This window comes from Spirosoma migulaei (assembly GCF_054776855.1).
Map to the genome: position 1 here is coordinate 1 of NZ_BAAHBG010000044.1, position 57,671 is coordinate 57,671.

48 protein-coding genes (1 of these 48 running past the window's edge) are annotated in these 57,671 nt (G+C 39.3%); 35 read left to right on the forward strand and 13 right to left on the reverse strand.

Annotation, left to right across the window (positions count from 1 at the left end; all coding sequences use genetic code 11):
• Positions 1-17: 17 nt before the first annotated feature.
• Positions 18-2,219, reverse strand: coding sequence for an NACHT domain-containing protein (locus ACYVGO_RS36380; protein ID WP_460973627.1), 2,202 nt, complete (start codon positions 2,217-2,219; stop codon positions 18-20).
• Between the two features lie 73 nt (positions 2,220-2,292).
• Between ACYVGO_RS36380 and ACYVGO_RS36385 the strand changes: the two genes are divergently transcribed.
• Positions 2,293-3,360, forward strand: a complete 1,068-nt coding sequence (locus ACYVGO_RS36385) for a Fic family protein (protein WP_460973629.1) — start codon at positions 2,293-2,295, stop codon at positions 3,358-3,360.
• A gap of 95 nt (positions 3,361-3,455) precedes the next feature.
• Here the strand turns inward: ACYVGO_RS36385 and ACYVGO_RS36390 are convergent, their stop codons facing one another.
• Entirely contained in the window at positions 3,456-6,470 is a 3,015-nt protein-coding gene (locus tag ACYVGO_RS36390; RefSeq protein WP_460973631.1) for an SIR2 family protein, read from the reverse strand.
• An 869-nt stretch (positions 6,471-7,339) separates the two neighbouring features.
• Here ACYVGO_RS36390 and ACYVGO_RS36395 point away from each other — a divergent pair.
• The 22 genes from ACYVGO_RS36395 (at position 7,340) to ACYVGO_RS36500 (ending at position 31,286) form a co-directional block, all read left to right on the forward strand.
• The gene (locus tag ACYVGO_RS36395) at positions 7,340-9,841 is read left to right on the forward strand and encodes a DUF4062 domain-containing protein (RefSeq protein ID WP_460973633.1); all 2,502 of its coding nucleotides are present in this window, start codon (positions 7,340-7,342) and stop codon (positions 9,839-9,841) included.
• A 102-nt stretch (positions 9,842-9,943) separates the two neighbouring features.
• A complete protein-coding gene (locus ACYVGO_RS36400) occupies positions 9,944-11,104 on the forward strand; it encodes a 5'-methylthioadenosine/S-adenosylhomocysteine nucleosidase family protein (RefSeq protein WP_460973635.1) in 1,161 nt (386 codons plus the stop codon).
• A gap of 83 nt (positions 11,105-11,187) precedes the next feature.
• Positions 11,188-12,123 carry an RES family NAD+ phosphorylase gene (locus tag ACYVGO_RS36405; RefSeq protein ID WP_460973637.1) on the forward strand — a complete coding sequence of 312 codons (936 nt, stop codon included), beginning with the start codon at positions 11,188-11,190 and terminating at the stop codon, positions 12,121-12,123.
• A gap of 494 nt (positions 12,124-12,617) precedes the next feature.
• Complete coding sequence (locus ACYVGO_RS36410) at positions 12,618-13,106, forward strand: hypothetical protein (RefSeq protein ID WP_460973639.1); 489 nt, start codon at positions 12,618-12,620, stop codon at positions 13,104-13,106.
• Between the two features lie 1,688 nt (positions 13,107-14,794).
• A complete protein-coding gene (locus ACYVGO_RS36415) occupies positions 14,795-15,727 on the forward strand; it encodes a replication initiation protein (RefSeq protein ID WP_460973641.1) in 933 nt (310 codons plus the stop codon).
• Between the two features lie 477 nt (positions 15,728-16,204).
• Positions 16,205-16,411, forward strand: coding sequence for a helix-turn-helix domain-containing protein (locus ACYVGO_RS36420; RefSeq protein ID WP_460973643.1), 207 nt, complete (start codon positions 16,205-16,207; stop codon positions 16,409-16,411).
• 145 nt (positions 16,412-16,556) lie between these two features.
• On the forward strand, positions 16,557-16,841 hold the full coding sequence (locus ACYVGO_RS36425; RefSeq protein WP_460973645.1) for a hypothetical protein: 285 nt from the start codon (positions 16,557-16,559) through the stop codon (positions 16,839-16,841).
• An 815-nt stretch (positions 16,842-17,656) separates the two neighbouring features.
• Complete coding sequence (locus ACYVGO_RS36430) at positions 17,657-18,910, forward strand: aminotransferase class I/II-fold pyridoxal phosphate-dependent enzyme (RefSeq protein WP_460973647.1); 1,254 nt, start codon at positions 17,657-17,659, stop codon at positions 18,908-18,910.
• Between the two features lie 8 nt (positions 18,911-18,918).
• Positions 18,919-19,197: a hypothetical protein gene (locus tag ACYVGO_RS36435; protein ID WP_460973649.1), complete on the forward strand. Its 279-nt coding sequence runs from the start codon at positions 18,919-18,921 to the stop codon at positions 19,195-19,197.
• A gap of 477 nt (positions 19,198-19,674) precedes the next feature.
• Positions 19,675-20,028, forward strand: a complete 354-nt coding sequence (locus tag ACYVGO_RS36440; protein WP_460973651.1) for a BfmA/BtgA family mobilization protein — start codon at positions 19,675-19,677, stop codon at positions 20,026-20,028.
• Entirely contained in the window at positions 20,029-20,844 is an 816-nt protein-coding gene (locus ACYVGO_RS36445) for a DUF5712 family protein (RefSeq protein WP_460973654.1), read from the forward strand.
• A gap of 30 nt (positions 20,845-20,874) precedes the next feature.
• Positions 20,875-22,539: a type IV secretory system conjugative DNA transfer family protein gene (locus ACYVGO_RS36450; protein ID WP_460973656.1), complete on the forward strand. Its 1,665-nt coding sequence runs from the start codon at positions 20,875-20,877 to the stop codon at positions 22,537-22,539.
• A 192-nt stretch (positions 22,540-22,731) separates the two neighbouring features.
• Positions 22,732-23,130, forward strand: a complete 399-nt coding sequence (locus tag ACYVGO_RS36455; protein ID WP_460973658.1) for a hypothetical protein — start codon at positions 22,732-22,734, stop codon at positions 23,128-23,130.
• A 644-nt stretch (positions 23,131-23,774) separates the two neighbouring features.
• On the forward strand, positions 23,775-23,972 hold the full coding sequence (locus ACYVGO_RS36460; protein WP_460973660.1) for a hypothetical protein: 198 nt from the start codon (positions 23,775-23,777) through the stop codon (positions 23,970-23,972).
• A 33-nt stretch (positions 23,973-24,005) separates the two neighbouring features.
• On the forward strand, positions 24,006-24,605 hold the full coding sequence (locus ACYVGO_RS36465; protein WP_460973662.1) for a Fic family protein: 600 nt from the start codon (positions 24,006-24,008) through the stop codon (positions 24,603-24,605).
• A gap of 265 nt (positions 24,606-24,870) precedes the next feature.
• Positions 24,871-25,857 (forward strand): site-specific integrase, encoded by a 987-nt coding sequence (locus ACYVGO_RS36470; RefSeq protein WP_460973664.1) that lies wholly within the window; start codon positions 24,871-24,873, stop codon positions 25,855-25,857.
• A 604-nt stretch (positions 25,858-26,461) separates the two neighbouring features.
• Positions 26,462-27,763, forward strand: a complete 1,302-nt coding sequence (locus ACYVGO_RS36475; protein ID WP_460973666.1) for an AAA family ATPase — start codon at positions 26,462-26,464, stop codon at positions 27,761-27,763.
• A gap of 5 nt (positions 27,764-27,768) precedes the next feature.
• Positions 27,769-28,287, forward strand: a complete 519-nt coding sequence (locus ACYVGO_RS36480; protein ID WP_460973668.1) for a hypothetical protein — start codon at positions 27,769-27,771, stop codon at positions 28,285-28,287.
• Between the two features lie 8 nt (positions 28,288-28,295).
• The gene (locus tag ACYVGO_RS36485) at positions 28,296-28,670 is read left to right on the forward strand and encodes a hypothetical protein (protein WP_460973670.1); all 375 of its coding nucleotides are present in this window, start codon (positions 28,296-28,298) and stop codon (positions 28,668-28,670) included.
• A complete protein-coding gene (locus ACYVGO_RS36490; RefSeq protein WP_460973672.1) occupies positions 28,667-29,983 on the forward strand; it encodes a nucleoside 2-deoxyribosyltransferase in 1,317 nt (438 codons plus the stop codon). Before ACYVGO_RS36485 ends, ACYVGO_RS36490 begins: the two co-directional genes overlap by 4 nt.
• On the forward strand, positions 29,980-30,624 hold the full coding sequence (locus ACYVGO_RS36495; protein WP_460973674.1) for a 7-cyano-7-deazaguanine synthase: 645 nt from the start codon (positions 29,980-29,982) through the stop codon (positions 30,622-30,624). Before ACYVGO_RS36490 ends, ACYVGO_RS36495 begins: the two co-directional genes overlap by 4 nt.
• Positions 30,621-31,286, forward strand: coding sequence for an HhH-GDP family DNA glycosylase (locus ACYVGO_RS36500; protein WP_460973676.1), 666 nt, complete (start codon positions 30,621-30,623; stop codon positions 31,284-31,286). The genes ACYVGO_RS36495 and ACYVGO_RS36500 overlap by 4 nt, the downstream gene beginning before the upstream one ends.
• A gap of 156 nt (positions 31,287-31,442) precedes the next feature.
• On the opposite strand, the gene ACYVGO_RS36505 is transcribed toward ACYVGO_RS36500, so the two are convergent.
• From ACYVGO_RS36505 to ACYVGO_RS36530, 6 genes are all read right to left on the reverse strand, one after another.
• Positions 31,443-32,036 carry a hypothetical protein gene (locus ACYVGO_RS36505; RefSeq protein WP_460973678.1) on the reverse strand — a complete coding sequence of 198 codons (594 nt, stop codon included), beginning with the start codon at positions 32,034-32,036 and terminating at the stop codon, positions 31,443-31,445.
• A gap of 78 nt (positions 32,037-32,114) precedes the next feature.
• Complete coding sequence (locus ACYVGO_RS36510) at positions 32,115-32,867, reverse strand: hypothetical protein (protein ID WP_460973680.1); 753 nt, start codon at positions 32,865-32,867, stop codon at positions 32,115-32,117.
• A gap of 210 nt (positions 32,868-33,077) precedes the next feature.
• Positions 33,078-34,790, reverse strand: coding sequence for an SIR2 family protein (locus ACYVGO_RS36515; protein WP_460973682.1), 1,713 nt, complete (start codon positions 34,788-34,790; stop codon positions 33,078-33,080).
• Between the two features lie 151 nt (positions 34,791-34,941).
• Complete coding sequence (locus tag ACYVGO_RS36520; RefSeq protein WP_460973684.1) at positions 34,942-35,610, reverse strand: hypothetical protein; 669 nt, start codon at positions 35,608-35,610, stop codon at positions 34,942-34,944.
• 151 nt (positions 35,611-35,761) lie between these two features.
• Positions 35,762-36,976: a PIN domain-containing protein gene (locus ACYVGO_RS36525; RefSeq protein WP_460973686.1), complete on the reverse strand. Its 1,215-nt coding sequence runs from the start codon at positions 36,974-36,976 to the stop codon at positions 35,762-35,764.
• 58 nt (positions 36,977-37,034) lie between these two features.
• Entirely contained in the window at positions 37,035-38,096 is a 1,062-nt protein-coding gene (locus ACYVGO_RS36530) for a PDDEXK nuclease domain-containing protein (protein WP_460973688.1), read from the reverse strand.
• 292 nt (positions 38,097-38,388) lie between these two features.
• Between ACYVGO_RS36530 and ACYVGO_RS36535 the strand changes: the two genes are divergently transcribed.
• Positions 38,389-38,640, forward strand: a complete 252-nt coding sequence (locus tag ACYVGO_RS36535; RefSeq protein ID WP_460973690.1) for a hypothetical protein — start codon at positions 38,389-38,391, stop codon at positions 38,638-38,640.
• Complete coding sequence (locus tag ACYVGO_RS36540) at positions 38,615-40,990, forward strand: AAA family ATPase (RefSeq protein WP_460973692.1); 2,376 nt, start codon at positions 38,615-38,617, stop codon at positions 40,988-40,990. Before ACYVGO_RS36535 ends, ACYVGO_RS36540 begins: the two co-directional genes overlap by 26 nt.
• A gap of 117 nt (positions 40,991-41,107) precedes the next feature.
• Here ACYVGO_RS36540 and ACYVGO_RS36545 read toward each other — a convergent pair whose 3' ends face one another.
• From ACYVGO_RS36545 to ACYVGO_RS36565, 5 genes are all read right to left on the reverse strand, one after another.
• A complete protein-coding gene (locus tag ACYVGO_RS36545; protein WP_460973694.1) occupies positions 41,108-42,187 on the reverse strand; it encodes a hypothetical protein in 1,080 nt (359 codons plus the stop codon).
• Positions 42,168-43,115 (reverse strand): hypothetical protein, encoded by a 948-nt coding sequence (locus tag ACYVGO_RS36550; RefSeq protein ID WP_460973696.1) that lies wholly within the window; start codon positions 43,113-43,115, stop codon positions 42,168-42,170. The genes ACYVGO_RS36545 and ACYVGO_RS36550 overlap by 20 nt, the downstream gene beginning before the upstream one ends.
• Positions 43,116-43,382: 267 nt before the next feature.
• A complete protein-coding gene (locus ACYVGO_RS36555) occupies positions 43,383-44,711 on the reverse strand; it encodes a patatin-like phospholipase family protein (protein ID WP_460973698.1) in 1,329 nt (442 codons plus the stop codon).
• A 14-nt stretch (positions 44,712-44,725) separates the two neighbouring features.
• The gene (locus tag ACYVGO_RS36560; RefSeq protein ID WP_460973700.1) at positions 44,726-46,981 is read right to left on the reverse strand and encodes a ThiF family adenylyltransferase; all 2,256 of its coding nucleotides are present in this window, start codon (positions 46,979-46,981) and stop codon (positions 44,726-44,728) included.
• A gap of 1 nt (position 46,982) precedes the next feature.
• A complete protein-coding gene (locus ACYVGO_RS36565; protein ID WP_460973702.1) occupies positions 46,983-48,143 on the reverse strand; it encodes a ComEC/Rec2 family competence protein in 1,161 nt (386 codons plus the stop codon).
• Positions 48,144-48,454: 311 nt separating this feature from the next.
• Between ACYVGO_RS36565 and ACYVGO_RS36570 the strand changes: the two genes are divergently transcribed.
• From ACYVGO_RS36570 to ACYVGO_RS36615, 10 genes are all read left to right on the forward strand, one after another.
• Positions 48,455-49,450 carry a helix-turn-helix transcriptional regulator gene (locus ACYVGO_RS36570; RefSeq protein WP_460973704.1) on the forward strand — a complete coding sequence of 332 codons (996 nt, stop codon included), beginning with the start codon at positions 48,455-48,457 and terminating at the stop codon, positions 49,448-49,450.
• A gap of 460 nt (positions 49,451-49,910) precedes the next feature.
• Complete coding sequence (locus ACYVGO_RS36575) at positions 49,911-50,324, forward strand: response regulator (protein ID WP_460973706.1); 414 nt, start codon at positions 49,911-49,913, stop codon at positions 50,322-50,324.
• A 144-nt stretch (positions 50,325-50,468) separates the two neighbouring features.
• Complete coding sequence (locus tag ACYVGO_RS36580; protein ID WP_460973708.1) at positions 50,469-52,907, forward strand: PAS domain-containing sensor histidine kinase; 2,439 nt, start codon at positions 50,469-50,471, stop codon at positions 52,905-52,907.
• Positions 52,904-54,010, forward strand: a complete 1,107-nt coding sequence (locus ACYVGO_RS36585) for a response regulator (RefSeq protein ID WP_460973710.1) — start codon at positions 52,904-52,906, stop codon at positions 54,008-54,010. Before ACYVGO_RS36580 ends, ACYVGO_RS36585 begins: the two co-directional genes overlap by 4 nt.
• Positions 54,011-54,145: 135 nt before the next feature.
• Positions 54,146-54,424 carry a hypothetical protein gene (locus tag ACYVGO_RS36590; protein WP_460973712.1) on the forward strand — a complete coding sequence of 93 codons (279 nt, stop codon included), beginning with the start codon at positions 54,146-54,148 and terminating at the stop codon, positions 54,422-54,424.
• Between the two features lie 217 nt (positions 54,425-54,641).
• A complete protein-coding gene (locus ACYVGO_RS36595; RefSeq protein ID WP_460973714.1) occupies positions 54,642-55,757 on the forward strand; it encodes a fatty acid desaturase family protein in 1,116 nt (371 codons plus the stop codon).
• Positions 55,758-55,836: 79 nt separating this feature from the next.
• On the forward strand, positions 55,837-56,346 hold the full coding sequence (locus tag ACYVGO_RS36600; protein WP_460973716.1) for a response regulator: 510 nt from the start codon (positions 55,837-55,839) through the stop codon (positions 56,344-56,346).
• Between the two features lie 80 nt (positions 56,347-56,426).
• Entirely contained in the window at positions 56,427-56,789 is a 363-nt protein-coding gene (locus ACYVGO_RS36605) for a hypothetical protein (protein WP_460973718.1), read from the forward strand.
• A gap of 85 nt (positions 56,790-56,874) precedes the next feature.
• Complete coding sequence (locus ACYVGO_RS36610) at positions 56,875-57,207, forward strand: hypothetical protein (RefSeq protein ID WP_460973720.1); 333 nt, start codon at positions 56,875-56,877, stop codon at positions 57,205-57,207.
• Between the two features lie 90 nt (positions 57,208-57,297).
• Positions 57,298-57,671, forward strand: partial view of a hypothetical protein gene (locus tag ACYVGO_RS36615; protein ID WP_460973722.1) — the 5' portion only. Its footprint extends 355 nt past the window's final position; only the first 374 of its 729 coding nucleotides appear in the window; it begins with the start codon at positions 57,298-57,300; its stop codon lies off the right edge, out of view.

Consider the following 57,671-nt stretch of genomic DNA (forward strand, 5'->3'; position numbering starts at 1 on the left):
ATTTTTGTTAAATTTAATCAGTAGGCTGTCAATCTAAGGATGGCCTGCGTAACATCAGTAAATAATAATGCCGTTTCCCAACCCGATCCAATCGGATATAATGTATTACTATTGCTGCTAGTTCGTCGTTCCTTACAGGCTGTGCGAAGCAAATGCAAAGCCCTTTGCAGAAACTTGGCATTATTTTGCAATAAGTCCGATTCGAACTCGGAAAAAAAGATTGCACTTTCGTTGGATCGAAAAATAGCCACTAGTAATTCATCGGCCCAATACCGTTCGATGGCAATTTGCTGGCTCGTGTCGCGTACTAACTGAATGATGGTTTCAGGTTGCTGATTCAACATATCCTCGACCCATAAACGAAATGCCCGGCGCAGTGCAGGTTTATTGCCTATCTGTTGGTAGAAGGCCGTTGATTCGGTTTGGGCTTCCTTTATTCGACGAATGTGTTTAATGAGTGCCCAATCTTCTAGAATGTCGTGTGAGGGAGCGTACTGGTGCTCTCTCAGCTGTTTAGTCAATACATTGTCATTGACTAACTCATCAATGGCCGTTGCATCCGCCTGATCAGGTTCTACATAGAGCGACATACGTTGCGCTCGCAGCAGACAAATCTCAATAAATGCCTTACTGCGTTTAGTGGGCATCCCATTTCGTATAACTAAATGATTTTCAACCACATGCTGCCAAAGCCGATCTTTAAACTCGGCCAAAGTCAATTCATTAAAATTGTCAGTTGTGTTACTTACCCACTGCACTGCGAAATCAAGGTACTTAGGACTACGTAGGACTTGGCGAATCTGAGGATTAGCGGCCAATGGCTGAAGTCGCGGAAATAAAGTTAGTACTTTTTTAAATTCTCCATCTTCTCCTTCTGTCAATAGGGGAACCTCTAGCACACACACATTACTTAGCCCGTATTTCTGAATGAGTAGATCAACAGCATACGTTCGCGAGGTGGCCACCACACTGATATCTTTCGTCTCATTTACTATATGTATAAATTGGCGAAACGCATTGTCGGATTCACCCTCAAGCAATTTTTCAAAGCTGTCAATAACAATTATCTTCTTAGGGATAGCCGCCAGACAAGCGAAAAACTGAGTTAAACAATTCAAAACGCCTAATCCGGAAAATACCAGACTCAGATGGGATTGGTTAAACTGATCAGCTTTAAATATTAGTACAGCTGTATTAGGTATACATTCTGTTATTACGTCCTTAACTAGCGCGGATTTACCCGCACCTGGCTCGCCAGTGACAATCGTTAATTTCTGATTTGCTATTGATGCAATTAAATTATTGCGCAGTTCAGTGCGGTTTAGATGAAAATCCGCAATTGTGTTTTTGAGTGGATTGATAATTGCCTGGCTATCTTCCTGCAACTTTCTTATCGCTTTATAGCTGTCGAATAGCTGGGCTGGATCAAAATAGGTAGCAAAAGACTCGCTTTGTATATTACCAATGGTAACACTACCGCCGTCCTTATTTAATCGAGCGGCGAATGCAAACACGCTGTTCCATATTTCCTTTTCTGATATCGAGTACGTCTGGTTTTTAGCCAATCGGATTAGATTCAGAAAATTCGTTTCACTTGTGCTACTTTCATGCCCGAAATCGTACTCCAAGATCACTAGGCATCTAAGGAACTGCCAAAGGCACTGTCGATCAACAGCTTGTCCATGGTTTGCTTTTTGGAGCACGTCTGAAAGCACTTTCAGTGCTTTTATTTTATTTTCTATCCGATTGACTTCGAGATAGAAATCATCCATAGAGGATTTTGCTTTAGCCCAGTTCAACAGCACAACCGTATCTTTTTTATCAACCTGAGTCATCTCACTTTTTATGATGAGCAGTCGATCCAGAATTGGGTTAAACACAGCTGGGTTTGTAAAATCCTTCCAGAAGGCTGTCATCACTTCCTCGAAGGTTTCGTTTTTTACGGAGATTGTCAGGTTGTGTTTGATCTGAGCAAGCAGTTGATGTTCTCCCTGATGTGAACGTACCTTGATCAAAATGTCATCAGTCCGAAAGCCAATGCGCGTTGTTTGAAAAGCCACTTCAATAATCTCACCAGTGGGTAAACCTGGCATTTTCCCACGCACTAGCATAGTTATCAGAAAAGCAGTCTGAACATTTTGTTCAAAAACTGTTCCACCTCCTCCCTTTGAAAAAACACTACTAGTATCGATAGAATTTACTGGAGTATCGGTTGTCATCTTCAAAAATTAACCCGTCAAATACACATTAAATATACTACATTTACAGATACAATACGGATATAATATAGATATGGAATTTGAAGGTAAGCTGCAGTTTGACTTTACCACCATGCAGGAGGTAATACGACGAATTGGCTTGATTGATTCATTTAGAGGGAAGTGGGGAGCTATTGAGCAAAAGAATAATCGATACCTGCGAGAACTTCGTAGGGTAGCGACAATCGAAAGTATTGGTTCATCAACGCGGATTGAAGGAGCAATCCTGACAAATGAGGAAGTTGAAAAGTTAGTTCGGAATGTAAAGATTACCGAGTTCAAAACCCGGGATGAGCAGGAAGTATTTGGTTATTACGAAGCATTAGATTTAATTCTGGATCATGCTAAAGGAATTGACCTATCAGAAGCTTATATCAAACAACTACACGGTGTCTTACTCCGTTACAGCGACAAGGACCAGCGGCATCGTGGAAGCTATAAAACGCTCTCGAATCAAGTTGTAGCTAATTATCCAGACGGGAGCCAGCGAGTAATCTTTAATACAACAGCTCCTCATCTGACCGAGGCAGAGATGTATAAAATGATTAGCTGGGTACGTGGTGCTTTAGAAGGCGGTCAAATTCATCCACTACTAATCGTTGGCGTTTTTGTATATGAATTCTTGTCTATACATCCATTTCAAGATGGTAATGGCCGATTGTCAAGGCTTATGACAACGCTGTTGCTCCTGAAAATGGGTTATGAGTTTGCCCAGTATGTTTCATTCGAAAATATCATCGAGCAACGTAAGGCGGACTACTATCGAGCACTTATGGCTGGCCAACAAAATCGTGGCACCAAAAAAGAAGTGATAGGTGAGTGGATGGTATTCTTCTTAGATTGTTTGCAAACATTGACAAGTCGATTAGAAAGCAAATACTCCTTGTACAAGTATAAAGGAGGTTACCTTAATGAGCGACAACAGCAAGTGCTGGCAATGTTACAAGATCATCAGCCAGTAAAGATTAGCGATTTAGCAATTATGTTACCAAATGTATCGATAAATACATTAAAAAAGGATTTGCAATATATGGTACAACAAGGGGTACTTGAGCGTCTTGGAACATTAAAGGCAACAGTGTATTTAGTAAAATCTAATTAATTTGAATTTTACTAAATATTTATTCGAAAAGCTTAATTAAATCTAGCTGGCTATAAATTTATTTAGATCGAAAAATACTATTAAAAATATTTAATTTATTCAACAAATTCTTTTAAAAATATTCGAGCTAATCTCCGACCTGTCTTTTTAGCTAAAAGCTTTTGAACATTGTGTTTAAACAGGCCCTTTACTTTGAAATTATCTTTCATTCGTTTAATATAAACACGAGTAGGCCACCTGTCAAACCAATCATCATTAAACTTCTCATAATCAAATGTGTCAAAATTCACAAGCCATTGATAATAACTCGAGTTTTGTGCAATAAGCTCTATTCTTTCGTCATCTAAACTAAAATTATGCCTACCAATAAAATAGAATAAACAATCAATTTGATCCTCTAAATATTTTTTATGATGCGCCCAAAACGGAGAATTTACTTTATTTTCATCAGAATTATTTATCTCATCGATTATTGCTAAAGAATGTTTTAAGAATAAATCAAAATACTGATCTGGTTTTAAAAGTCTTTGCTCAACTGCATTTATATATAAAAAAGGATCAAATTTTTCTAAAAGACTACGGCTAATTAGTTTTTGACAACGTTTTTTAAAGCTAGCAGGTACTATTTTAGAAAGCGGTAGTATCATCTCTACCCATGTATCAGATTTTAAGTAATATGCTTTAGTTATTATTGTATCAATCAACAGCTTGTCGCTAATTTGATAATTTTTACGATTACTAAGTAGCTCACACAATTCATTCTTTACATCATCATAATTTACTTTGTCAGAAACCATAATCGAGAGCATTTTCTCAGCTTCCTCGTTGGTAAAGATATTTTGTTTACGTTGCAAAAAGAACTTCAATGCAATTTTAACCTGCGGATGAGCCCATAAAATGGATTGATGTTCTAGAAACTGAATAAAATGTGGAGCAATTTTACTTAAATCATCAGCTTCAATTTCAGCCAAGGCTAACACATTAAGTAAATTAGAGCAAATACGACCACACTTACGAGTAAAAAAATGATTATTAGCAGCCTGCATCTGGCGACTTGGTCCCCAGAAATCATTATGAAAAGATTTGAAAAAATTAATAGATACATTTATAATTGATCTATATGAATCTTTTGAAGGTTGTGAGGCTATTTTAATTGATGGGTAATTATGCCTTTGGATAACCTGCCATAAATACTCCGCATTACAATGCAAAATAGCTATTACTAAAAAGTAGTCTTGAAATTCTTTTAAACGGAAATGATATTTAGGGCTTAATTCGTACGCCATTAGTAAACCATCAAACGCTTGGGTAATCAAATTTTGATAATTATCGTAATCTTCATAATATAAATAATTACGATTATAATAACTGTTTAGTTGAATAATTAACCATTGAAGTTCAGCATACTCAGCATCACCACCTGACCTACGACCTTTATTCTCATAAAATTCAGATGTATCTTGGATTTTTCTAATAGTTTCCCCAATGCTATATGAAACCTCTGAAAAAAAACGATTCTCAATAATGAAAATAATCTGTTCTCTAACAAAATCATCAACTGGTATTTTTCCGAGAATAGAATATAGATCTATTTTATTTATCTGTTTAATTATATCAGTGGTATTTTCATCTGATTCATATTCAATAAGAAATTTTATTTTTTTTATAGTTGCCAAACAAATAAAATAAAGCACAAAAAGTTTGGCTTTCCAGGCTTCTTGGGCTGCTTGTTTATACAAATAATAACCTTCGGTAAAGTCACCGATACGGCACTTTAAATAACCACTCATCATTTTCTCATATGGCGAGGCTGTATATTCATATCCTGAGTGATGAGACGTTTGTGTAAATACTTCAGATAAATCAAGCCTGTCATAACAGCAGCGAGGACAATTACATTTTTCAACTTGATTATGAATTAATTTAAAATCATCAACTTGAGTTATTAAACTATTTCTTAGTTTTTTTATAACGTATGCAAACCTTTCTTGAACCTTTCCAACATTATTTAACCCAAGATCAATTATCACTTCATCGCTTAACGGTGCTGAAATGCTACCATTTACAGCTATTTTCTTAAAAAAAGTTTTTAACTTTTCATTTGTGTTAGTGTCTAGCTTAAATCGTTGAAATGTATAGGTACTTTTAAATGGAAATATACGAGGTATGGTATGAGGGGGTAGAAATGGTATTTCTTCATACCGCTTAAGTGACTCATACATTTGTAATAAGGGTGATGCAGAGTCAAATTCATTTTCAAAAGATTGATATTCGTCTAAAAAATTCAGAAAATTATACAAAATTTGTCCTTTTGAAGAAAGCCCTTTTTCTACTTGAAACTTTCCTTTGTATGCAAGATAATTTTCTATTTCAGGAGAGTATCTTATTGGAATTACACCACGTTCTCTAAAATATTGATCTTCTATATTTGAATTGTTACTATCCGAAAATAAATAGGCAGGTTGTGCATCTTTACCTAGGATATTTCGTACTCTTTGCATAATAACTTTCAGATTCCAATCAGAAAATCCAAAGCCAATGAACAAAATAAGTCTTGATGCAAATAGTCCACTTACAAAGCTATTTATTAAAGGGAAATGGCATTCATAGTTTATATAATCATCCTCTTTAAGCACCATATTCAATAACTCCAGATCGCCATGCATTTTAATTATCAAATTGGAGTTCACTACATAAGGTAGGTCAGGATCTTGTTTTACAAAGGAATACGCAGCGGCTTCTTGTTCCACTGTTTGTTCAAGAAGATCGTCGTAATTAGTTGTAATAATATGTTCAGGCGAAAGATCTAAAATTGCTCGATGAAGGGGATTCGGGGAAACATTTCTGTAACCTAGTGTTTGTCTGATAAGGTCATTATATTCCTTCAATCCTCGTTGATTATAATACATTTGTGCAATTTTAAGAAAATCATTTTCCGCCACAGAAAGCCCAATTTCCTGTTTCATAACTTTTATTAGTTCTGCCCAGGTTGGCACACCTGAATCAACAGATGCTCCCGCTCCAACGAAGACAACTAATCTGTGACTCTTCTTTGCCTGTTGAATTTTTTTTATGCCAGCTATAAAATCTGAATCAAATGTTGCTTCCATATAAAATTTAAAGTATGAGCTTTTTATGACAACCTCTCACATATGGGTTATATCCCACATTTGTACGATATGTTCCTTATGAACGTGTTAAGTAATTATCTTTTGTGATGGAATAGATTAATTGAAGTATTAGTTGAATGTTAGCCAAATAAACCAGTTGGCCGAAGGTAATAATGTATATTCATAATCTTTAACGAATCGATGGAAGTAGTCGGCCCAAGCAATTCTGCGTTCTGGCGGCACCGTATTGAACCATTTATTGGTTTCTATACCCTAATGTTCATATATCATAGGATTCAATTTGACGCTTTGTGAATCAACATATAATACAGATAGGTAAGCTTGCTTTTCGACTCGTTTTCGATCCAACTGATTCAGCGCCAAATTGCTTTACTCGAAAGTACCATCTTGCCTCCACAGGTCAAACCGGGCCGCCGGTGCGGTAATACCAAACAGCCTGCCAATGGGGGCCATTCTTCGAATGGGTTCCGTCACTGGCCACTGTTTCGCAGGAGCCACATAATAATGTTGATGACTTGAATCTAGTTATGTACACGCTTGGGTTTAAGCCGGGCGGCCGATGCTATTAAAAAATGCGAAATTTCGTCCGATTGAGGGTCGGTCGGTGGTTTCTACTGTCTGGTCATGACTCTGTAGTTTAGCTACTACAAAGTTGAGACGACGTTCAATCTTTCGTAATTTCCAAACACTATCTAAAGGTTAGAAAAATCAGATACAATCCTTAGAATAGTTGAAATGGGTGACGAAAGATTTATTTTCCTTTTCAAAATACGCCAGCAGTGGATTTATGTAAACATTTACTCCTCAGCTGACTATCTATTTTAATAGTTAGTTTAAACCTGAAACTTGTGGAACAACCAACTTCCCTATCCAATTCTACTGTTACCCGTATTAAAATCTTTATTGGTTCCCCAGGTGATGTAACCCCCGAGCGGCAGGTGGCTCATGCTATCATTAATCGGGTAAATAAAGTGGTAGCGACGAATTTAGGGGTAATACTGGAACTATTGGGTTGGGAAGATACTCTACCTGGTCCTGGAAGACCCCAAGCCATAATTAATGAGGATCTAAAGCAATGTAGCTTTTTCATTGGGCTTATCTGGAAACGGTGGGGAACACCAAGTGGCAAAGAATCGTCAGGTTTTCTGGAGGAATATAAACTTGCTAATGAGTTGCGGGAAAAAGGCCAGATGAATGATATATGGCTTTTTTTTAAAAATATCCCAGATGATATTCCCCGTCAAGAGTCAAAACAAGTCGCTCAGGTTCAAGACTTTCAACAAGAAGTTTACAAAGAGCAAAACGTTTTCTGTAAATCATTTGAAACCACAGAAGAGTGGGGGGATTTACTGTATGATAACCTAATTAAGTACCTGCTAACCAGACGCAATTATGATCAAGCTTCAAGCCAAGTATCTAAACTCAAATCATCATCCGCTCCGCAGTCAGAAAACAGTAGTATCATTTTCTCTTTAAACCGATTTAGGGAAAGTGTTTCTTCGCATGATTATACGAACATTAGTGTCTTTGATCTATCCCGGATTACAATGACAGTTCAAGCGACTTCATATTCGCAATTTCCAACTAGCTCACAAAAGCTTGCTTCGAATTCCGATCTGATTAATCTATATGCCACTAGAGAAACGATAGAATTGAACGAGCATGAAAAGCTATATTTAGCCCATACTCTACTTGCCGATAGCTACTTCTTAGATATGGGCTGGTACTGGCTCAGAGATGAAATAACGGATCCGATTGGATTACTTATGAGTTGTCTTGACAGTCAACGAACTTCTGACTTAAAAGAAGCCGCCTTGAAAATTTTGAGAGAAGTCGCTCCTGATGAATTCACTAACCAAGCAAACAAGATTTTTAAAATAGACGATGCATCTCTTCAGAGTACAATTTTTGATATTATCATTGATCAACCAACTGCGAACGACGGCCCTCTTTTAGTACGTAACAACGAAAAACTAGATAAGAAAAAAGCCTGGAAGGCGCTGTTTCAAGCTCGTTATCAAATCAACCCCGATGCAGCTATCTCAATGATAAGCAAAACTCTTCTAGCTGACAGAAATCTCCCCACGCCGTTAGTCGATTTGTTTTCCCATGCAAGTGTAATTACGCTACGTCCATTACTTCAGGATGAAGATGAGTTGATTGTACTAGCCACCCTAAAAGCATTAAAGTCTACTGTTCCAGATACGGAGTTACGCTCGTTTTTAGAAAATGATAATTTTGACATAGCCTTTGAAGCGTTTCTAGAGTTGGCGACTCGTAAACAAATTGAAGTTTTAGAACTAGATAAGTTAGTTCTGAAGCGAAAACAGGTCAATCAGGCAAAAAGTGATCAATTATCACAAAAAAAAGGATACTCATACCCAGGTTACTTTTCCTATAATATACATACGATAGATGAGAAAGTTGATCTAGCAAAGCCCCATGCATTAGAAGCCACGATACGGTATATTCTCTATAATCAAAAAAATCAAGAAGAATTGGAATCACTTTTAGATTGGAGTTATGCTGGATCTGTTTGTTATAGTACATTAGTTGAAACTTATTATCCAACATATAAAGACACGTTAAGAACTGATATCTCCTCTCGTTTTGAACGCATTAAAGCGGCAAAGAAGAAAGAGCCTGCTATCCAGCTTGGTAAGCTGCGCCTACCTTTAAGGTCTCCTATAGAAACTGATGAATTTATTCTTGGGAACTTTATGATAAACGCCATAACTGTACTTTATCAATACGCCTCTGAATTGGACATCCCCTTAGCTATTGGCTTACTAAATAATCCAAATAGTGGGTTCTCAAATAAATCTGTACAGCGTTTAGCAATATCAATAATTCAAAAGTATGGTTCAGCTCGGGAAGTATCTGTTGTCGAACAATGGGTAGCATCCTCTGACTACGTTGTTCAAAAGATAGCAATCCTATCAATTTTTGATCATAATAACCCAGCTGATAGACTCGCTACAATGGTACATTATCTTAAAGAAGGTGAATTGAAGTTTAAGCGATTAGTCTTAACCTACGCATTAATAAATAAAATTGAATTACCTATCGACGAGCTTATTGACTTACTCTATCAAAAACAAGAGGGTATCCGGCTTTTGGGGTTGGCCTACCTAGTACAGATTTCCACAACTGATCAGTTAGAGACACTTTTAGAATCCTATACTACTACCGATGAAACCAATCGATATACATTATATTATTATAACGTAGTCGGTTGGCTAGACCGGATATTATACAGCCCGTCCCAGTTTAACAAATATTATAGAAATAAATTAATGGAATTTTTAGAGGAAAGCTCTTGGGATTGGAAATCAATGTGGGATGACTAATTCAATCGATAACTATTCATCAATTGGCTAAATAAAAGGAAATTCCACTTTACAAGTTCCAGTATTTTAAATATTCACTAGTTATTTAAAATTAATAAACTTATGAGCTATAAGTATCTGATAGTTTCAGCATTACAAGAGGAATTGGAGCCATTTAAAAATTTAATTTCTCCCAATCTAGAAAATTTAGATTTGGGTGTTAAGCTTGTTAAGATTATAGTTCAAAATAATTCAGCCGAAAATGTTGTGGAGCTACTTTTATACAGCTCAAACAAAATGGGTATGTCTTATAATGCAGCAAAAATAATGCAAGTAATAATAAAATTCAATCCCACTTACGTATTTTTTATTGGAATTTGCGCTGGTTTAAAAGAACATAATTTTGGTTCGGTATTGATTCCGAAAAGAGTATTTTCTTATGAAAGTGGAAAGTATAGTGGAGGGATTTTTTCACCTGATTATTTATCGTATGAAACTAGTGATCAACTTAGAAGTGAAGCCGTTAGTTTCCATACTCAAAACATTAATATCTTTCCATATAAAGTAATTGTTGATGAAGATTTTTGTTCTGGAGCAGCAGTCATAGATGAGAAAGAAATTGTTAAAAAGATTTTGGAAAATGGTTCAAGGAAGTTATCAGGTTTAGATATGGAGTCCTATTCTATTGCCTGTATTAACGATATTCTAAAACCTAAAAATCAATTATTAATAGTTAAAGGCATTTCAGATAAAGCAATAGATAAGGGAAATTCAGAAAAAAGTGGTGAAAGGCAAAAGGCAAAGAAAAATGCTGCACATTTCGTCTTTAAATTTATCGAGCACTTAGAAGTAAATGGTTTGGGTATTAATGTAAAACCACAACTTCGAATTGAAATTTCCCCAAATGTTTCAAATGAACCTGGTATAAAACATAAGTTAAAAATTAGATTTTATATTTATAATGAAACCCCTTTTCCAATTGTTATTGAGTCTTTATCATTTATATTTGATGATCCTGTTATGAAAATTAATGGAAGCGGTATTAATAAAAGTAAACCATCTTTTTATGTAGGCAGGAAAAGAGAGCAAACAGAAATTTATAAAGATAGTATAGTTTTAAATCCGAATGAATCAATAACAAATTCATGGATAGCAATTAATCCTTCACTTGGAGAAGAAAGATTACAAGATGCTTTTACTAGTAGAAAGGTTGGGAAATGGAATTATAAGTGTTGGTATCTTAGTGAGAATCCTTATAGTGAAATTTACTCAATTAAGGTTTAGCTAAATAAAAAAAGATCAAAATTTATGATTTTGCTTTTTAGCCTTTACCCCATTTCTAAATACGTTTCTAAGGACATTATAATATGGATGAGTTGGATTTATTTGAAACCCTATTCTATAGAGATATAGAAACATGGTTTACCGCTGGTATTGCTTGTTGCGATGCCTGTTACGACGAATATATAGAAACGTGGCCAAATGCATTTCTACGAGGAATTGATTTTCAAAGTAATGCTACAGGTTTAGATTTGCTTTACAGTGCTGGTCGATTAAAGGATTATTATTCCGAAGATGAATATTGGAAATTAGTTCGCCAATTGAAGTGTCCTAATTGTTTTATGAATTTTGAATATAATATTTATCCATATGATTTGCCATTTGATCCACCGTCAGATTTTGAGGAAAATTTGAAAAAATTAAAAGATCATATAGAAAGTTTTCCTTTTCTAGTATTAGAAAACGATCTTGCAAGAGATACCTTCACAGAACTAGAAAAATTATCAACTAAAATTAAACCAAAAGAGGTTAATGGAGTATTCTACAGAGGTAGAACGATAAATGGACGTGTACCTATAAAAGAAGATTTCTTGGCTCCGCCCAAATCAGTAACAAAGGATGGCCGATACAATCATACTGGTATACCTATAATATATATAGCAACTACACCAGAAACCGTCTATTATGAATTGAGGCAGCCAAAAACAGATCTTTGGATAGCAAAAATAGAACTCAATTATAAACTCAAAATTTTAGATTTTTCTGACGAATATATAGAAAATAATGACTTAATACAGGCAATTTCTTGGTCTTCATTAGCTAGTTCTCCAAAAGAAGGAGACGGTTTATATAAGCCACAATATTATTTCACTAGATTCATTTCTGATTGTTGTAAATACTTTGGTTTTGATGGAATAAAGTACCCTAGTATTCGGTATGAAACGGGATTTAATTTAGCTATTTTTGATTGTAATAAGATTGAAACGATTAATATTTTAGATATGAAGGAATATCTAACATGAATTGCCGACAGGGTCTCTTTTAACTAATTCATCATTTGAGCTTTAATGGGTTACCATTGGGATAGAAACAAGATGGGGCTTGGGCGAGGTCTTCCAAAATACTAAAATTTGTTTAATTGTTACCAACCCCTTCTATTTTAAGCTGCGGCTTTGAATCGGTTTCAAGATTAATTATAACTATCGATTTCGTTATTCACGATAAAATGACTTGTCCCGATATCACCCGATTCGTACATTTAAAGGGATAAAAGTTTCATTAAATGAACTACATAAATTATTGCTTTACAATAACTTATACCCATTTTATAGATCTATCGAAAAACGTTCACGAAAACCCTGATCTAGCGAAATATTTCTAGCCAACTCATCTCAATGTCTAAATATTATAGCTAATCGAACGCTTCCTGACGGCTTATTTAAGGGCAATACCGTTAAGCCCAGTTTTATACCATAAATTTACCTTTAGATATGGTATAGTCCTTAAAATAAATTCAATGAAGGCACTTAAAATTAATTTCTTTTCCCCTGCCGAGAACAGCCAGGCCAAACCAATAATTGAAAAAGCGGTCAAGTCAGCTAAAGTAGTGTTGACCGGTTATATCTCTTCATCCGGTAAACTGGTGCTGCCAGCCAAGACGGTAGCCAATCTAGGTGTTGATCTGAACACTACTCCTTTTAAGGTAGGCATTGATCAAGGTAAGCGAAAAGCCAAATCGCTCTACCTGGTCCCCACAAGCTCTGATGCGGAAACGTTCTCCTTTGAGAAAGCGGCCAAAAGCTATACGTTAGCATTGCCCTTTATTTTAAAAAAGAGTGGAGTGGATTTCACCAAAACAAAGTACGACTTTACTATTCGTCTTTTTGAATATGAAGGCACTACTGCCTTTGCGTTACAAATAGCTTCTGAAGCAGCCGCAGCCAAAGTGCCTTACACGGGTAAGCCGCGTGGCCGAAAGCCCAAGCAGGACCAAGTTGCAGAGTAGGCATAAAAATGCCCTGTCAAGTCAGGGCATTTTTATGCCTACTCATTTTAGCACTGATTTAGTACATATCCTTTTTCTTTCCCCGCCGTTCAATCAAAGCCTGAGTAAGTCCAACTGGCAGAATAGATCTTGTAGCTTTTCTACACTAAAAAGACACTTTTGGGTAAAACTGTCAGCTTGGCAGGTTTTGACAGTCAATGTCGTAGCCAATTTCTTATTTCTTTGATTTGCCACTAATCTTAAACGAACGTTGTATTTATGTGGCAAAGTGACTTGGTAAAAAGGAAATCCTAATTGATGGATCTATTATTAAGACACTAATAATTATTTCACCTAGAAATATAGTTACTTGCCTTATAAATCCGCTCGTTTGCAACGAGAACCCTATAATGCGTTGTGCGGAAACCTGTACGTTCGACAAAAGTTCAAGCCCGGTATCGTTTTCAATTTCTTCTCTGATGGTGCGGTAATTTTTCTATTGATATTCCCTGGCTGTATTAGTATTTGGCATCCATACGGCGGTAATTCGCTTCTGTGAGCTTATGCTGTCTAAATGTTCTCTATACAACGATTACCTTCAAGAGGGCAGCAGGAACGCTCAAATGAGCATCTGCAAATGTGTTTACCCTTCCTTTATCGCCTGAACCTGATTTTCCGTGAGTATTAGCGATGATATTGCATTCCTAATAGCCTCTAAAGGGGAGTTGCGATTCGTGAATGAAACTTTCACTGTGCTAAGTGGCTAATCCCTTCCAAGCAATAGAAAGGTGCCAATTAACCCAATTTGCTGTATCATAAGTAGCGTTGTAGCTTAGGGTATAGATTCCTTTATCCAACAGCAGGTTATCGAGGTTGCTAGTACTTGCGTTTGACGTATTTCTTTAAACCATATTGTGAGCGCGGCTTGGGGTTGTAGGGTGTTTGGGGAAAGACTTGTTTTGCATTGGGTCAATAAGGTAATAAGATGGAAGAAGATGCCAACTGTATGGACCGAATTCGTTGCTGAAACGGCTTAGTTACCGTTCTACTCGCTTCTTTGTTGTGAATTTGGTATGTATTTTCATATTAATTACCTAATAATCAATTGGTTAGTATATTTAATGTGGACAAAAAACTAGTGACTGTCCACATAATTCCCAGTTAACTGGAGGGTCTATCAGAAAATTAGCTCAAAAAGCCTGTTAATTAGCAATTATTGGGATTTTCTATCGAATTGAAATTTGATCAATAGCTGACCTATAATGTTATAAAGAGCTGATTGATAGCTATTTAGTTTGTTTATGTGGACAAAAAACTAGTGTTGGATAAAACGTCATATTCTTTGATTGTGTTTTTTCTATTTTCTCTGCGGTTTTGTCCAATTGTTGTAACAATTATGGCTTTTTTACACTCAAAACCGTACCTTCAAATAACTTGTGAATCAATTAATATTTTTTTCTTTGATATTTACGGTTTTTTATAGGCATCTCATTATTAATGAGTTGCATAATGTTTTTGTTGGTTAATGTGGACAGAAAACTCGTTTATTGTGGACAGGAAACTCGTTAACTGTGGACAGAAGTTATTCACAATTGACCTTTAATGTGGACAGATTATTCGTGGCTCCAAAATATACGTGGACAAATAGTTAGTTATTTGTGGACGTGACCACATTAATATACCTTTGTGGATAACTAAGCCATTTTTTTATGAAACAGGCCCCTAGTAATCAGTTATCCCTTCTGAAGCTGGACGCTAAAACGGAGATTCTATTTCAGGCAAATGCACTGACGAACGCTTATTACGATATGAGTGCTTTACAGAAAAACATTCTGTATATGGTTCAGTCGCAACTTAAAAAAGATGATCCAGACGACCAGCGGTATGTTGTTCGAGTTAAGGATATTATGACAATTACCGATACAGTCAATCCTTATAAAAGTTTGCAGTTGGCCACTGAAGGTATGATGCAGAAAATTATGAACATCCCAGTAGGGGGGAAGCTACTTCAGGTTGCCCCATTTTCATCGGTACTGTATGATTATGGGAAAGGAACCATGACCTTTAAAATTGATCCGGATCTGCGTCCTTTTCTATTTAATCTGGAGAAAGGTCGGTTTACAACGTTTGGTAAGGAACCCGCCATGAATCTACCGGGTAAATACTCAAAGCGTATCTATGAAATGCTCTCGTCCTGGAAAAAAGCGGGTATTATGAAAATTACCATTTTGGAATTGAAAACCCGACTTCGACTCTATGATCCGGTGACTGAAATTGAGCAGTATGAAGACTGGCGTGATTTCAAAAAACGGGTATTGGTACCGGCCGTTAAAGAAATTAATCAGGAGTCCGATCTACACGTTGAATATTTCCAGCAACGAGAGGGTAAACGAATTGCTCAGTTACGTTGGCTCATCAAAGTAAAAACCACAGTTCCAATTGAAGTGGCCCCAACAGTAGCGGAACTACATGAGAAATTGTTAACCCATTTTAAACTTCGGACTGATCAAATCGAGTATATATTGAGCAAATATGAACCTGAACTTATCAATAAAAAGCTCTACGAGATCCAGGTTCAGAATGCCAATAAGAAGATTTCAAATATCGGTGGCTATACCTCTAAAGTGTTTGGCGTATTGTAAAAAAGATAAGTTTTGCCCAAAATTTTCGACAAAGACTTGCGTTGCTTCAGTGCCATGACTACTCGATCAGGTGTGTGGCCGTTTCATAAATAGTACCCTTCGTGACGGCCCATGCGAAATCACTCAATAAATTAAGGGACCAGTTGGTGAATGCAGCTCCTCTCTGAACGGTATACGCAGAGGAAGCATCTTTTAACAGTAAACAGCTGAACGCCTTTATTCCTTCTTTATCTCGCAAGTGACGGATTTTGTACGAAACGGCAAACACACACCGTTGTCTAGCCCCTATTATCTAGAATCGTACCTTGTACAAACTCTTTGCAGTAGCTTGGTAAGTGATTAAAACTAAAGTGGTATTGAATACTATAAAGAATTACCGGTTGCTCTGAATCAAATTTATTTGCTGGATCAAATAGTGACCTAATAGTAGGGTACAGCCTAGGTAGTATATTTAGACCACCGTTAGAAGTTTAGAGAATGGAAGATATTAAGGTGCGTGTAGGGCAACAGATACGAGAAGCTCGAAAAGCAAAGGGACTTACTTTAAAAGAGGCAGGGCAAATTGTCGGTGTTGCTGAATCAACTTTCAGTTTATACGAGAAAGGTAAACAAAACCTGACGCTTGAAACCTTACAAAAGATTGCTGATGCTTTTGGGGCTAAGTTCGATACTGCCTTTAAATAATTGATATTTTTTTAGACATATACTTTGTATATATACAAAGTATTGCTATATTTATAGAGTCAAACGACAACAAAAAAGCCCCAACGCTTCTAAATCTTGGCGGATCGAGCGAAGGGGCGAATGTCACACTTAACTTCATAGTCAAATGCAAACGGTGCAAAGTAACGCTGTTTCTAACAGCCACGCAAAACCAGTTGAGCAAGTGATTAGCTTGCCCCTTGTCTCTACTGGCAGTTTCTACGCCCAAATTGAGACCCTTCGCAATGTTTACCTGCTGACCAAAAATCCCTACATGGTCGCCCAACATGGCCGCTTACTGGCCGATGAAGTACGCACGCTATCGGGCCAACTTGAAACTCTAATTGACGGGATAGACCCTATGATTAGAGAGGCTGTAGAGTCCCATTCAATAGACGGCGAACACTCATAAATCCGATGAATAGTAAACTACTGGATAAGGTTGTTTCAGTAAGCAACCTTGTCCGACTTATTCGCCGGATGGATGAGTACCAGTTATGGAAGAGGGCGGTTTTTTTGCGTAATAGATTTACCTGTCAGCACTGTGGGGCCAGAAATGGGCGCAAACGGGTTATTGAAGCGGATCACATTGTAAGTATTACACTGCTTGTCAAAGAGAACAAGGTAGATAGTGTAGAGTCGGCACGTAGTTGTAATGCTCTTTGGGACGTAAATAATGGGCGGACTTTATGCCATTCATGCCACGAACAAACGGAATCGTATCCAACACGATTTGTGAAAAATAAGTAAAGTTATATAAATACTTTTATTTAAAATAGGATCAACTAACTCACAGGCTTCTCTATGACTTGTGAGTTGGTTGATCCTACTTTTGAGAATGCTTTATTATAAAAATATTCCAAGCCTTAAGAGAAACAATTGAATTTAAATTATTTACGAATAGGCAAAAGGCACATTACTTCTATTCTTAACCCAAAGATTAAAAAAGCTCACTTATTAAATCTAAAATCTATATTATAAAAAATAGAGAAAAAAATAAATCCATTGATCAAATGACGAAAGACGTACTTTTCTTTAATAAAAAATTCAAAAAAATTTTGATATTAAATAGGAGAGGTATATAAGGCAAAAACTGGCAACTTACATACGTTAATCTACTTAAGCAATTCTAACTAGTGCACAATCCCCGATATGAATCAATTTACTCATCCATAAAATAATAAGTATCGAAATACGTATTAATCAATAAGAGCAAATGTAAATTGCATGTCTTTCAACAATAATGTCTTTATTCAACGTTTGATCATGGATTTAATAGAAAAGATTGCGCGTAAAAACAGCGGACTGAGTGCTTACTCAAAATTTGCTGGCGAGTTTGTTTATCCTACACTAACAGGACCTCTTAAAAGCCGAATGAACTTTAAAGGAAGAGAGGTTATAGTATGGAGTTTCAACGATTACTTAGGGCTACAATCTGATGAAAAAGTAATTGCTTACGAAACGGAAATTGTTAAAGAATTTGGGGCTGGCTATCCCGCTGGATCAAGATTACTTACGGGTAACTCAGAATTTCACGAGGCCCTAGAGCTTGTAATAAGTAGCTTGTTGGGCAAGGAAGCTTTGCTACTTAACTTTGGCTATCAAGGTATCATGTCTGTGGTAGATAGTTTAGTAGACAGAAATGATACAATCCTATATGATCAATTAGTACATGCCAGCTTAATCGACGGGGTTCGATTGCATCAAGGAACTAAGCATTCATTTCGTCATAATGATATAGGTCATTTAGAACGGCATCTAGCTTCTGCGTCCAAAGCAAACACTGGCGGTATATTAGTTTTAGTTGACGGTGTATTCAGTATGCGGGGAGACACCGCTAAAGTTGAGGAAATCCTTGAACTCAAAAAGAATTATGACTTTACCTTATTAGTAGATGATGCACATGGATTCATGACGTTTGGCGATTGGGGGTCTGTTGGAGATCTGATGCCAGGAGTAGATATTTATATAAGCACGTTTGCAAAATCCCTTGCCATTATTGGTGGGTTTGTAGCCGCAAGAAAAGAATTTATTGACTATTTTAAATACAATTTAAGGTCACAAACATTCGGCAGAACGTTGCCAATTATTGATGTTGCCAGTGTACTTTTTAAACTTAAATTATTAAGTATCGAAGGAACAGATAGAAGAAATAAGCTTTGGAATAATACTCAGAAATTACAGCAAGGTTTAAAGGAGTTAGGCTATGAGATAGGCAATACTAGTAGTCCAATTACGCCAATATATCTAGAATTTAACGAAGAGGTAGCCGCAAGTTTTATAAAAGAGCTTCGCTATACATACTGGATCTTTTGTAGCGCTGTAACTTATCCGGTTATTCCCAAAGGTCAGTTAATACTACGGCTTATTGTAACAGCATTACACAGTGACGAGGATATAATAGAAACCTTGAGGGCCTTTGCTGAGCTAAAAGAAAAATTTAGCTTTGGAACTTTGCAAGAACAAGACATCAATATTTGATTAAGTTTTTGAAATTAGAACTTGATATTATGGAAACCTCAACTCAGAATACAAACAAAGAATTGACGTTAGCCAATAAATGCTTCATTGAAGGAATTTATAGATTATATGCTTTAGGCCACGTCAAAGTAGCAGAGGTTATAACTGCATTAATCAATGTTACAAGGTTTAATATAGAAAATCATTCTATTGTCACTAAAGAACAATTTGAAGACGATTATGTGAAATGCTCTTGGGATTTGCATAACTACTCAAAGAGTGTAATTGATCAACTACCCAATACTTAAAATGCTCTCTAGTCTAATAGATAAGGTAATAATGCTTATGGAATGGAAATTAAATATTTTTACATAATAATTAATCTCCATTCCAATAAGTTATATATTTCGCGTAATTGGGTAAAAAAGTTTAGTTTTTTGCTCTAACTCAATCAAGAGTTAAAATGATTAGAAAAGCATGAAATATCAACGCAATCAATCGTATCATTCTGACTTCCTTTCAAATAGCAAATCTAACGAGGAGAAAGTCATTTTAGTTAAGCTAGTATACGAGCTACATACATCGCCTTCCCCTACGGGTTCGGCGTAAAGCCAATTTTTTCAAAATTTAGCAAGAGGGAAGAGGTCTTCAAGCCCTCTTTACTGAGTTTTAAGTGTTAATTACCTGATAATCAAGTAATTGAATTTTATTGATATAATTATTATCTGATTATTATGCTCATAATTGCTTGATTATCAGATAACTAAACAATTATTAAAATAATTATGGCGACTTATAAGACCATTAGTGTGAGTGAGGAGACCTTTAAAGAATTCGAGAGAATGGCTAGTAGTTACGGCTTAACGAATAAGGGCTTAATTGAAGCAATGCTAGTTTATTTTAAGGTTTCAAAAGCTGATCCAAGAAATCCCCAAGCTGACAATCCTACAGATGCAATTAAAGCTTTGGATAAACGGTTAATCAGCTTTATTAAAGAGCAGGAAAAAAAGTTGTTAATTCCGATGAAAGAAGCCATTTTTGATATGACAGGTACAGAGGGGATGCCGCGACGTTCTGATTTAAGAATAGTGAATACTAATATTAAAAGAATAATAACTGGATTAAAGCTCGATGAATAAATGCAAACAAAATTTGCAAGCCCAATTGAAGGAAATAACAAGGGAAGTTCTGCTAGATTAGTTAATTATCTAGAGAAGGAAAACCGAAATAATTTATCTTCAGAAAATGAATATTTTTTTTCAGCAGACAGAGATAAATGCAATAAGTGGGAGGTGATGCAACAAATTGATAATAATGCAAAAGGTCAGAAAATAGAAAAACACCAAGATCGTTTTTTTTCTATAATTATTGCTCCTAGTCAATCAGAACTAGCACAGATTGGGAATGACTCAGGAAAATTGAAAGAATTCACTCGATCAGCTATGGAAAATTATGCTTCGGGATTTTGTAATTATAACGGAGAGAGTAGGGGAGTAAAAAGTAAAGATTTAGTATGGTACGCAAAGATTGAGCATGAGCGAAAGTTTACTTCTTTAGATGCGGAAGTAAAGGAAGGATTATCGGAACAAGGTCAATTAAAAGAAGGTGACCAGCGTCATATTCATATTATCGTTTCTCGGTGTGAAGGAAGAGAAAATAGACATGTTTTAGATTCGGATATTAAACGACAGAAACAAGAACAGACTGTACATCTTTGCCCAAATGTCAACAACCCAGCAATATTTAGTAGAGATGCTTTCTATCGCGCTACTGAACAGACCTTCGATAAACTTTTTACATATAATCGAAAATTAGAAGAATCGTATGATTATTGTAACGCGATCAAAAACGGTACACAACGTGATTATCAGAAAGTGATACAAAGAGAAAAGGAAAGAGTACCTTCTATAAACCGAAGCGTAGAACGGGAGCAGGATTTTGAGATGGGTTATTAAAAATTATTCAACAGAAAAACTTTTTTAGTTATGTTTAATTTAGGAGTAATTGCAGGCAAGATTTTTGGCTATATCGCTATTCCATTGTTAACTTATCTTGTAATTGGTGGTTTAGTCGAATATTTATTTAATGCGGGTGGTTTCCCTCGTGTATTTTCAGATTTAGCTGGTGGAGGTGTAGGAGTTTTTGTTGCTGGTTTTCTAATTTATCGGAAAATGAAAAGTAGTTCAAAAGCAGAGATTCAAACTGCCACCCAAGTAACAAAAACTGGTATAAAAGTCAAAGAATACATTTTTGGCCTTAAGACTACAAAAGGGCTAGTTAAAATCACAAATCCTTTTGCGGGTATTTTGGTAGCTGGTGGCCCTGGTGGTGGTAAAAGTTTTAGCGTCATTGAGCCAATTATAACCCAAGCCGTTGAAAAAGGATTTACAGGATTAATTTATGACTTTAAATTCCCTACGTTTGCTCGCGTTGTTAATGCAGCTACCAAAAATGAAAAGGTTAATAAATATTATATCAATTTTGATGATTTAACTCGTAGCCATCGCGTTAATCCAATTCATCCAGATATTATTATCACCAATAGCCATGCTGGTAGCGCAGCAGAGGCCGTTATGAAAAATTTAATAAAGGGTGAAGACAATTTCTTTACCGAAAATGCAACAGCTTATTTAGGAGGTATTATTTGGTTTTTGCGAGAAGAATATCCGCAGTTTTGCACTCTACCTCACGTTATGCGCTTAGCTGCACAACCCGTAAAACAAGTATTACCATTAATTTGCAAAAATGAAGAAGTAGCCACTTCAGTTGCTAGTATTAAAACGGCAGTTGATGAGGGAGCTAGCAAACAGTTAGCCGGTGTAATTTCTACTTTACAAAATGCCTTGGGCAAGATTAATATTCGCTCAATTGTTTATGTATTATCAGGAAATGATTTTACTCTTGATTTAAATAACCCTGACAGCCCCAAAATTTTAGTTATTGGTAACAATCCAGATCTTAGATCTGTGTATGGGCCCGTACTTGCCCTAATTGTAGCTACTACCATTAAAAAGCTGAATCAAAAAGGTAAGCTTGATTCACTTGTGGTTTTAGATGAAGCTCCTACTTTATTTATTCCTGATTTTTCTACGCTTCCTGCTACGGGTCGAGAGAATAAAATTGTTACTCTAGCTGGTATTCAAGACTTCTCACAACTTGAAGAAATGTATGGTCAACACCAAAAAGATGCAATCCTTAATACACTTTCGAATCGCTTTTATGGCCGTATGCCCCATGAGCCATCGGCTCAATACGTTGTCCGAATTTGGGGTAAAGAATATGTAGAGCAACGAAGTCAGTCAGTCGGTCAGGCACGTATAAATGAAGTTTCGAATACCAGATCTGATTCTTATAGTCTTGTTAACCGAGATAGGGTAACGGTACAAGAAGTAACCGATTTGAAGAAAGGTGAATTTTTTGGCCAAATAGTAGAGAGCGATGTTAGTTATTTCCGTACTCAGTTTGAACCTGCTCCAATAGAACGTAAAGAAATAGTACCTTTTAATACTGTCACTGATGAAGAGGTAAAAGCTAATTATAGCCGTATCAGTGAGGAAATTAAAAGTTTGCTTGCCAGTCAGGAAATGCCAAAAGCTGACCCTGTATTAAGTATATCAACTAAGAATCCAAAAGTTGAGGATGAATTTTAGGGTATAATATGTATTTTAGCTTAAATAGGGCTTTTAATTTATATTTTAAATTAAAAGCCCTATTTTTTTTCTTTATATTTGCCACATTAATAGCTCTAGGCGGCATAATGCTTGGCTGTTAAGTGTGAAATGATATTCATTAAACTTCTTAAAATTAGTTAGTTAGTATAATTTATATACTTGATAAGTTTTATGAAAAAGAAAAGAGATTCAGAAATTGTAAAATGGAAATCAAATTTCGCAATGAGATTTGAGCAAATTCGAGAGGCGTCTGGTTTAAGTCAAGTTGAAATGGCCAATACTATTGGCATGAGCCAAAATTTGGTGTATCGCTCGGAGAAAGATTGTGACATCTCGCTGAATTCATTTTTATTGCTTTTTATCCATTACATGAAGAATTATAAAATGAATCCGGAATGGTTTTTTGCCGAGGATAATTCCGGTTTTACACCTTATGAGATGGAATCTAAAAAAGCTAAACGAGTTTCAAGTATTGCCGAGCGTAAACTGAATCGTATCTTCCTTGACATGCTTGCTACTTTACAACATGAAGGGTTGATCCCGCAATTAGAATCTAAAAATGATCAATAATGGAATGTTGATGCACTAATCGTTTCCTTCAAAATTACGGCACATAAAACTATAACTATAGTTATAGTTTTATGTGCCGTAATTTTATTTATTGCTAATGTCTATTCTTGCAAAGTTGTTGATTTAGCCTTTCGACTGACCTTGATTTTTGTTATGGGGTGCCATCGAATTTGTAAATCTGAAATTAATTGAGCTATCCATTTTTACCTCTTCACTTTGTGTGGCTTTTTTTGTGAGTGTGGTCCTGCCTACTTGCTTTGGCCCCAGAGAAAGTGATAAAACTGCACCTGGATCGAACGTCTGAAAAATAATTTCTAAAGAAAGTAACCAACCCCTTTTTAAAAGTACGAACAGTGGTCATTGCATCCCTCAGCTGCACGTAGTGTGGGAAACTGCTGTGCACCCTTACAATCATGACCGCCAATCAATCATTACAGCTATAACTACAGGTGTCGTTACCTACGATAATCTTTAATTATCGTAGGTAATCGATTATTTACTATATTACCAGTACATTTGAACTAACCAGTACCAGGAGATCACCTTTGGTTCAATACAGACACGTTTTCATTTTATAGCTTAATAAAATTTGACGGAAGCAGGGAAGCTCGTCTTAACATCTCGGATCAACCTTATAATGTATCATGGACTTAAACCAAATTCAACTAGCCATTGCCAACTTACCAGATGCCGAGTATAAGCAACTCACTGATTGGATCACCGAACATGATTTTGCCCGGTGGGATGAACAGATCGAACAGGATTTAGAGAGTGGTCGCTTAGATCCGCTCCTGAATGAACTAAAGCAGGAGATTCGCGAAGGCAGGACAACCCCATTATGAGGTAGACGAACGAAACATTAAACAAAGCAAAGCATGAAGCAGCTGAAAGGAAAGGCTAGTGAAACGACCAGCCTGCCGAACCTGATACGTCGCTATCAGCTGGAGCAAGCGCAGTCTGAAACGTTTCAGCGGGACAAGTACTTGGCCCAACTTTATCATTCTACAGCGTTGGATGGTCATTCCTTGACGCTGGGCCAAATAGCTTCTTTGTCGGAAATAGAATCAGTGGGTTCGTTCTGCACGCCAGCAGAGTGGATGCTACTCGATTATATACAGGGGCAAAAAGTAATTACCGGATGGGCTACCCGTCAGGAACCCCTTACGCTGGGGAATGTGCAACAGCTTGGTGCGTGCGTGATGCAACAGACGGGAGGAATTACCAACCACTTCCTCTATCCCGTTGATTCACGCAAAGGCGAGTGGCAGACGCATGAGTTGTCGGGAGCAGGTGGTGTGTATGAACGGCCACACAAAATTCAGAAAGCCCTGCACGAGTTGATCAAACAGACCAATACGAATCTTCAGCAAAGTCAAACCATTCGGCAAGTCTATGAAACATCTTTTAGACTACACGCCGAATTGATTCGGATTCATCCCTTTGCGGAAGGCAATGGCCGGTGGCCAGGTTGCTAATGAATTTTGTTCAGCAATATAATCGCCTTCCCCAAAGTGTCGTTTTCATCGAAGACCGGCCTGCCTATTTGGCGGCTTTAAGCACGACGTTTCTAACAAAAGTAAATGAGTCCTTTTATGCATTCATGTTTGAGCAACTGACCAAACTAGTGACTCCCAATCCGAGGTCATCGGTGTAGTTGTACCCAGAAAACCCTGGTAAAGATTCAGGTGTGAATAGTCAATGAATGCGTTCTAGCTGGTCCAATCTCTAATTGATAACTTTATGGAACTCGATAGTTCTCCTCCGTCTTCCAATTCGCTCATTCCTACCACACAACAGGGCCTCTCTGCTTTAACCGATCAACAACAAAAAGCACGTGATTTTTACCATTCAGGCCTTTATGGAGCACTTAACTCGCAAAAAGCCTATCTATCGGATTTGGGGCACTACCTCGGTTGGTATAGCCAAAAAGAGTACCAGGCACTGCCCTCAACGCCCCAGACACTAGCTGAATATGTGACAGACTTAGCCGAATCCAAAGCATTTTTCACCATTCAACGCCGGCTGGCTAGTATCGCTAAATACCACAGAATCAACCAGCATCTTTCACCGACGACTCAGGAGCCATTTAAGGTATTTATGAAAGGGGTAAAGAAAAAGATGAGTGTTCGTCAGAAAGAAGCGCCAGATTTCACCCTCGAGGAATTTCGACAGGCGCTCACGGCGTTACCTGCCACACCGTCTGGCATTCGGGATCGATTGCTGTTATTGCTGGGATTTACGGGAGCCTTTCGGCGCAGTGAATTGGTTGCCCTCAATCTGGAAAACCTAACGGTTAAAACCAGTGGTATACTCATTCAGATCAACCGGTCTAAAACCAATCAGGCCGGGGAGCGGGAAGAGAAATACGTGGCCAAAGCGAAGAATGCAGAGTACTGTCCACTGACAATTTATCAAGAGTGGCTGTCCTTTATAAATCGCTCCGAAGGTCCTCTGTTTGTCCGCATACGAAAAGGGGAGCGACCAACACTGGAGCGTTTATCCGACGATTATGTCAATTTGCTGACGAAACGAATGTTTCAGCAGGCGGGTAAAAATTACACGGCTCACTCACTTCGGGCGTCCTTTGTCACCATAGCCAAAAATTCCGGAATCGATAATCGAAAGATACAGAATCAAACCAAGCACAAAACAACCAGTATGTTGGATCGCTACGATCGACGGCGGGATGTGATTACTCAAAATGCATCAACTGAACTAGACCTGTAAGGGAGTTAATCTAAGATATACAGGATTAGATATAGCGTTAATCGCGTCTTAGGAAATAAAATAGAAAATAAGGCATTGCTGCTACTATGCAATCTACAATGTTTAGAGACAAAGACCTCCGTGATATCTTAAAATTTAGGTTTAAGCAGGGTTTTCGTGAACGATTTTAGATTTGACTCTTATACTCATAATCATCTTTAAATCAGACAGATATGAGTTCAATAATTAAAATCAATTAGTATTTAAATGAACGAAATCTAAATTGAAATTACTGGTTCTAGCAAAAAAATTAAAATGGTATATGTCCGTTCATGCTGGAGTTCTGCTATGTTGCTTCCAAATTGGTCACAGAAGCAAATTGTCCCCAGTAGATACAGCTAGTATTAATGATTCAAAATAAACACATATGTAACTTAATATTTATTAAATGTATAATATACAACTACCCATAGCTTTATGTGACTTTTTCATTAAAAGAAATTACTTTTCATAAGTAAAATTAAAGATTTATGTACTTTATCATAACAGTTTAAATGTCATGATACTTTGCACATTGGAACATTAAGCAAATGAATCAAAGACCAATCGAAAACTAATTCAATCCATGCCTGTCCTATATATTGATAATTTTCGAGGGTTTGAAAAAACTTTTTTGGAACTAAAGGAAATAAACTTTTTTGTTGGTGAAAATAGTACTGGGAAAACCTCACTATTAAAATTAATTGGGATTTTAGCTTCTCCAAGCTTTTGGCGTTATAACCAATTTGGAGAAGATCTAAAAAGCCTTGGACAATTTTCCGATATAATCACAAATCCAAGAGTTGATTCAAAAGATTTTTTTGAAATTGGAATACTTGGAGAAGAAAACTCTGAAACGAATGAATTTTCTGCTATTAAATTAATATTTATAGAAAAAGATAGCTCTCCTTCGTTAAAAGACATAAAACTAATAAATAAAAATATTGAAATTCATATTAACATTGATGGAAGTCTTATAAAATATAGACTTCAAAAAAAGAAATTTAAAATACCCAACTCTTTTGCTGAAAAGTTTAAGCTTTTTAAAGACTGGGTTTTAACAAATAAACTAATACATCTGCCATTTATAAGAAAAAGCATAGATGTTGGAGGAGTTGCACCTTTATTAGAACAATTGACATATTCATTAATTTCAAACGGTGACCTAGAAATAGAAGAAAAATTGAAAATACCATATTTTTTAGAAAACATAGCATGGACTGCACCTGTAAGATCACAACCTGAAAAAACTTATGATAGAACAACATTGCATTTTGAAGCTTCAGGTAAGCATAGCCCTTATGTTCTTCAAAAGTATTTATTAGATGACACAATTTCTAGAAAAATACTTACCAAATTTGGTAAAGACAGCGGATTATACGATGATATTATTATAACCGAACTAAAGGATTCATCACATAAGTCTAACTCATTTGAACTCCAATTCAAACTTGACAATCGTATCCTTAATATTACAAATGTAGGTTACGGAATTTCGCAGGTTTTACCTCTTATAGTAGAGGTAGTCTTCAGACCTGCTGCTTCTTGGTTCGCAATTCAACAGCCTGAAATACATTTACATCCTAGAGCACAAGCCGCATTTGGTGATTTTGTTTTTAAATCGAACCAATTAGATAAACATAAATTTATTATAGAAACTCATAGTGACTTTATTATCGATCGATGTAGGATTAAAATTAATAAAAATAAAGTATTAAATAGTTCTACTAAACAAAACCAAGCACAAGTCATATTCTTCTCACGGTCTTTAAAAGGGAATCATCTTGGTTGTATAGCAATTCAAAATGATGGCTCTTATGAGGAGACTCAACCTGCCGAATTTAGAAATTTCTTCATTAGAGAACAACTTGAACTATTAAATATATAATCAATATGTGCATTGTTATTGATACTAATACATTGGCAAGCGTATTTAAGTCGTCATCTCTAAATCATAATGAATTTAAACCAGTATTGGAATGGATTATAAACGGCAATGGAAAAGTAGTCTATGGAGGTACAAAGTATTTTTCAGAGATTAAACAATATTTTGGCCTATTTTCTGAGCTAAAAAAGGTAAGAAAAGCAGTATTAGTCGATAGCGCTATAGTGGATCAATATGCAAATGAAGCTGGGAGCAAAATCTCACATTCAGATTTTGATGATCAACATTTAGTCGGTTTACTTATAACTTCAAAATGCAAATTAATTTGTTCTGAAGATAAACGGGCCTATCCATACTTTAGGCATAAGTTATTTTTTGGCTCTAGTAAAAATAAACCAAAAATATACAGAGGTCAAAGTAATATGGATCTATTAAATGAACAAAATATTGCGGCAATTTGTAAGACGTGCAAAAGTTTAAAAAATTCACAAAAACACATCGTAAACCTTATCCTTAACAATAAATAACTTAATCAATGGGAAGCACAGGAAGCGGTAACTTCAGCGATTATACTTCTAGAGTCTCAGGAAGTAATGATGGAAACAGTGGTGGTTCAAGTGGCGAGGATAAATGCGGGCAAGCTTTTAGTGCATCAATTGAGGAAATTAGCCGCTGTTTTTATTTTATGAATTACGGAGTAGTACCAACTATAGGAACAGAAGTCTCTATTTCCTTTAATGGCGTAAGATTGGTTGCAGAAACAAACTTAGGAGAGGATATAGGATACTTGCCAACAAAATTAAATTATGTAAAAGTGTGTATGGATAATGGATTTAAATACTCTGGTTTAGTATCAAGATCTGCAAATACGCCAACCCCTTCTATAACAGTAGATATAATACCAGAATGAAAATTTGCTTGGTTGGGGATATATTCGTTGATATTACTTTAAAAACAAATCAGCATGATACCAAGATGCGTCTGGGCGGAATAGTCCACGCAGCGCGTGGACTATGGGCTCTAGGCATTCCGTATTCTGTGGGTTATTTTGCTCCTGCATATTTAGATAAACAGATAAATGAATACCTAATAGCCTTTGAATGTGAAGAGGTACATAAGCTTGGCAATGTAATTGGATCACCTTACATATTTCTTATCCAAGATGCAAAAGAAGTTTTTGATCAGGGTTATGAGTTCATCTTAAGAAATGAAATCGAAATCGAATATTTTAAAGAAGCGATTCACAAACTGAACGATAAATCTTTTTCTGATATATTACTTTTTGCTGGAAATTTCGATCATTCAGTATTATTTGACGTTATTAAAAGGCAAAAAATACATATAGATGTAACAAATTCAATAAGAGATATTTCTTCTTTACAAGCAAATGAAGTTAAAGTGGATACAATTTTTTTATCCACTTCTTCTATACTATTTCAAGAGCACTTCAAGGATAATTTCAATAATTTTAAAAATAAATTAGCGCCATTTTGTAACAAATTTATTCTAAAAGAAAACAGAGGAGGTAGTAGAGGTTTCAATTTTATATCAAATGAATACTGTGAAGCCTCATCCCAAACTAAACCAATTGTGCACTCTGTTGGTGTGGGAGATGTATATAATGCAGCTTTTATTTCTAAATGCCTAGAACTAAAAATGCAGTCTTCCATGATTTTTTCTTCTTGGATTGCTGCTGAATACGCATCAACAACTTATCCTGATGACCTTAAAATTAATATTAATCGTATTTTGAACTCTAACTTCAAAGAGCTAGAGAACATGGCAGGTATTTCCTTACCATGGGAGCAAAGACGACAAATCAATGTATATATTGCTGCACCAGATTTTGACTTTGTAGATACTTCTCCTATCGAAAATGTAGTAAACAGTTTAAACTATCATAATTTTTCCCCACGCAGGCCAGTCAAAGAGAATGGACAAATGGCAGATGATGCAAATAAGAATAGAAGGCAAGAATTATTTAGCAAAGATATGATTATGCTTGAACAGTGTCAGATTCTTATAGCTGTTCTACTCTACAACGATCCAGGAACTTTAATTGAAATTGGGCTAGCTTCAGCTAAGGGACTTCCTACCATAGTATATGATCCATATCAAATTGCGAAAAATTGCATGTTGACCGAACTGCCTGACTTAGTAACTAACGATCTTGACTATTTAATTGCAGAGTTTTTTTCTATTTGCTCAAAATTACAGATATGAATAATAATAAAGATGGAGTTCTTTTAGCTTCTGGAGGATTAGATTCGACGACTATGGCCTTCTGGCTAGATAGTGAGCACATAAATTATATACCCTTATTTATTGACTATGGGCAACATTGTGCAGCCACTGAACTTGATACTTTAAGAGCAGTATTACCAGCGAAAGCTAGAAGTAACATTGAAATTATAGATATTAAATCCATTTATAAGAGATCCACTTCGCGATTTATAAAACCAGCTAATCTTTGGGAGGATGAAGTTAGTGCAGATGACTTATACATTCCATATAGAAACGTATTATTGCTCACCATTGGAGCAACTTTCGCCCAAACTTTAGGCTTTTCAAACCTATACTCGGCTTTTATAAATAGCAATCACGCGAAAGAAATAGACTGCTCAAATAAATTTTTTGAGAGTATGGAAGGTATTTTGGCAGAATATGGATCTGTAAAAATTAATATGCCATTTAGGTATTATTCAAAATATGAAGTTGCAAAACTTGGAATTAGCCTTGGAGTTTCAATCGACAAAACTTTTTCATGCCAAGCTTCTCCGACAATTCCTTGTGGCGCATGTCCTAATTGCGTTGATAGATTAAACGCATTAAATCAAATTCAACTTGAGTCAAATTTTGTATGAATTGTGCGCGAGAAGCAAGACGCTTGGCTGATTATATTTCTGCACTTGACGGGGAAATCCTTATAACCAGTTCAGTTTATTATAATTGCCCCAATCATATTGGTGCTCTTTTTACTGATATTATCCTTCAGGCAGGTGTCAACTATGAGTATGTGGTAAGGCCCCGCGTACAAAGGCTTGTTGTTAATTACCCAGAAGTCGATACTCGCTCGAAATTTCAAGAACTTGTCAAAAATGTTAGTTTAGAAACTTTAATAAGTTGGAAAAATAAGACTAAAATATATAGAATTGAGTCTCTACTTTACTATGCAGAAATAAATAATATCGATACTTGCTACGATTTAAGATTACATTTAGTTGAGCCAGCCAATCGACTAAATTTACTTGATATTAATGGAGTCGGCCCCAAAACATTAGATTATCTTTTGAAGCTCCTTGGTTATGATTCTGTGGCGGTCGATAGACATATTTATTCCTTTATTGAAATGGCAGAGGTCAATGTTAGAGGTTATGATGCCGCTAAAAAAATTGTTGAATATGCTGCTGATTTTCTGGAAATATCGCGTTCATCTTTAGATCATAGCATTTGGAGTTATATGGCAAAAAGAAATAGTACACTTGGGAATAATAGTCTTTCCCGACAATTAGCGATACCGTTTTAAACGCTTTTGAACCGCGTAGCTACGATTAAGCCATAATTGAAACTTGGAAGTTTAAAGGATTGATATGCTTCATTGAATATTCCCGAGGTTTAGAATACTAAAAAATTTGAAGTGTAGGAGTTATGATTATTTTTAACAAATATAATAATTCATTAATCATGTTATAAGTATATTTCTGATATTCTCAATTAGGTGCACTAAACCGTCTTCAATATATTGAGTGAGGTTAGTACTCCCGGCTCTAAGCTCAGAAAGATTTACACTGTAGTAGCCATTTTCCAAGGGCATTAAATAATTTTCCATGTTTATAACTGACGGTAATAATGCCCGAAGTGTAGCATTATTTTGAAATTGTTCGCTAAAATATTGGGTAATCAACTCAAATATTTGTTGCTTTTTATCAGAACTAAACTCATTCAAAATACTAGAATATCTCATGAAATCATCCTTACCATGGCCACTTGGATTACCAAAACAATAGTCAAATCCTCTATACCCATCACCAATGTAAATGGTCTGAATATAGCATCCATAAGCAAGTTCTACTATCAGTTCAGCATGGTTTTGTATAGTATTTTGGATACACCCTTCTGGGACTTGCAGAATTGATTGCCCTTCATAATCGTTTCCCTTCGGGATAATTATAATTTGAGCAAGCCCATGTTTACCCCAGTGTTTCTGTATAACTTCATGAGCTATAAAGTGACCTAACTCATGATATAAAACCCTTCTCAAATTATAATCAGGCATAGTAGAAACGCAAATAATAGGGCTGAAATATTAAAGTCAGTCGTCTAAAAGTAAGGTTTTATTTTTAATCAATTTATCTCATATACCTGTCTCCTTACTTGGCTTAAGCCTTTCAAAATCTATTAATAAGTTATTTAATACACGGTCCTTTGATTCGCCACTAATCCAATTCGGACCAAGTTGAGCACCGCTGTTGGATATTCGTTTTTCAAACTCAACTCTATCAGCCGCTGTGGGTAAACGATTGAATTCTATTCCAGCCCATAAAATGAGTAATTTCTCTTTACTCGAGCTGTGCCCCCCCAGTGCATATGAATTGTTAATTGGTAACTGGTCAAGTTCAATTACAACCTCACGTTGAGATTGACCATATTGGCCAATTCCCAAATGATATGAATTTATTTGTGACTTATGAGTATCGCACGCTTCTAAAAATACAGGATCATTAAACAATTTATCCAAATTGATGACTACGCTACCAGAAGTAGGTATTATGTGAAAGATTGCTACTTGCAATTGATTTTCCTTATGTGGCCCTCCCCCTTTTATGCCTTTGGCAACGTCTAAATCAACTGTCCAAGCGGATATAGTTTCTTCTAGTTTTAACTTGTCAGCTAACTTCCAAACATATTTTTTATCAAGAGTAATTTGCCTGTAACAATTACGACTTTCTTCTCTAAACTCGGGTGAAAGGTCAGCAGCTAATTCTTTTAACTTCTTACCTCTTCTCTGCTTCTGTTTATGATCACCACCTCGTTGCCAATCGTTGATAGCCTGCAAGAGTTCAAGAGAAAATTGCTTTAGCAAATTTGAAGCAGAGGATGCTTGCATATTAGGAGGTGTAATATAAAATGGTTAAAGTAGTTTTATTAATTGAAATAGTTGTACGATATATCTGACTGATCTAACAGAGTATATCATGAATTTTCTCAGTGTCCTTAAATGAACAGCTCGATTTACTAAAAAGGCATAAGAGCTTGTATGAATGCAGGTTTTCCTTAATAGCTCTATATTTTTGGTGAACAATGATCACTTTGACGATTAGTGATAAGATCGTTTTGATAATTCGTCCTTGTATGTTAGAAGCGTTTTTGTAAGTGTGTCGACATCAGGGAAATAGCCCCCTTTTATGAGTTTAAACTCAGTTTTTTCGATAGCTAAATTCTCAATCGCCCGATCGACAATACCTCTATCCTGATAGCCGAACTTTCCTATAGCTAAAAATCCAGTAGAGTGGTCGGCGGTGTATTTCAATGAATTATAAAATTCAAACTCATCGAAATACTTATTAAAATCGTTATCGATAGGTACTAATTCTTTAAATATTGGCCTAAGCTTGTCATATAAAAGTAAGCTCATAGGCATTGTCCAATTAGTACCATTTACGTTATTTAAATTGTCTTTTTCTATTACTGTCCAAGGGTTGGTTTGCGTCAACAGGGCTACTTTACCATAACTTGTTGTCACTTTCAATTCCACAATTTGTTTCAATAAACTAATATTATCTTTTGCCACACAACCTATGCCACATGCATATTTTAGGACTAAGGCTGGAAAATATGACAAGTTGTTCCAATTTGACCAGCTGGTACTATTGCGCTTTTCATCAGGCGTACCTACACGCCTTAATATATTAACAAACAATTCATTTTGACTTTTATTTGCCCAGTAACTTCCTGTTGCCACCAAAAAGCAAAGCGGCTCAATTTGTAGTGAATAGTAATCCATTAACTCTTTAATTGATTCAGCCGTAGGTTGTTTGGAAAAATTCACTGTATTGATTTTTTCAAAGCACTCCTCAACTATCTGGCGTATCAAATCATGTAGGTCAATACGATGCTCTTCTTTTACAAGATACTTTTTTAGCCGTGTTAATAGTATGCCTGTGGTAAGTGGATGACGTTCCCCATTTTTTTCAAGAGCTTTTAGGTTTTCTGTTGTTTCCGTAAAGAATGTATCTGCATCATTCATTTTTACAAGCTTTCCTTGCCTGGTAGATGTTAGTGCAAGCAGAACTTCATCCGCCTTATTCCGATAACCAAAGTAATTTGTATAACGGAATTTATTAGCGGACTTCATAATATCAACTAAAGCAATATCCCACTTTGCAGACCAACCACATGTTATCAATCCATAGTTTTCAAAGATATTTTGCAATAAGTTAACAAGACGTGCATCATAGTTTTCCAACTCGCTTTTTATATTTAGGAATCTGGTATCCTGATAATCGCCATTTATTTTGATGATGGTGATGGGGCTATGTACCAGTGGTAAGGTATTTTCTACATGGTTAGGGTTTGATATTACGGCTGGTTCAATGCCGATATTTTTTAATGCATTTTCCATCAACCGGTCAAAATTGGTTGTCACGATCACCCTAACGTATCCCAACTGTACGAGTTCTGCAATTTGCTTATGGGCGACTGTCGGAACTTTCAAGCCTGATCCACGCTCCTCTTCTGTCGGTTCTATATAAGGCTTAAGAAGATTAATACGTTCTTCTGGTGTATTAGTCAGTCGCTCTAGAATATCCGAATAATCGGGTTCCTTTTGAAAGTAATTTCGATACCACTCATCGGGGGGAACTTGCGGATTCTGTTTTTCAAGAAGAGCAATTTTGTTTATTAGGTCCAGTGTAATTTCCCATCCTGTTGGAATACCCGACGTACTGGAAATTCCTGAGCCCAATAATAAGGCAAATGCTCCTTTATTTATAAATATGGAATAAGCAACAGTTATTATTTGGTTATCCATTCTGAAATTTGAGATGGTTAGTTATTGCAAAGTAGGTATTCTATTCGAACACTAGGATTATCTTTTGAAAAGAAAACAGGTTAAAATGACTACTAATAATAGTTCAGGTAAATCAAAGTGGATGGTCAGAATAGTTTGGTAGATTTCAAACTTAGACCCGTGCGCTAAATCCATACATATCAATAATTTTCGCTTTCGGATAATTGATATTGGTTTTTAGGCCAGATTTAAAATCCGTTGTGAAGGTTGAATAAGCCATTTCATCAATAGTCTTCTGATATTGCCTGTAAAATACCTTAATGAGACTGAGAGACTTTTCATTCACTCGACTAAATCCAGCACCCTGTTCTTTAAATATACTCCGAAAAGTATTACAAAAATATTGGTCGAAAGCAGGTACAAACCCGAAAACGCCGAGTAACACTTTTGTGATAAGAGTCAGGTCGCTCTGTTTATTATGTATTAATGTATCTTTAATTTCTGAATAGATTTCTATAATTTTTTGGATGTTTTCATCAGTATAGGTGTCTACATCAATGTTCCAGATAGACTTATCTAGGCTAGAAATATATTCAATGGTTGGCTGAAAACATTTGACGCTTTTACTAAGCAGAAAACTTGATCCTCTAAACATGCCCCAACTGGCCAAGTAAAAACCAAGGGTTAAACAGCTCATTTCTGAATTATGGACTAGGTCATAAGGTTTAGATAACCGAAAATAATTATAGCAGTAGTCAAACGATGTAAATCGGTCTTCAGGGTTTGATTTACGGATGAACTTTTCAACTGCAGTTATTATATCTGTCTGGGTAATCGTCATATGTTGAAGATAGATAGCGAAATTGGTTAATACTTTGAAAAGGAGATTAGCATTAAAAGCTTTTACTGAATACGCTCGAGCAAATAGCATTACTATCTGCATAAACATCATAAGATCAGGCCCTTGAATTTAATGGCGTGCTATAAAATATTTATTCTTCTTCTTGTTCTCTATCAACAATGCTAATGTACATGTCATGCTCACCGTCGCCTACATATACATAGTTTATCTTATACGTAAGTCCACAATCTTCACATTCAATAGAGTTGTTCTCTTTATTGTCGAGTAGCGCAACTGCTGATTGGCACTCATAACACTTAATATGAGCTGTGCCACAATAGTTGCAGTTACCTATTGGAACTGATTCTTTATTGCTGTTACTGGGTTTAAACCTAATAGCTGGCAATTTCTGTATTTCATTAAAAAGCGTTAGCTGATTAGGATCATATTCTTGAGCTTCTACTTCATTAGTTACTATTTCATGAGTTATTGCTATTTCAGAATTGAATAAAATTGTAGTTAATAGTACATGCTCATCATCAGGCGAACATACATCGCAGTAATCTAGATTACGCTCATATTCATCTTGCAATCTTTCAAATTCTTCTAGTTCCTCTGCTTTTAGTATAGCATCTTCGAGTTCGTTCAGTAACGTAGCTAAATTAATTCGATAATGCATTTTTACCGAATCGAATACGCCTTTGAGGTCTTCATCAGGCTCCTCAATTTTTGCCGAATTAGAAAAATCGCCTTTATTTGCGGTTACAAAAAATGAACTTGGATACTGAAAAAAATCTTCATCGTTTTCGTCCCATTTCCAATTATTAATTCTTTTCTTCAGATATTCGACGGCACTCAGCAATATATATGCATCTGCCATACTGTTACTTTTATTGCCTTTAAAAGGAGCTTTTTTCTGCACAGCGAAGTCTGCAGCTATGATTTTAATTTTATCTTCTATTTCAATCTCCTCTGTATGATTGAATAGTAAATATTCAACCTCAATGATATGCTGTTCGTTGTTAGAAATTATTTGCTCAATTCGCTGAGCAAATTTTTGATGTAATGAATCAAGAATAACTGCGTCTGTTTCTTCTAAATACTTTTTGAAATGTTTTACATTTGCTTTGTTAGCATCTATTTTTTTTTGATATTCTTGAATTAAACCTTCTGTAGCAGAACGATTTCTATTCCACTCTTCTTTTATAATGTTTGTAGTTAGAATAGTTATTCGTCCATCTTCTACCATTTTTTTTAGTGCAGTAAGAAGCTTAAAATGTAATCCATCTTGATAGTTACCTGTTTTTGGGTCGTAGCTGCTCGCTAAATATATCCAGATGTTTGTATCAAGAATTAGGTAGTGCATATTTGAAGTTAAATATCTAATTAGAAAACATTACACATTTGCCGTTGCAAAGTGAAGTCTATTCACCGAGTTCATCGTCAGAATTTTCCTGGCGTAATCGTTCCTCAATTTCATCGATAGAGGGCAGTGTGCTTTTAAGGTTTTCAGGTAGCGACTCCATCAATCGGTACTCCGTGATACCAATCGGCTTGTGAACGTCCCGTAACGCATACTCGGCGATTAACTTGTCGTTTCGGCGACAAATCAGCAGACCAATGCTTGGATTATCAAACTCGCTCCGAAGCTGATCATCTACGGCCGATAGGTAGAAGTTTAGCTTACCGACGAACTCCGGCTCAAATTCAACCACTTTCAAATCAATGACTAAGTACGAGCGCAGTTTAAGATGATAGAACAATAGGTCGATGGCAAACTCACGGTCTGATACCTCAATTGGGTACTGCCGGCCTACATAGGCAAATCCCTTGCCGAGTTCCAATAGAAAATTCGTGATGTGTTCAACCAAACCATTTTCCAGATCCCGCTCTTTATACTTTTCAGTCAGTGTCAAAAAATCGAATAGGTAAGGATTTTTCAGTGACTGTTGAGCTAGATCGGATAGTGGTTCTGGTAACGTACGCGCAAAGTTTGTAATTGCCTTCCCTGACCGTTGTCGATAGCCCGATTCAATTTGTTGCACCATCACATCACGCGACCAGCCGTTTTCGACCGTCGCCTGCATGTAAAATAGACGCTCATCTAGGTCTTTCACTTTGTCTAGTAAGGTAATATGATGGTACCAGGTCAATTTTGCAAGCGGTACTTGCAAAATTGACCCCTCGCCGAATGGATCATCCGGGTAGGCAGCTGCGAACGATTTCATATATCGGAGATTTCTGGGCGACATACCTTTCATATTCGGGAATTCTGCTTTGAGGTCAGCCACTAGCCGGACTACGACCTTCTGCCCCCAACCTTGCTGTTTTTCCTGTTCCAGTATGATCTTGCCAATTCGCCAATACATACCTAAAAACTCGGCATTCGCGGCAATGGTGGCCCGTAACTGGGTAGTACGAATCTCTCGTTTCAGCTTTTCGAGCAGAGTTATGTAATTACCTGGGCCATTTTGCAAAGACTGCATAGACTATAATAAAGAGTAATTGACCTGCAATTTATCAGCTAATAGCAGTAACCTATCGCTGAGAGTAATTTCATTATTATATGTTATAACCGATTTTGAAAGCAAATAAAGTACATATCAACAGTCAATGCCTTCCTTCTGAATCTAGTGATCATCTACATACTATAAATGAGATCCTTTTAATAAATGTAAACCTTTGTGTACATTACCCGTCCGTGCTTAGTATAACTTTAGCCTTTCGTTAATCCTATTTAGCGAATGCCCTTCAAACCTCATCTATTTCAATCTATCTATGCCTAAGCCTTTACAAACTGAAACTACAACAAGCCCTATACCCAGTGCTAATGATCTCCTAGCTTACCAGATTACTCAGGCTTTACGGGATGCTGAATTAATAGCAGTTTCAAATGAAGCGGATGTATTAAAAATGCTTACTGCTGGCAATGTCAAAGCTGGTGACTGGCTTCAAATGCTCCAAAAAAATCTTCTGCTTAACTCCACACCTACTGAAAAAGACCATGCCGCAACGAATCACCCAGCTTAAATTAACGAATTTCCGTGGCGCTACTCAACCCATCACAGTAAAATTTACACCTGAAAAGAACGGGCCAAAAACAAATATAGTGGTCATTTTTGGTGAAAATGGAACGGGAAAATCGACCTTGGTTGATGCATTGGACGCATTGGGAAATGCTTCATTTGGGTCACTAATCCGTCCTGGCATTCAGGCACCGCAGAAACATGTTGCTTCTTTGACGCGTGACGTGAAGTCCGTCGAAGTAGAGCTAACAACCCAAGCTGGTCATAGTTGCAAGGCCACTATCGGTGGAAAAAATATTTCCCTTACCCACAGCCACAAGGATGGTATCATGCCTGAAATCCGGGTATTACGCCGACGTGATTTATTGAAACTCATTGAGGCAAACGCGGCCGACCGCTATAAGGCTATTCAGGACTTTATCGCTGTAACTGGAGTAGACATTGCAGAAGCAGCACTTCGAGCGGACTGTAATACGGTAGACAGGCAGGTTACAGAGGCAAAAGCAGCTCAGACGCAAGCGGAGAAGTCGTTGCGGGCGCTTTGGGAACAGGAAAAGCAGCCAGATGAATTGGAAAGTGAGCCATTTGCCTGGGCAACTATTCGAATTGCCAAAAACGTAAGCGAGTTGCAAGCCCAGTTTGACAAAGAGATTAAAATGCAAAAAGGTATCCAGCAGATAGTCAATACGGTATCACAGTGGAAGGAAAGCCAGGAAAAATGTAGCCAGGAAAAAAAAGAGCTAGAAGAAGTCGAAGCAGAACTATTCCAATTAAACCAACAAGCAGATGAGCGGGGGACTGACCTCATTAATTTACTTGGCTCGGCAGAGCGTTACCTAGCTTTACCTGCTGAGCCAAGCACCTGCCCCTTGTGTGGTAACGGTGTGCAGGCCGAAGAACTGCGCAGGCGGATCCAATCGCAACTCGATCAGCTAAAAACTAATCGCGCGCTATTGCAAAAATTAAAAGAGGTTCAAAGTCGACTAAAAACGGCAACTGATGAGTGTGGACGATACAACGGGGAATTACTCCGAATAGCCATCAACATGACTAATTATTTAATAGCAAATGAACCCCCGTCCGTAAAGTCGCTAGGCATAAATTGGGAAGAGTGCAATCAGGAAATAACCACCAGGCTGGCGAACGATGAGACGAGTGCGCAAATAGCCACGCTTGATGACAAATTATCATCAATTAGTATAGACGTGGAACAGGAGGCTGAAAGCTTACGCACCCGGCTAGCAGCTTACAATAACATCAAGACTCAACTGGGTTTTTTAACAGAAAGCACGATTAACGTCAGTAGCTTAAATGACTTATCAGAACGACTAAAAAACGTGACTGATTTGGTCGCTTCGAAACGTCGCGCATTTGTGCAAGCAATTCTCGATGAGATCATCGACGAGGTGAATAGGTTATATGAAACCATTCATCCTGGTGAAAAAATTGGTCTGCATCGCTTGGAAATCGATGAATCAAAACGAGCCTCTCTCGAACAGCATGCCCGTTTTGAAGACCAACAAGGTGTTGTACCGCAGGCCTATTTCAGCGAATCCCATTTGGATACATTTGGCTTTTGCCTCTGGCTGGCCTTAGCCAAGCGCAGCAACCCAAAGCAACTGATTTTGGTCCTCGACGATGTATTTACGTCGGTAGATGCTCAGCATTTTCGCCGGATTTCAGAATTACTTGAATCAGAAGCGCCTACATTTCAACAGATTATTATAGCGACGCACAACCGTCTCTGGCACGATTACTATAAAATGAGCGGAGCTAGCGCCCATTTACTTAAGCTTGAACGCTGGGCGATTGCGCATGGATTAAGACCTTATGAAGACTTAACCCTGGTCAATGAATTGGCTACAGCTTTAGCCGCCGACCAATTTGATCGGCAAATCGTGGCCTCGAAGGCGGGTGTATTATTAGAAAATATACTCGACAGTTTAGCCGTTTACTACGAGTGTACTTTGCGATATAGGCCCGGGCGAAGTTATACCCTGGGTGAATTACTGCGCACTACAAAAAAGCTATTCCAGAATGCAAAGGTACAACGAGTTAAACGCGACATCCACGGACAACCAGAGAACTGGGTAGAAATCGTATTAAAAGATTATCACGAAAAACTGGATGGGATAACACTCATCCGGAATGAGGTTGGCGCACACTTCAATCCATCGGGTAATGATTGGTCGGATAATGACGTGCGTGAATTTGGTCAGGCCGCCTATAATCTGGCCGAAGCGTTAGCCTGCCCGCAATGTGGTCATATACCGAAGAACGTTCGCATAGACCATCGTGGTTGTAGCTGTGATGCTAAATACCAAACCCGACTTTATCCAATGAACCTTAATTAACTCCCCAACGCAACCACTAAATCCTAATCCTGAGGTAAATTAATGTCAAGCGGCAAAAACTCTACTTGGCAATTACTGATAAGTACCTAAATTATTGCATAAGCAATCACCTCAAACTTAGTTATGCAACAACCGCCGACAAATCAGAGCCATCACATCGGCATCACGCTTCATTAGTAATAATGGATTCTTACCTGTCAGTTTACTTACAGCAACTCCTTGCTTATAAGCCGTAACACCCGAAATAGCGGTGAGCTTTATCGAGGAGGTTTTAGTTGCACCAACGAAAATGAGCCGCTTATTCGTCATGTAGAGATCGCCTACATCAATTCGCTTTAGTAAGTCAAACGTCTCTTTGCGAGTCGCTGAACTGCCCGATTGTAAATCAATCTCTTCGAACGCTTTAGCATACTCATAATGATCGGTGTAGTTGCTACGCCGATCTGTTGCCCTTTCCTCATACCACTGCACATCCTTACCATGGTAATGGCAATGCTCCGACTTCTGTAACGAAACCGCTACTTCGACAATTGGCAGGTCTGTATTTTCTAACAACCAGTAGAGTTTGAAGCGCTCTAACGTCTGCTTGGTCGCATAGTCTGGCTTAATACCCAGGTTCTTGCTGATCATGCGTAACTGCATTTCCTCTTCTGGGGTGATACGGGCATCAGCGCCGTACTGGGTGACAAAGCGAGCCAGGTAATCACCTCGCACTTCTTCAGAAATCTTGTCGGCCAGCTCACGTGGTAACGAAATGGTTTGTTGCAACTCCGTTAGGAAGACCCGTTCGTCAGCGGAGAGTTGTCCATCTTGCACAGCTTCTTCAAAACTACGCCGATATACCACCTCGCCGATTCGAGCATGAATCATCTCGACGCTTGGTGAGGGAAGCTGAAAGAGTGTACGTAGGTGACCAAGGTCATCTAGCTCGTCTTCCGATAAACGCCGGTCATTTAACGCATAATTAAGCTGAACAGCATAAAACTCTTCCAGATTCAGTCTAAACTGTCTGCTCAGCGACAGGCCGTACTTCTGTTCAATAGCCTGAATGGTAGTAGCCGTGATAGATTGAATTGGTGTATCAGCCAATAAATTATTTAGTTCGATAACCGCATTCTCTTCAGGATACTGTTTCAACAGACGTTGCATAAAGCTTTGCTGTACTAATGGTCGACTCTCAAAGGCCGTTGAAATCATATTTACGGTAGGTTTCGTAGATAGGTTTATCCCAGTTGCAAACACCCCCATGATGGGAACAGGCACCACGACCTTTGGCATTCGATGGACTGTACGATCCGTCGCAGCAGACAGTCTGGTAATACAGAATTCTTCGTAATTCAGGGTTTAGTTGATTGTATAACTTCGTTGCTGGGGCATACCCATCTTTAGAAGCTTTATATAAATCGGCCAAAGCATCGGTTTTTTGCCCTAACCGTTGATAGCATAAAGCTCGCTTGTAGCGAAACTCGGTATCATTGGATGTAGTGGATACTAGCTGGTCGTAGGCTTGCAGAGCTAACTGATATTGTTTGGACTGAAAATATCCAATAGCTAAACCAATATGAGCCTGATGCTGCTCTGTTGCGTTGGTGTCGGTAGCTAACTGCAACGATTGCTTATAGAGCCCAATTGCTTTTGCATACGTTCCTTTCCGTATGGAAGCGTCTGCTTTGGTCAGATAAGTGTGTAAGCTATCCAATCGAAGCGTCCGTTGACGAAATGCTGCCTCCTCGGCTTTTTTCTTGGCAACAGCTACCAGCCGTTCTGTTTCCCTCTCTGCTTCCAGACGATTACTATACTGATGACCAGTTAGTGACGAACTAAGGGCCAACACACTCAATATCCCCGTTTTCAACCAAAAAGTGAAGCGGAACCGTAATGCGTTTTCAAGGCGTTTCCGCCCCCACGGCGAAGCAAAGAAGGCAAGCAGAAGTAGAGATAGACCAAAGCCGGCATGATGTGACCAGACAAACAACGAAACAATAGCCGCTACGACTGCCAGTACCCACCACAATATGTCTACGGCTGAAGTAACTGAGTGCTTATTAGAAATGTCCGCTTCCCGAAAATAGTCAGGTAATACACGGTGCTGATCAGGAATAAGATCTGGTATATATTGCTTCATCTGTTATGGTGTAAACGCATTAAAAATAACAGATGCCAGGATGTATATTAGTATGATTTTCAGAAAATATAGTAAGTAATTTGTAATATCTCCATCACTCAAGAGGTTGCCATGGCGGCTACTGAATCTTTACCAACTTAAAAGTAAAGTGTTCTCGGTTAAAGTCAGTAGCATATTCATCGTCCTATTGAATATTATCAACTTACAATCTTGCTCAGCTACAGCTCCTGGATTGTTGTGACATTCGCTCGTTGACCATCAATTTCGTTACGATTGTAAGCCTACTTGGGTCAAATTGCAAATCAACGAGGGGCAGTACAAGCGTACTTGAATCTCGGTTAAGTTGGCCGCGTGTCGAATTAGACAGTCTATTTGCCTAGGACTTAATTTTGTTAAGTTCGTCGAAACGTTTCTGGCCACTAGCTTATCTTGATCGGCTACTTTTTCATTGATGATATGACTATAGCCAATACTTGCCTGAAGCCGCTCCAACACATCTTCTTTGTGGGTATGCAGATCCGCTAGCCAATCCTCTGATATCTGATGGGCTTCAATCAACCGAGTCGGAATTCGGCCGGCTTTTAATCCGTCAAAGAATCCCGATAAACATTTTTCAACATCCCAACCCAAGGAAAGGTAAGCAATCTCTTTTCGATGACTTTTAGCGGCATCGAAAAGATGCTGAGCCATCTGAAAATTTTTAATTCGGGTCATGAATGTATTAACCGTTCTCAGCAGCAAGGCAAACGTGTTTGTATAAGTGTCTTCAAAAGGTAATTTGTTACCAGCATCGCTAGTAATAATTACGTCACATTCGTAAGAGCTGCCTGGCTGAGAAAGCTTTTGGATGCCCTGATTGTCGTAAATACCGCCATCCACCAGGATGGGACAAACTTGATCAAACTGGTCTGGCTTTTGGAAATACTCCCTGTCTATACGTACTGGCGAGAAGGCAAATGGAACACAGCTCGAAGCCACCACGGCACGGGCCAGCGGAAAGTCGTGCTGATGAAAGCGGATCGGGAATTGCTGATAGGCATAATACGAGTCTTCCATTTTCTTTTTTGAAAAGGTAAAGGGACGACAGGTCTGTAGATTCGTGGACGCAATGGCTAATACAGGCCTATCGGGTAAATCCTTAAGGGTAAGCCCTTTATAGAAGAAGGCATTGTAAGCCCGCTCGATCTGGCGGCTTATCGGAAAGATCGAAAATTGGAACCGGATGAGGCCATAGCAAAACAACAAACCAACGACTGCAGCAAGCCAGGAAAAATCTGATTGGAAGAGGTAAATGATTAAACCAATGCCCCCGGCAAGGTAAGCCAATGCCCTGAGACTTGTCCAGGAAAAAATGACCGAACGAATGACGCTTTTGGTGGCAAGTTTTTGCTTTAATTCCTCCTCAAAAGCCGCGAAATTTTCTTGGTTCAGGCAGTAATAAGCACCCGTAATTGACCCGCCGGAAACGGTGGATAGTACATCAATTTGGGGTAGAATGCCCAACTCATGTAGTTTTTTTAGGGTGCCTAGATGAAAAGCCGCAGCTCGGTAGCCTCCTCCAGATAATGAAAGTCCTACTCTTTTATTTACATGCATAGCCAATCCAAAATTTACTCGTAAACATAAACCAGTAGTTCATCCGGCGTCACGATTAAGGCGCAGGTTGGTATAGGAATCATGCGGTTCAATACGCTAAGTTCAGCAATGGTTTTTTCATCCTTTGTACTTAACCCTTTTAGATTCATGGGATGGGTATGCCATTCCCCTATGTAACCAATCACATTACCAGTCACTTTCTTGATCTCGTCAATTTCAGCTGGCAAGTTATTGGCACCACGAACAAATTCGCAACACGTTCCATGGCTGCCTTGCGGCTCAGCTATAATGTCGAAGACATGGATCGTTTTCGTTTTATAATTAGCGATCCCAATCAGTACCCCACCTGTTTCTTTAGGTGCCTGTCGATTGCCGTGTGCAAGAAGTAATTCTTTGATGCCACCCATCACCCGCACTTCCCACCCGCTACCGGCCTTACAGTTCAGTATGTCGAATGCCTGCACGTCTATGTATTCTGTACTAATGCTCGGAAACCCTTTCGTTACGTCCAGGTTTGAAAAGGCCAATATTCCTGGCATACCACTACTTTCCTGAGTGGTTGCTTTGGCTAGCATTCTTGAGAACACACTGGCATGGAAACTCAAGGTATCATCTGCCATCACAGATGTTGTTGAACTACAACCAAGACCCACATGTAAAGTGGTCACTTCGCGTTGCGCATCATTCATTCGCCAGATTTGTAGTTGCTCATTCTTAGTAGCATAAAAACAGGCGAAGTTCACCAAATCGTCCATCCTGGGATTGCGCTTGTGCCCCTCCGCATAAAATAAGCCAAGGGCTCCTGAATCCGCGATTTCCGTCTTGTAATATCTGGTGTTAGCAGGCAGTTGTTTTGAGATTAGAAAGTTCATCACCTGCACACTAGCTGTGGTGTCGATTACCTGTTGATACTCATGAAATTCGCGGTCCAGATAAATTGCACTGGACTTAATAGCGACAATTTTACTGGTGTTATCGGCAGAATAAAATTCCTTAATCACAGCGGCAAGCGCGTCCGCTTTATTGTGGCCAACCTGATCAGCAACTAATTCATGGCGGGCCAAGTTATGCGGTAGCATGTTGTCGTCATCACAAATGCCTATCTGAAGGTTTCCACTTCTTGCATCATGGAGTATCAACTTAGAACCAAGCGATCCGGCACCGATATAAAGCGAAGCGGGTGTCTGGTTTCTAGCAGAGAGATACCTAGCCATGTCTTTGCTGAATGGTTCAATATGGCCCTGAAGCCAGACTTTGTTACTATCATCCAAAGCAGCAATGCCTTTGGATGGCAAGACGATCAGAAAATTAATGAATTCATAATTCCCATTGTACCCGATTACTCTACGTGGCCGTTTAATAGCGAAAATTATGGAGAGCCCAAGCCTTTGGATAGCACCAAGCATTTCCAATTTTAAGAGTGCCTGATGCAAGTCGATTCCACGCAGACTGAAGAACAGTTTGAGCTGTCCATAATTTTTAGGCCTGGACGTTAAATACAGATCATCTGTCGTACCATCTGGATCCCAGAAGACAAAAGTGAACACCGGATTTGCACCCTGATCTTCATTTTCCAATTTCGGCAGCTTCACAATGGCATCGTGTACAATTTCAAATGCGATAAACGGAACAGGCGCATTAGTTTGGTAGGCATAAACCGTTCCCGCTTTCAAAAGCTGTGCCCCAGCACATAAGGCTATAGGGAGGTCAGGCACAAATCTCTGATCGTTAGAGACGATCCCGTTGATCAAATCATACCGGTAAATATGCTTTGAGCCAATATTCTCCTCCAGTCTGGTAGGATCAAATTCATCCCCATCTTCATCGAGCTGACCGGTGGCTGCCTTATAAAGCCATTGCCCACCCACGTCCAGGAAGTCACTTAGTTTGATGGTTGCGAACCATTCATGGGGACTATTGCGCACTAGACATAGCCTAGCTGGCTCATCATCCGTTGTAAAATACAAATGCGAAAGCCTTGATCTGGGAAAATCTTTCCTGTCACTTAGTATAAAAGGAGCGGTGTGAGGGAATCTAGCTAATGATAATTGTATTAGCATGGGTTCTTCAGCCCGTATATCAATACCATCTACTGCACCCCGACTTGGAAGGGAGACTTTGTAGGTGATAGGTACGACGATGTGCCATTGATCAAGCGTCAATACTTTGGAATTACGAATCCCAAAGTATTGACTGATCTTCTTTATTGCAGACTGAATCTCAGCAGATAACTCACCTATATAGGGCTGTAATGAACTACTATGCAACATGTTATCCCTGGGTTACAACCGTTCCTGCCGCACCGGAACCACCTCCAGAAACCCAAGCAGAACCAGTGGGCTTTTTGGGAGCTCTGGCCGGGCCATTAACCGTAATATCAAAAACTATCGGTTCTGGCGAAGACTCATTCGGTTCTATAGCCGTATTCAGGAACTTGTCCGAACCGGATAGCTTTTTTATGTATTCTTTTTTGGCATCAGCGTAAGGGGGATTATCGTCGTTGTTAACGATCTTCTTACTGGAGGCAATTACCCATGCTCCACTACGGGCATAACCCAGGGCCTCGAGAGAAGTGGGCTGTACATCATCTGCTGAGGTATCATTGAAGAAACTCCAGGAGCAGTGGTGGGGTGCAAGAAACAGGTCCCAGTTCAAAGCCTGTTCATTGACATCATTCTTGAACCGTTTCGTACGCTCCAAAATCTCTACCCACGTGGTGTGGTCCGAATCCCCACCGAACATGGCCAAACAGCAGTAGTCAGAACGCCAACTGTATGCCTTAAATCGGGCCTGAAATACAATACTGGCCGAGTTCTTATCCTTATTCGGGGAATCCAGATGGATCTTGAACGGGGCGTGAATGAAAATCGAGAAGGTCTGCTGATCAGTATCGTTGAATCGTTTCACCACGTCTCCTGGCACAACCCGTAAATGATTTAGGTCTTGATACTCTTTGTTGCTGTCGTATCCGATAATTTTGATGCGGTTACCAGGCTTGTCTCTATCTGGATGATTAGTCCTGTGCAGATCAAGCCGCCTTTCCGCTTCGCACTGATGTGCATCTTCATCATCATTGGTATACTGCTCGGCAATCATGGGTGAAAACCACATTGTGTCCATAATGATCAGATTCTGATCACGATCTTTCTGCCCATACTTGGCAGGATCGCCCTGGTAAAAGTTGTCTTTGAATCCGTGGCAATGATCACGATCACCGTGGGTAAGAATGAATACGTCCAAGTAGTAATTTCCATTCCGTTTTTGAAGCGAATTCAGCAATTCCTTCTTGACATCGCAAATTTTTAGATCGGTGCTTTCATCGGATTTCGCGGTCAGCTTACAGTCAACCAATATTCTGGTACCGTCTTCCAGGGTGATCAACGACATGTCGCCGTTTCCCACTGGAAAATATTTAATCGTAGGATTAGCCATACTGAAGTAGTTTAATGATTAAGATTTTAAAACGTATTAGTAACTAATTGGCCACTTCTAGTTTCGTAAAATTGCTAGTTAGAAACTGATAACAGTTTTCCAATCTATGTTCGGCTACGACCGAGAATGGTTTTATACAGTTGCTGGGGCAAAGGAAAGAAGCAACTGTGCAACCTACTTGCACAGTTAAAAAATTTATAAATTTTATTTTGCTCCTTGTTTGACAGCGACTTCTCTAAGAACGTACTTAGCCAAATCGGATAATTTCCAAACAGATTTATTCAGCATTACAAGTAAAAATCCCAAGTAGAATGCCAACCAATAAAAATGCTCTAAACCGCTACATTATCATCGATAGCTGTCTACATCGTAGAAATCGCATTTGGACGTTCAAGGAACTATTGAACGAGGTAAGAGTGAAGAATAATACTGGAGCGGAGATTTCTATACGAACGCTTAGAGGGGATTTGGAAGCCATGCGTTCAAACACGCATTATAATGCACCGATAGTATATACCCGTCTGAAAGGATATCATTACACCGACTCTGATTTCTCTATTTTTAAATCATTACTGACCAGTGAAGATCTGGTTCTGCTGCATCAAAGTCTGCACACATTGAAAGGCCTTCGAGGCTTGGGGCTAACAGATGACTTAAATGAATTAATTCAACGATTGGAACGGCAGGTGCCAAGTGCTGGCTCTTCCTCTACTCCAATACTCCAGCTTGAATCAGCACCAGATTATTCGGGCATCTCAAATTTAAAGCCGTTATACAAGGCAATTCGTGAAAGAACCCCAGTAGTACTGCATTATCAATCTTATCGAGCTGTGAAGGCTAGTCATCAAGAAGTACACCCGCAGCTTTTAAAGACCTATAATGGACGATGGTATTTAATCGCTCTTAATGAAACCAAAGGTTTTCACTTGCAAAACTATGCTTTAGACCGTATCAATTTGATCGAGGATAGTCAATTAGAATTTCGCACAGTAGATATCGATTTCAATTCCTACTTTGAATCACTCATTGGAGTAACTATCCCCGAAAATAACCCAGGTGTAGAAACGATTCGTTTACACATTTCTGGCGGCCGGGCACCTTATGTACTTACGAAAAAAATACACCACACTCAACGAAAAATTACTGATACATCAGAAGGGGTGGAAATTGAGCTTCGTTTGATAATTAACCAAGAATTTAAAACACTCTTACTAGGGTTTGGACCCGATTTGAAAGTACTTGCTCCAGTGTCACTCCGTAAGTCAATGAAAAAGCTGTTCAAAAATGCATTCCAACAGTATGAATAAGAATTTAACAATCCAGCTAAATATACCTTTTCGTTCGGCCGAGTATGTTAATTCTGTCAAGTCAATGTGACTACTTTCAAATATTTTTTGCAGAAATCGTCCAAAAAAACCTTTAACCCACATAAAACGCTGAACTATTAAACTGAACGGTTTTATTGAACGCAAAAAGGACCGTTTCCAGCCCCTTTCCTCCTACCCGAACACCGTTCAGAAAAACGTCCGAATAAATTCTAGGACAAGACAAGTACAAGAAAGTCTGAGAAAAAGTATACAAAGCTTGTTTATTGTCCTCTCTAAGAATGGTCGTTTTGAAACTTGCCCCAAATTGGCCTCATTCGGAACTTCATGGTTAATCCAAGCCGCAAATAATCATATCCGTACCTATCCATCGTCATAGGTAACCTATTTGCGCCTTATCAACTTTGGTTAACGAACTTTTACCGCACAACAAGCTTTCCTAATGGACGATACAAACCCCGTGATTTATATGGCCGACGACGATGCAGATGACCGCTATTTCATGCGCCAGTCTCTCCAGCACGTCCATCCCGCTGTGACTATTGTCGAAGCGAAGGACGGGACTGAACTATTGACACTGCTGAGTAACTGGAGCCAAACTCCCACAGCCCAACCGATTCAGGTGATCTTACTGGATATGAATATGCCCAAACTAAACGGGCTGGAGACTCTAATGGCCCTAAAGGCAAATCCCTTACTTCGACACATTCCGGCTGTGATCCTCTCCAGTGATGCACAACCAGCACAAATAGCTATTGCATACCAGGCTGGTGCCAGCCAGTATCTGGAAAAACCAATTTCCTATTCAGGGCTGGATCAGATTGCCCAAAACATCCGAAGCTGTTTTTTTATCTAAGGCAACTGAGTAATCCTCCCATACCTATCTAACTAATCGTATGGGGGATTTATGTATGTTTATGTAGGGCTAGGGAGTGACGAATAAAGGAAACCAGGCAAGCTCATGATCCAGCCTGCCTGGTAAGCTGATTAACAAAGGACTATGGGAGCAAAAAAATCCACTATACCCGCTTTTCTGGTTGGAGGTGGAGAGCTGGGGGAACGTATTCGCATGCAAGACTGGTCTACTACTAGTTTTGGGCCACCAGAGCAATGGCCCCAAAGCCTACAGTCAACCCTGGGTATTTGCCTGAACTCACCCGCTCCTATCCTGATCTGCTGGGGAGCTGACCTGGTCATGCTCTATAACGATGCCTATCGATTAATTCTTGGTGAAAAACATCCTCAGGCGCTGGGGAGTAAAGCTCAGGCTATATGGCCAGAATTATGGGATACGCTCGAGCCTAGGCTGAATGCCGTTCGTACTTGGGGCCAAGCCAACGGATCAGATAATCAACGGCTGATAATAAATCGGGACGGCGTTCTCCAGGCAGCTTACTTTAGTTTTTCGCATAGCCCGATTTATGACGAATCTGGCGATGTCGGGGGCATTTTTTGCCTGGCAACTGAAACGACCGACACCCAATTGGCCGAGCGGCAAAAAGGAGAGCTGGTTTGGGCTGGGCAAGAACACGAACGAAATCTGGCTACTTTAGTTGAGCAAGCCGCTGTTGGCGTGGCGATCATTGGGCCGGAACCCGACTTTATCCTGGAAATGGCCAATCCATTCTACTGCGATCTCGTGGGGAGAATACCCGAATGTCTGATTGGCCAGCCATTGCTGGAGGCAATGCCCGAATTGGGCGAACAAGGCATCCTGGAAATAGTCAGGCAAGTGCTTACGAGTGGAATACCCTCTGTGAATCGTGAATTGCCTGTGGTACTGCTTCGAAACGGCCAGCGGGAAACGATCTACGTAGACAAAATTTATCAGCCACGTCGGTCAGTCGATCAAGTGACCGGCGAGGAGACCATTACGGGGGTAGTCGTTATCCTCACCGACGTCACCACGGCCGTACGGGCCCGACAGCAGATCGAGACCAATGAGCGAGTGTTAGATGCTATGTTTCGGCAAACACCCCTGGGCGTGGGTATTTGGTATGGCCCTGACTATATCATCGAACGGGCTAACCCGGTGTTGTGTCAACTCTGGAATCATACTCCGGACGAGCTATTGGGGAAACCCCTGTTTGTGGCCTCTCCTGAATCAAAAGGACAGGGATTTGAGGCTATGCTGGATACCGTGCTCCAGACCGGCGTGGCAGTTACGGGGACCGATCAGCCAGCGCTACTTTACCGCGATGGGCAATTAAAGACGGTCTATTTCGATTTTATTTACGAGCCATTGCGTAGTCCGGAGGGAGAGGTTGACCGTATTATGGTCGTGGCCACGGAGGTAACCAAATCCAGGGAAGAGCGGCAGATTATGGCCGAAAACGCCAACCGACTCCAAACCTTACTTGAACGGGCACCCATAGCCATAGCCATTGTTGGTGCAGGACCGGCTTTTCGTTTTGAATTGGCCAATCTACTCTTCTGCGCCATCACGAGTCGAACGGTGGATCAACTCGTCGGGAAACCGCTGCTCAACGCCATACCCGAATTAGTTGGTCAGGGCTTTGAAACCTTTCTGGAGTATGTGTACCGGACGGGACAAGCCTATGAAGGCAAGGAAGTTCCCACGCAACTGCGGCAAAACGGGCAGTTCAGTACAAGCTATTTTGATTTTGTATATGAACCCCTGATTAATGCCAAGGGGAACCTTGATCGCATTCTGGTGGTGTGTACCGACGTTACTGAGCGGGTCATTGCTCGCCAGCAAACGGAGCAGTTACTTATCCAGGAGCGACAGCTTAATGAGCTAAAATCAACCTTTATCACCCTGGCCTCCCATGAATTTCGTACGCCTATGGGCCTGATTCTCTCCTCGGCGTCCCTGATCGGACGCTACAACGGGCCGGATGATAGAGAAAAACGGGAACGACATGTGCAGCACATTAAACTAGCCGTGCAAAGTCTGACAGGTTTATTAACGGATTTTCTCTCCCTGAGTCAGCTAGAACAGTCTAGTCCGCGTGCCAAACCGACCTCGATCAATATCATCACCTTTTGCCAGGAGGTGATCGACCATATGCGTACCATGATCAAACCTAATCAGCGCATTATCTATTCTCATCTATCGGGCGAGCCAATGTTGGCGCTCGATGGACAATTACTCAAACAAATCCTGATTAATCTGCTCAGCAACGCCAGTAAATATTCGTCGGATAATAAACAAATTGAGCTTACCACAAGCGTTTCGGATGATAAACTCCAACTAACTGTCAAGGATGAAGGCATTGGCATTCCGGATGCGGATAAAGACAACCTGTTTATAAATTTTTTCCGCGCGCGCAATGTCAATCATGTCGACGGAATAGGTTTGGGTTTATACGCAGTCAAACGTTGCGTCGATTTGCTGGGTGGACAGGTTACCTTCAGCCAGCTTGATGCGGGAACAGTTTTCACCGTTCAAATTCCCTTCTTTTCTCCTCTCCCATGAAAACCATTCTAGTCATTGAAGATATACCGACGATGCGGGCCAATATTGCCGAAATTCTTCAGCTGGCACCTTACCAGGTGGTGCAGGCGGCCAACGGCAAAGAAGGTATCGAACTAGCCCGCCAGACCCACCCGGACCTGATCCTGTGCGACATCCGCATGCCTGATCTGGATGGCTACGGCGTGCTCCATATCCTTCGCAAAGATCCCGACTTAGCCGAGGTTCCGTTTATTTTCCTAACCGCCTTAGCCGAGGCTGCTGATTTTCGAGTGGGTATGAACCTGGGCGCAGACGACTACCTGACCAAGCCTTTCGATGATGTAAGCCTGCTTGGCGCCGTGGAACTCCGGCTCAAAAAAGGACCCGTTGTATCGACCGATCCAGCCGTGAACTCCGACCACCTGAAAAGTCTTCGACAGGCAATTCTGGAGGAAAACAATGCCCGCCAGTCCCTGTGTGATCACTATCCGACCACGCAGTATAACCGAAAACACCGCCTGTATACAACTGGAAGCTGGCCGACGGCCTTGTATTTTATAAGTCAGGGAAAAGGCAAAGTCGTTAAAACCGACGCGATCGGCAATCAATTCATCACGGGGTTAATTGGCCCGGGAGATTTTGTGGGTTACCATGCTCTATTAACCCAGAGGCCTTACACCGACACGGCCGAGCTGCTGGAGGATGCCCTGGTCTGCACTATTCCGACCTCCGACCTTATGGCTTTGATTGATCATCAGCCAGTTGTGGCGAATCGGTTTAGCCAGATGCTGGCAAGCGAGGTCGCTAATCTACAGGACAAACTTTTAAAGGGAGCCTATCAGTCGGTCCGTAAACGGGTGGCTGAAGCCCTATTATTAGTTCAGCGAACATTTTACCCCCAGCCCGACGCAAAACTGTTAGAAGGCCGCCTGCCTGATGATCAGTTCCATAACCAGTCTCTACCCATGAGTTTATCGCGTGAGAACTGGTCGGATCTGGTGGGAGCCTCCACCGAAACGGTCATTCGTATTTTGGGTGATTTACGAGCGGAAGGACTGATTGAAATCAATGGTAGTCAGATTACCCTGCTCGATATGGACAAGCTGATTAACTTAAAACGCTGAATGCCTGATAATAGGCATGTCCGAACCTGATGAGCATCATCTCTGAACCTGTCATTTATCTTCGTCGAGTCTACTCGCTATCCTAGTTGCTACGAGTCAGTTCCGCGATCTTTGCGGTAACTATGTAACGTAGCCATGAATCCATATCCGCCCAAACCCACGATTAAGGACCTTCAGGGCTTTAGACTATTTTATGATCAGTACGCGCCCAAGCTATGGGGCCTTATTATACTAGCTAATTTGTCGGCCTCAAGATCTGAAGCGATCCTGATGAGCACTATGACCAAAGCGTGGCAGTACCCTAACCCACCCTGGCCGGATAAAAAACATGTTCTAACCTGGCTAATCGGATTGGCTTACACAGAAGGTCTGCCAACTACGGGCTTACTGACCAAGGTGAAGGCGAAGAAGTAATTACCTATACCAGAGGCTTTTAACTCAAAACGACTTCACGGATAAATGAAGGACTGTCGCCCATCGACGGTCAGGTAAGCGAACCCAGGCTAACTCGAGTGGTCTATTCATTGTCAACTCCTCAGATGACATTCGTCAGGAAGCCTACTACTAACTATCTTTCTTTACCTGGTTTAGCTCATTGATTGCGTCAGTTTAACCGGGCAATTTTGTCCCTATGATTCATGTCGCTACTCAACCGAAAACAACACTTAAATTCAGCCCTGTTCAACAGTCTCTATTCTTTGCCACCGCCCGAAGTCGGGTCGATTCGTACTTTGCTCAGCGGAACCTCTCTCCCCATGCCAACGGGGCCATGTGGCAAAAAGCAGTTTTTTTTCTTTTCACCTATTGCCTACTATATGCTTTGATTCTGTCGAATCAATTTGGTGGACTTGCGATGCTAAGCTTTGCGCTGCTCCTGGGACTTTGTGCCGCCGGAGTAGGCTTCAACGTATCCCACGATGCCATTCATGGCGCCTTCTCTAATAAGGGGTGGGTCAACCGGCTGCTCAGTAAAAGTTTTTATCTATTGGGGGCAAACCCCTACCTGTGGAAACTAACTCATAATGTTGTTCATCACACGTATACCAATATTGCCGGCCACGATGAGGATATTGAATTAGCACCGGGCCTGGTTCGGCTGCATCGGGATGAACTGCACCAGCCCTGGCAACGCTTTCAGCATATTTATGCCTTTTTCCTCTACGGACTGGCTTCCCTGTCCTGGGTATTTCGAAAGGATTATGTCAAGTTTTTTCAGGCGAAGATTGGCCCACTCGACAACACGAACCACCCCCGCACGGAATACATTAATTTGTTTGCTTATAAAGCGGCCTATTATGGATTTTTCCTGGTGTTACCAATCGTTGTGCTTGACTTTTCCTGGTGGCAAGTGCTACTGGGTTTCATGGCTATGCACGTAACGGAGGGGTTAGCACTGGGGTTGGTTTTTCAACTGGCTCATATCGTAGAAGGAACCGCCTTTCCGATACCAACCCCAAGGGGTACCATTAATGAATCCTGGGCTATTCACCAATTACAAACGACGGCCAATTTCGCACCCCAAAGTCGGCTGGCTACTTTTTTCTGCGGGGGCTTAAACCGACAAATTGAACACCATTTGTTCCCTAAAATATGTCACATTCACTATCCGGCCATTGCGCCTATTGTTAAACAGACAGCTCGTGAATTTGGCCTACCGTATATAGAGAACCTAACTTTTTATTCTGCGCTGGTTTCCCATTACCAACTCCTGAAGCGATTAGGGGTTCCGGAGGGCACTGGGCGTTAGTAACTCTTGATCTGTTACCATCTACCAAGCAAGACAATTCAGGTTTACAATGACTTCATCAACAAACGAATAGTACACTATGGGTAAGGTGACTATCCCAAAAGTCCGTAAGAAAAACCGGGTTTCAATCCTGCTAATTGAGGACAATGCGAATCAGTGGCTACTGATCCGCTCTGCCCTGGCGAAATGTTTTCCTGAGGTAGAACCTATATGGATCAATAACCCAGCCCAGAGTTCAACGTACCTAGAACACTGTTTGTATCTGGAACACTGTTTACTCAAAAAAAACAATATTCCTAGCTTGATCCTGATGGAATTGTACTTACCCAGACGAGACGATGGTCTGGCGCTGTTATCACGGTTCAAAAGCCACCCTTATTATCAACAGGTACCGGTCATTATCCTGAGTAACTCGAAAGAATATACTGATATTATTGAATGCAATACCTATAATATTGCCTCCTTTATTAGCAAACCAAGTACTTTTCACCAATGGCTAACAACATTTTATACGCTGCGACGCTATTGGTGGGATTGGGGGTCGTTGTCCTTTCATTCATCACAATCGGATAAGACGCATTTAAACTAGTAAAGCATTCTGTTCCCATCCATTTTGTTTACACATTGCTTCTTATAAAGTATCTAAAATTTCTATGACCGCACCAACCAATGAATCAAGCTCGCGACGAATTATCTGCTTTAGATCGTATTACTAAACTTATCAAGAGCTTCGACCAACAAGTAACTGACCCTTTGCAGAGTAGTAATCACTCAATTGATGTTTACTTGAAGCAGCAATTATCACCGCAGGATTGGACATTCTGGGAACAACTTCAGGATAATCCTGACGAGTTACTCGAAAACTATCGGACTCCACTGGTTGATCATGCCTCAACAGGTCAACACTTTAACTACTTGCTAGGGCAGTATAGACGGGCTGGCTTTGAGGTCTATCAGACTTGGTGTCAACTGCAACAACAGGCTGGTTTTGAGATGACCGATCCCTTCAATCTTTCCACCTGTAACGACTAAGTGAGTTCGTAAGTAATAATCTAGTGAGTCTTCATTTATCAGTATAGATACAGATCGACCATCGGGCAGGTACCAAAAACATCCAATGAAACTTACTCTAAAACCAGTTGATATTCCCTTTATGGTTGGTGACACGGTCTGGGTCGATCAGCCGTTCGGAGCCGCGAATGAATTTCCCTTTTTCCAAGGCATCATTATGCAGATTATCCTGGATGGTAGCCTAGCAAATACACTGGTAATCCGGAACCGGACTGAAACGCATGAATTAGCGATCACCAATGCCATCTATGGCTTAAAACCCATTGGTGATCATGCTGGCTCACCCAGAGTCAATGTAAATGTGCAGCTTATTCCCCTTCAGGTGAATTTATTTTCGACGAAAATCCAGCTACTAGCGCATCAAAACCAGACTGGTTGACTCCAGAATCATTCCCTTTTTAAAAGCTGGTCTTATAAGTAAGGAAACCCTCTTACATCTATATAACTAACCACCAAATCTGACCAACTTATGGACTCATTAACTGACGCCGATAAAACACAACGCAGGAGCCTGGTCAGCCATTTATCAACACAACAGGAAAAAATCGTAGAGCGGTGGATGATGAAATGCTTACAAGCTGAAGCTCTAGTTCCCTTTACCTGTCTTTCTCGCCAGGAGTTTACGGAAGCGATACGGGCACTCTTAGCCCTCTTCATCCAGAATATCCTGAACGGGTCCCAGACAAGAAACCTGGGTGAACGGGTCAGTCAATTTCACCACTGGCAAGGGGAAGACTCCCTCGGAGAATGGGCTAAGGGTATAGCTAATTTCTACGACGTCTTGAGTGAACAGATTCTGCTGTTTCTGGAACATCATCCTCAAACCCAGCCCAGGGTAATTAG

Excerpts from the sequence above, each read along its gene's own strand:
- ACYVGO_RS36380 (WP_460973627.1), bottom strand. The coding sequence starts at position 2,219 with ATGACAACCGATACTCCAGTAAATTCTATCGATACTAGTAGTGTTTTT.
- ACYVGO_RS36385 (WP_460973629.1), top strand. The coding sequence starts at position 2,293 with ATGGAATTTGAAGGTAAGCTGCAGTTTGACTTTACCACCATGCAGGAG.
- ACYVGO_RS36390 (WP_460973631.1), bottom strand. The coding sequence starts at position 6,470 with ATGGAAGCAACATTTGATTCAGATTTTATAGCTGGCATAAAAAAAATT.
- ACYVGO_RS36400 (WP_460973635.1), top strand. The coding sequence starts at position 9,944 with ATGAGCTATAAGTATCTGATAGTTTCAGCATTACAAGAGGAATTGGAG.
- ACYVGO_RS36405 (WP_460973637.1), top strand. The coding sequence starts at position 11,188 with ATGGATGAGTTGGATTTATTTGAAACCCTATTCTATAGAGATATAGAA.
- ACYVGO_RS36410 (WP_460973639.1), top strand. The coding sequence starts at position 12,618 with ATGAAGGCACTTAAAATTAATTTCTTTTCCCCTGCCGAGAACAGCCAG.
- ACYVGO_RS36415 (WP_460973641.1), top strand. The coding sequence starts at position 14,795 with ATGAAACAGGCCCCTAGTAATCAGTTATCCCTTCTGAAGCTGGACGCT.
- ACYVGO_RS36420 (WP_460973643.1), top strand. The coding sequence starts at position 16,205 with ATGGAAGATATTAAGGTGCGTGTAGGGCAACAGATACGAGAAGCTCGA.
- ACYVGO_RS36425 (WP_460973645.1), top strand. The coding sequence starts at position 16,557 with ATGCAAACGGTGCAAAGTAACGCTGTTTCTAACAGCCACGCAAAACCA.
- ACYVGO_RS36430 (WP_460973647.1), top strand. The coding sequence starts at position 17,657 with ATGTCTTTCAACAATAATGTCTTTATTCAACGTTTGATCATGGATTTA.
- ACYVGO_RS36440 (WP_460973651.1), top strand. The coding sequence starts at position 19,675 with ATGGCGACTTATAAGACCATTAGTGTGAGTGAGGAGACCTTTAAAGAA.
- ACYVGO_RS36445 (WP_460973654.1), top strand. The coding sequence starts at position 20,029 with ATGCAAACAAAATTTGCAAGCCCAATTGAAGGAAATAACAAGGGAAGT.
- ACYVGO_RS36450 (WP_460973656.1), top strand. The coding sequence starts at position 20,875 with ATGTTTAATTTAGGAGTAATTGCAGGCAAGATTTTTGGCTATATCGCT.
- ACYVGO_RS36455 (WP_460973658.1), top strand. The coding sequence starts at position 22,732 with ATGAAAAAGAAAAGAGATTCAGAAATTGTAAAATGGAAATCAAATTTC.
- ACYVGO_RS36460 (WP_460973660.1), top strand. The coding sequence starts at position 23,775 with ATGGACTTAAACCAAATTCAACTAGCCATTGCCAACTTACCAGATGCC.
- ACYVGO_RS36465 (WP_460973662.1), top strand. The coding sequence starts at position 24,006 with ATGAAGCAGCTGAAAGGAAAGGCTAGTGAAACGACCAGCCTGCCGAAC.
- ACYVGO_RS36470 (WP_460973664.1), top strand. The coding sequence starts at position 24,871 with ATGGAACTCGATAGTTCTCCTCCGTCTTCCAATTCGCTCATTCCTACC.
- ACYVGO_RS36475 (WP_460973666.1), top strand. The coding sequence starts at position 26,462 with ATGCCTGTCCTATATATTGATAATTTTCGAGGGTTTGAAAAAACTTTT.
- ACYVGO_RS36480 (WP_460973668.1), top strand. The coding sequence starts at position 27,769 with ATGTGCATTGTTATTGATACTAATACATTGGCAAGCGTATTTAAGTCG.
- ACYVGO_RS36485 (WP_460973670.1), top strand. The coding sequence starts at position 28,296 with ATGGGAAGCACAGGAAGCGGTAACTTCAGCGATTATACTTCTAGAGTC.
- ACYVGO_RS36490 (WP_460973672.1), top strand. The coding sequence starts at position 28,667 with ATGAAAATTTGCTTGGTTGGGGATATATTCGTTGATATTACTTTAAAA.
- ACYVGO_RS36495 (WP_460973674.1), top strand. The coding sequence starts at position 29,980 with ATGAATAATAATAAAGATGGAGTTCTTTTAGCTTCTGGAGGATTAGAT.
- ACYVGO_RS36500 (WP_460973676.1), top strand. The coding sequence starts at position 30,621 with ATGAATTGTGCGCGAGAAGCAAGACGCTTGGCTGATTATATTTCTGCA.
- ACYVGO_RS36505 (WP_460973678.1), bottom strand. The coding sequence starts at position 32,036 with ATGCCTGATTATAATTTGAGAAGGGTTTTATATCATGAGTTAGGTCAC.
- ACYVGO_RS36510 (WP_460973680.1), bottom strand. The coding sequence starts at position 32,867 with ATGCAAGCATCCTCTGCTTCAAATTTGCTAAAGCAATTTTCTCTTGAA.
- ACYVGO_RS36515 (WP_460973682.1), bottom strand. The coding sequence starts at position 34,790 with ATGGATAACCAAATAATAACTGTTGCTTATTCCATATTTATAAATAAA.
- ACYVGO_RS36520 (WP_460973684.1), bottom strand. The coding sequence starts at position 35,610 with ATGACGATTACCCAGACAGATATAATAACTGCAGTTGAAAAGTTCATC.
- ACYVGO_RS36525 (WP_460973686.1), bottom strand. The coding sequence starts at position 36,976 with ATGCACTACCTAATTCTTGATACAAACATCTGGATATATTTAGCGAGC.
- ACYVGO_RS36530 (WP_460973688.1), bottom strand. The coding sequence starts at position 38,096 with ATGCAGTCTTTGCAAAATGGCCCAGGTAATTACATAACTCTGCTCGAA.
- ACYVGO_RS36535 (WP_460973690.1), top strand. The coding sequence starts at position 38,389 with ATGCCTAAGCCTTTACAAACTGAAACTACAACAAGCCCTATACCCAGT.
- ACYVGO_RS36540 (WP_460973692.1), top strand. The coding sequence starts at position 38,615 with ATGCCGCAACGAATCACCCAGCTTAAATTAACGAATTTCCGTGGCGCT.
- ACYVGO_RS36545 (WP_460973694.1), bottom strand. The coding sequence starts at position 42,187 with ATGATTTCAACGGCCTTTGAGAGTCGACCATTAGTACAGCAAAGCTTT.
- ACYVGO_RS36550 (WP_460973696.1), bottom strand. The coding sequence starts at position 43,115 with ATGAAGCAATATATACCAGATCTTATTCCTGATCAGCACCGTGTATTA.
- ACYVGO_RS36555 (WP_460973698.1), bottom strand. The coding sequence starts at position 44,711 with ATGCATGTAAATAAAAGAGTAGGACTTTCATTATCTGGAGGAGGCTAC.
- ACYVGO_RS36560 (WP_460973700.1), bottom strand. The coding sequence starts at position 46,981 with ATGTTGCATAGTAGTTCATTACAGCCCTATATAGGTGAGTTATCTGCT.
- ACYVGO_RS36565 (WP_460973702.1), bottom strand. The coding sequence starts at position 48,143 with ATGGCTAATCCTACGATTAAATATTTTCCAGTGGGAAACGGCGACATG.
- ACYVGO_RS36570 (WP_460973704.1), top strand. The coding sequence starts at position 48,455 with ATGCCAACCAATAAAAATGCTCTAAACCGCTACATTATCATCGATAGC.
- ACYVGO_RS36575 (WP_460973706.1), top strand. The coding sequence starts at position 49,911 with ATGGACGATACAAACCCCGTGATTTATATGGCCGACGACGATGCAGAT.
- ACYVGO_RS36580 (WP_460973708.1), top strand. The coding sequence starts at position 50,469 with ATGGGAGCAAAAAAATCCACTATACCCGCTTTTCTGGTTGGAGGTGGA.
- ACYVGO_RS36585 (WP_460973710.1), top strand. The coding sequence starts at position 52,904 with ATGAAAACCATTCTAGTCATTGAAGATATACCGACGATGCGGGCCAAT.
- ACYVGO_RS36590 (WP_460973712.1), top strand. The coding sequence starts at position 54,146 with ATGAATCCATATCCGCCCAAACCCACGATTAAGGACCTTCAGGGCTTT.
- ACYVGO_RS36595 (WP_460973714.1), top strand. The coding sequence starts at position 54,642 with ATGATTCATGTCGCTACTCAACCGAAAACAACACTTAAATTCAGCCCT.
- ACYVGO_RS36600 (WP_460973716.1), top strand. The coding sequence starts at position 55,837 with ATGGGTAAGGTGACTATCCCAAAAGTCCGTAAGAAAAACCGGGTTTCA.
- ACYVGO_RS36605 (WP_460973718.1), top strand. The coding sequence starts at position 56,427 with ATGAATCAAGCTCGCGACGAATTATCTGCTTTAGATCGTATTACTAAA.
- ACYVGO_RS36610 (WP_460973720.1), top strand. The coding sequence starts at position 56,875 with ATGAAACTTACTCTAAAACCAGTTGATATTCCCTTTATGGTTGGTGAC.